At 59.1% G+C, this 55,725-nt stretch carries 53 protein-coding genes (2 of these 53 running past the window's edge); 32 read left to right on the top strand and 21 right to left on the bottom strand.

Annotated features, from left to right (window positions below):
• Together AC6I7A_RS18225 and AC6I7A_RS18220 are read right to left on the bottom strand one after the other, a co-directional pair.
• On the bottom strand, nucleotides 1–1,685 hold the 5' portion of the coding sequence (locus AC6I7A_RS18225; protein ID WP_058956961.1) for a zinc/cadmium/mercury/lead-transporting ATPase. It extends 604 nt beyond the left edge of the window; the window shows 1,685 of its 2,289 coding nt (coding positions 1–1,685); the start codon lies at nucleotides 1,683–1,685; its stop codon lies beyond the left edge, outside the window.
• Between the two features lie 93 nt (nucleotides 1,686–1,778).
• Entirely contained in the window at nucleotides 1,779–2,408 is a 630-nt protein-coding gene (locus tag AC6I7A_RS18220; protein WP_009087807.1) for a lysoplasmalogenase, read from the bottom strand.
• Between the two features lie 145 nt (nucleotides 2,409–2,553).
• Here AC6I7A_RS18220 and AC6I7A_RS18215 point away from each other — a divergent pair, with 145 nt between their 5' ends.
• Nucleotides 2,554–2,910 carry a DUF2500 domain-containing protein gene (locus AC6I7A_RS18215; protein WP_058956962.1) on the top strand — a complete coding sequence of 119 codons (357 nt, stop codon included), beginning with the start codon at nucleotides 2,554–2,556 and terminating at the stop codon, nucleotides 2,908–2,910.
• 26 nt (nucleotides 2,911–2,936) lie between these two features.
• Here AC6I7A_RS18215 and AC6I7A_RS18210 read toward each other — a convergent pair whose 3' ends face one another.
• Entirely contained in the window at nucleotides 2,937–3,209 is a 273-nt protein-coding gene (locus tag AC6I7A_RS18210) for a DUF1145 family protein (protein WP_009087803.1), read from the bottom strand.
• Complete coding sequence (gene rsmD / locus AC6I7A_RS18205) at nucleotides 3,199–3,798, bottom strand: 16S rRNA (guanine(966)-N(2))-methyltransferase (protein ID WP_009087801.1); 600 nt, start codon at nucleotides 3,796–3,798, stop codon at nucleotides 3,199–3,201. The genes AC6I7A_RS18210 and rsmD overlap by 11 nt, the downstream gene beginning before the upstream one ends.
• A 232-nt stretch (nucleotides 3,799–4,030) precedes the next feature.
• Between rsmD and ftsY the strand changes: the two genes are divergently transcribed.
• The 4 genes from ftsY to rpoH all read left to right on the top strand — a co-directional run bounded on the left by ftsY (nucleotide 4,031) and on the right by rpoH (nucleotide 8,476).
• Nucleotides 4,031–5,731 carry a signal recognition particle-docking protein FtsY gene (gene ftsY, locus AC6I7A_RS18200; RefSeq protein WP_058956963.1) on the top strand — a complete coding sequence of 567 codons (1,701 nt, stop codon included), beginning with the start codon at nucleotides 4,031–4,033 and terminating at the stop codon, nucleotides 5,729–5,731.
• A 5-nt stretch (nucleotides 5,732–5,736) separates the two neighbouring features.
• Entirely contained in the window at nucleotides 5,737–6,405 is a 669-nt protein-coding gene (ftsE, locus tag AC6I7A_RS18195) for a cell division ATP-binding protein FtsE (protein ID WP_009087798.1), read from the top strand.
• On the top strand, nucleotides 6,395–7,378 hold the full coding sequence (gene ftsX / locus AC6I7A_RS18190) for a permease-like cell division protein FtsX (protein ID WP_009087796.1): 984 nt from the start codon (nucleotides 6,395–6,397) through the stop codon (nucleotides 7,376–7,378). The genes ftsE and ftsX overlap by 11 nt, the downstream gene beginning before the upstream one ends.
• Nucleotides 7,379–7,618: 240 nt before the next feature.
• Nucleotides 7,619–8,476 carry an RNA polymerase sigma factor RpoH gene (gene rpoH, locus AC6I7A_RS18185; protein WP_009087795.1) on the top strand — a complete coding sequence of 286 codons (858 nt, stop codon included), beginning with the start codon at nucleotides 7,619–7,621 and terminating at the stop codon, nucleotides 8,474–8,476.
• Between the two features lie 54 nt (nucleotides 8,477–8,530).
• Here the strand turns inward: rpoH and panM are convergent, their stop codons facing one another.
• A complete protein-coding gene (gene panM / locus AC6I7A_RS18180) occupies nucleotides 8,531–8,953 on the bottom strand; it encodes an aspartate 1-decarboxylase autocleavage activator PanM (protein ID WP_009087793.1) in 423 nt (140 codons plus the stop codon).
• 395 nt (nucleotides 8,954–9,348) lie between these two features.
• Here panM and AC6I7A_RS18175 point away from each other — a divergent pair, with 395 nt between their 5' ends.
• From AC6I7A_RS18175 to ugpQ, 10 genes are all read left to right on the top strand, one after another.
• Complete coding sequence (locus tag AC6I7A_RS18175; protein WP_009087791.1) at nucleotides 9,349–10,461, top strand: branched-chain amino acid ABC transporter substrate-binding protein; 1,113 nt, start codon at nucleotides 9,349–9,351, stop codon at nucleotides 10,459–10,461.
• 134 nt (nucleotides 10,462–10,595) lie between these two features.
• The gene (gene livH / locus AC6I7A_RS18170; protein ID WP_009087789.1) at nucleotides 10,596–11,522 is read left to right on the top strand and encodes a high-affinity branched-chain amino acid ABC transporter permease LivH; all 927 of its coding nucleotides are present in this window, start codon (nucleotides 10,596–10,598) and stop codon (nucleotides 11,520–11,522) included.
• Entirely contained in the window at nucleotides 11,519–12,790 is a 1,272-nt protein-coding gene (locus AC6I7A_RS18165) for a high-affinity branched-chain amino acid ABC transporter permease LivM (RefSeq protein ID WP_058956964.1), read from the top strand. Before livH ends, AC6I7A_RS18165 begins: the two co-directional genes overlap by 4 nt.
• Nucleotides 12,787–13,554 carry a high-affinity branched-chain amino acid ABC transporter ATP-binding protein LivG gene (gene livG / locus AC6I7A_RS18160; RefSeq protein ID WP_009087785.1) on the top strand — a complete coding sequence of 256 codons (768 nt, stop codon included), beginning with the start codon at nucleotides 12,787–12,789 and terminating at the stop codon, nucleotides 13,552–13,554. Before AC6I7A_RS18165 ends, livG begins: the two co-directional genes overlap by 4 nt.
• 1 nt (nucleotide 13,555) lies before the next feature.
• Nucleotides 13,556–14,269 carry a high-affinity branched-chain amino acid ABC transporter ATP-binding protein LivF gene (livF, locus tag AC6I7A_RS18155; RefSeq protein ID WP_033736083.1) on the top strand — a complete coding sequence of 238 codons (714 nt, stop codon included), beginning with the start codon at nucleotides 13,556–13,558 and terminating at the stop codon, nucleotides 14,267–14,269.
• Nucleotides 14,270–14,674: 405 nt separating this feature from the next.
• On the top strand, nucleotides 14,675–15,991 hold the full coding sequence (gene ugpB, locus AC6I7A_RS18150; protein WP_498004076.1) for a sn-glycerol-3-phosphate ABC transporter substrate-binding protein UgpB: 1,317 nt from the start codon (nucleotides 14,675–14,677) through the stop codon (nucleotides 15,989–15,991).
• 57 nt (nucleotides 15,992–16,048) lie between these two features.
• Nucleotides 16,049–16,936 (top strand): sn-glycerol-3-phosphate ABC transporter permease UgpA, encoded by an 888-nt coding sequence (gene ugpA / locus AC6I7A_RS18145; protein ID WP_009087778.1) that lies wholly within the window; start codon nucleotides 16,049–16,051, stop codon nucleotides 16,934–16,936.
• Nucleotides 16,933–17,778, top strand: a complete 846-nt coding sequence (gene ugpE / locus AC6I7A_RS18140; protein WP_046100748.1) for a sn-glycerol-3-phosphate ABC transporter permease UgpE — start codon at nucleotides 16,933–16,935, stop codon at nucleotides 17,776–17,778. The genes ugpA and ugpE overlap by 4 nt, the downstream gene beginning before the upstream one ends.
• Before the next feature lies 1 nt (nucleotide 17,779).
• Nucleotides 17,780–18,853, top strand: coding sequence for a sn-glycerol-3-phosphate import ATP-binding protein UgpC (locus AC6I7A_RS18135; RefSeq protein WP_058956965.1), 1,074 nt, complete (start codon nucleotides 17,780–17,782; stop codon nucleotides 18,851–18,853).
• Entirely contained in the window at nucleotides 18,850–19,593 is a 744-nt protein-coding gene (gene ugpQ, locus AC6I7A_RS18130; protein WP_058956966.1) for a glycerophosphodiester phosphodiesterase, read from the top strand. The genes AC6I7A_RS18135 and ugpQ overlap by 4 nt, the downstream gene beginning before the upstream one ends.
• Here the strand turns inward: ugpQ and AC6I7A_RS18125 are convergent.
• The gene (locus AC6I7A_RS18125) at nucleotides 19,590–19,877 is read right to left on the bottom strand and encodes a DUF2756 domain-containing protein (RefSeq protein ID WP_058956967.1); all 288 of its coding nucleotides are present in this window, start codon (nucleotides 19,875–19,877) and stop codon (nucleotides 19,590–19,592) included. The two genes, ugpQ and AC6I7A_RS18125, sit on opposite strands and share 4 nt — an antisense overlap.
• Nucleotides 19,878–20,083: 206 nt before the next feature.
• Here AC6I7A_RS18125 and ggt point away from each other — a divergent pair, with 206 nt between their 5' ends.
• On the top strand, nucleotides 20,084–21,835 hold the full coding sequence (gene ggt, locus AC6I7A_RS18120; protein WP_033736081.1) for a gamma-glutamyltransferase: 1,752 nt from the start codon (nucleotides 20,084–20,086) through the stop codon (nucleotides 21,833–21,835).
• A gap of 237 nt (nucleotides 21,836–22,072) precedes the next feature.
• On the opposite strand, the gene AC6I7A_RS18115 is transcribed toward ggt, so the two are convergent.
• On the bottom strand, nucleotides 22,073–22,567 hold the full coding sequence (locus AC6I7A_RS18115) for a GNAT family N-acetyltransferase (RefSeq protein WP_009087767.1): 495 nt from the start codon (nucleotides 22,565–22,567) through the stop codon (nucleotides 22,073–22,075).
• A gap of 349 nt (nucleotides 22,568–22,916) precedes the next feature.
• On the opposite strand from AC6I7A_RS18115, the gene AC6I7A_RS18110 reads away from it, so the two are divergent.
• The 4 genes from AC6I7A_RS18110 (at nucleotide 22,917) to gntU (ending at nucleotide 26,731) form a co-directional block, all read left to right on the top strand.
• The gene (locus AC6I7A_RS18110; RefSeq protein ID WP_058956968.1) at nucleotides 22,917–23,612 is read left to right on the top strand and encodes a pirin family protein; all 696 of its coding nucleotides are present in this window, start codon (nucleotides 22,917–22,919) and stop codon (nucleotides 23,610–23,612) included.
• A gap of 103 nt (nucleotides 23,613–23,715) precedes the next feature.
• Nucleotides 23,716–24,711 (top strand): gluconate operon transcriptional repressor GntR, encoded by a 996-nt coding sequence (gene gntR, locus AC6I7A_RS18105; protein ID WP_009087763.1) that lies wholly within the window; start codon nucleotides 23,716–23,718, stop codon nucleotides 24,709–24,711.
• 140 nt (nucleotides 24,712–24,851) lie between these two features.
• Nucleotides 24,852–25,388, top strand: a complete 537-nt coding sequence (gntK, locus tag AC6I7A_RS18100) for a gluconokinase (protein WP_009087761.1) — start codon at nucleotides 24,852–24,854, stop codon at nucleotides 25,386–25,388.
• 2 nt (nucleotides 25,389–25,390) lie between these two features.
• The gene (gntU, locus tag AC6I7A_RS18095; protein ID WP_058956969.1) at nucleotides 25,391–26,731 is read left to right on the top strand and encodes a gluconate transporter; all 1,341 of its coding nucleotides are present in this window, start codon (nucleotides 25,391–25,393) and stop codon (nucleotides 26,729–26,731) included.
• 24 nt (nucleotides 26,732–26,755) lie between these two features.
• On the opposite strand, the gene AC6I7A_RS18090 is transcribed toward gntU, so the two are convergent.
• From AC6I7A_RS18090 to AC6I7A_RS18075, 4 genes are all read right to left on the bottom strand, one after another.
• Complete coding sequence (locus AC6I7A_RS18090; protein WP_082668176.1) at nucleotides 26,756–27,073, bottom strand: DUF805 domain-containing protein; 318 nt, start codon at nucleotides 27,071–27,073, stop codon at nucleotides 26,756–26,758.
• The gene (locus tag AC6I7A_RS18085) at nucleotides 27,070–27,495 is read right to left on the bottom strand and encodes a hypothetical protein (protein WP_058956971.1); all 426 of its coding nucleotides are present in this window, start codon (nucleotides 27,493–27,495) and stop codon (nucleotides 27,070–27,072) included. The genes AC6I7A_RS18090 and AC6I7A_RS18085 overlap by 4 nt, the downstream gene beginning before the upstream one ends.
• Nucleotides 27,492–28,073, bottom strand: coding sequence for a hypothetical protein (locus AC6I7A_RS18080; RefSeq protein WP_058956972.1), 582 nt, complete (start codon nucleotides 28,071–28,073; stop codon nucleotides 27,492–27,494). Before AC6I7A_RS18080 ends, AC6I7A_RS18085 begins: the two co-directional genes overlap by 4 nt.
• Before the next feature lie 131 nt (nucleotides 28,074–28,204).
• Nucleotides 28,205–28,798, bottom strand: a complete 594-nt coding sequence (locus AC6I7A_RS18075) for a YhgN family NAAT transporter (RefSeq protein WP_009087757.1) — start codon at nucleotides 28,796–28,798, stop codon at nucleotides 28,205–28,207.
• A gap of 217 nt (nucleotides 28,799–29,015) precedes the next feature.
• Here AC6I7A_RS18075 and asd point away from each other — a divergent pair, with 217 nt between their 5' ends.
• Nucleotides 29,016–30,125, top strand: a complete 1,110-nt coding sequence (gene asd / locus AC6I7A_RS18070) for an aspartate-semialdehyde dehydrogenase (RefSeq protein ID WP_009087755.1) — start codon at nucleotides 29,016–29,018, stop codon at nucleotides 30,123–30,125.
• A gap of 80 nt (nucleotides 30,126–30,205) precedes the next feature.
• Here asd and AC6I7A_RS18065 read toward each other — a convergent pair whose 3' ends face one another.
• Nucleotides 30,206–30,367, bottom strand: a complete 162-nt coding sequence (locus AC6I7A_RS18065) for a hypothetical protein (protein WP_167432103.1) — start codon at nucleotides 30,365–30,367, stop codon at nucleotides 30,206–30,208.
• Nucleotides 30,368–30,485: 118 nt separating this feature from the next.
• On the opposite strand from AC6I7A_RS18065, the gene glgB reads away from it, so the two are divergent.
• The 6 genes from glgB (at nucleotide 30,486) to AC6I7A_RS18035 (ending at nucleotide 41,050) form a co-directional block, all read left to right on the top strand.
• The gene (glgB, locus tag AC6I7A_RS18060; protein ID WP_009087753.1) at nucleotides 30,486–32,669 is read left to right on the top strand and encodes a 1,4-alpha-glucan branching enzyme; all 2,184 of its coding nucleotides are present in this window, start codon (nucleotides 30,486–30,488) and stop codon (nucleotides 32,667–32,669) included.
• Entirely contained in the window at nucleotides 32,666–34,648 is a 1,983-nt protein-coding gene (gene glgX, locus AC6I7A_RS18055) for a glycogen debranching protein GlgX (protein WP_058956973.1), read from the top strand. The genes glgB and glgX overlap by 4 nt, the downstream gene beginning before the upstream one ends.
• 10 nt (nucleotides 34,649–34,658) lie before the next feature.
• The gene (gene glgC / locus AC6I7A_RS18050; protein ID WP_009087751.1) at nucleotides 34,659–35,951 is read left to right on the top strand and encodes a glucose-1-phosphate adenylyltransferase; all 1,293 of its coding nucleotides are present in this window, start codon (nucleotides 34,659–34,661) and stop codon (nucleotides 35,949–35,951) included.
• Between the two features lie 63 nt (nucleotides 35,952–36,014).
• Complete coding sequence (gene glgA, locus AC6I7A_RS18045; protein WP_009087749.1) at nucleotides 36,015–37,448, top strand: glycogen synthase GlgA; 1,434 nt, start codon at nucleotides 36,015–36,017, stop codon at nucleotides 37,446–37,448.
• A 19-nt stretch (nucleotides 37,449–37,467) separates the two neighbouring features.
• Nucleotides 37,468–39,915: a glycogen phosphorylase gene (glgP, locus tag AC6I7A_RS18040; RefSeq protein WP_009087747.1), complete on the top strand. Its 2,448-nt coding sequence runs from the start codon at nucleotides 37,468–37,470 to the stop codon at nucleotides 39,913–39,915.
• A 199-nt stretch (nucleotides 39,916–40,114) separates the two neighbouring features.
• On the top strand, nucleotides 40,115–41,050 hold the full coding sequence (locus AC6I7A_RS18035) for a LysR family transcriptional regulator (RefSeq protein ID WP_009087744.1): 936 nt from the start codon (nucleotides 40,115–40,117) through the stop codon (nucleotides 41,048–41,050).
• Here AC6I7A_RS18035 and mdcH read toward each other — a convergent pair.
• The 9 genes from mdcH to glpD form a co-directional block, all read right to left on the bottom strand.
• Nucleotides 41,031–41,933, bottom strand: a complete 903-nt coding sequence (gene mdcH, locus AC6I7A_RS18030) for a malonate decarboxylase subunit epsilon (protein WP_058956974.1) — start codon at nucleotides 41,931–41,933, stop codon at nucleotides 41,031–41,033. The genes AC6I7A_RS18035 and mdcH overlap by 20 nt on opposite strands.
• The gene (locus AC6I7A_RS18025; RefSeq protein WP_058956975.1) at nucleotides 41,930–42,547 is read right to left on the bottom strand and encodes a malonate decarboxylase holo-ACP synthase; all 618 of its coding nucleotides are present in this window, start codon (nucleotides 42,545–42,547) and stop codon (nucleotides 41,930–41,932) included. Before AC6I7A_RS18025 ends, mdcH begins: the two co-directional genes overlap by 4 nt.
• Before the next feature lies 1 nt (nucleotide 42,548).
• Entirely contained in the window at nucleotides 42,549–43,508 is a 960-nt protein-coding gene (locus AC6I7A_RS18020; protein WP_058956976.1) for an AEC family transporter, read from the bottom strand.
• Between the two features lie 130 nt (nucleotides 43,509–43,638).
• A complete protein-coding gene (gene mdcE / locus AC6I7A_RS18015) occupies nucleotides 43,639–44,439 on the bottom strand; it encodes a biotin-independent malonate decarboxylase subunit gamma (RefSeq protein ID WP_009087737.1) in 801 nt (266 codons plus the stop codon).
• A complete protein-coding gene (locus AC6I7A_RS18010) occupies nucleotides 44,439–45,272 on the bottom strand; it encodes a biotin-independent malonate decarboxylase subunit beta (protein ID WP_058956977.1) in 834 nt (277 codons plus the stop codon). The genes mdcE and AC6I7A_RS18010 overlap by 1 nt, the downstream gene beginning before the upstream one ends.
• Nucleotides 45,265–45,564, bottom strand: a complete 300-nt coding sequence (mdcC, locus tag AC6I7A_RS18005; protein ID WP_009087734.1) for a malonate decarboxylase acyl carrier protein — start codon at nucleotides 45,562–45,564, stop codon at nucleotides 45,265–45,267. The genes AC6I7A_RS18010 and mdcC overlap by 8 nt, the downstream gene beginning before the upstream one ends.
• An 8-nt stretch (nucleotides 45,565–45,572) precedes the next feature.
• On the bottom strand, nucleotides 45,573–46,433 hold the full coding sequence (locus AC6I7A_RS18000) for a triphosphoribosyl-dephospho-CoA synthase (protein ID WP_058956978.1): 861 nt from the start codon (nucleotides 46,431–46,433) through the stop codon (nucleotides 45,573–45,575).
• Nucleotides 46,434–48,089, bottom strand: a complete 1,656-nt coding sequence (gene mdcA, locus AC6I7A_RS17995) for a malonate decarboxylase subunit alpha (protein WP_058956979.1) — start codon at nucleotides 48,087–48,089, stop codon at nucleotides 46,434–46,436. It abuts the gene before it with no gap.
• 303 nt (nucleotides 48,090–48,392) lie between these two features.
• Nucleotides 48,393–49,898 carry a glycerol-3-phosphate dehydrogenase gene (gene glpD / locus AC6I7A_RS17990; protein ID WP_058956980.1) on the bottom strand — a complete coding sequence of 502 codons (1,506 nt, stop codon included), beginning with the start codon at nucleotides 49,896–49,898 and terminating at the stop codon, nucleotides 48,393–48,395.
• A 225-nt stretch (nucleotides 49,899–50,123) separates the two neighbouring features.
• On the opposite strand from glpD, the gene glpE reads away from it, so the two are divergent.
• The 5 genes from glpE to malQ all read left to right on the top strand — a co-directional run.
• Entirely contained in the window at nucleotides 50,124–50,450 is a 327-nt protein-coding gene (gene glpE, locus AC6I7A_RS17985; RefSeq protein ID WP_009087726.1) for a thiosulfate sulfurtransferase GlpE, read from the top strand.
• Between the two features lie 29 nt (nucleotides 50,451–50,479).
• Nucleotides 50,480–51,301 (top strand): rhomboid family intramembrane serine protease GlpG, encoded by an 822-nt coding sequence (gene glpG, locus AC6I7A_RS17980; protein ID WP_009087724.1) that lies wholly within the window; start codon nucleotides 50,480–50,482, stop codon nucleotides 51,299–51,301.
• Between the two features lie 30 nt (nucleotides 51,302–51,331).
• Nucleotides 51,332–52,090 carry a DeoR/GlpR family transcriptional regulator gene (locus tag AC6I7A_RS17975; RefSeq protein ID WP_009087722.1) on the top strand — a complete coding sequence of 253 codons (759 nt, stop codon included), beginning with the start codon at nucleotides 51,332–51,334 and terminating at the stop codon, nucleotides 52,088–52,090.
• A 154-nt stretch (nucleotides 52,091–52,244) separates the two neighbouring features.
• Complete coding sequence (malP, locus tag AC6I7A_RS17970; RefSeq protein ID WP_058957855.1) at nucleotides 52,245–54,650, top strand: maltodextrin phosphorylase; 2,406 nt, start codon at nucleotides 52,245–52,247, stop codon at nucleotides 54,648–54,650.
• A gap of 9 nt (nucleotides 54,651–54,659) precedes the next feature.
• A protein-coding gene (malQ, locus tag AC6I7A_RS17965; protein WP_058957854.1) for a 4-alpha-glucanotransferase crosses the window boundary here: on the top strand, nucleotides 54,660–55,725 show its 5' portion. The gene runs 1,016 nt beyond the window's last position; 1,066 of the gene's 2,082 nt are visible here — the first part of the coding sequence; its start codon is at nucleotides 54,660–54,662; the stop codon falls past the right edge of the window.

The following is a 55,725-nucleotide window of genomic DNA, read 5'->3' as shown; positions in this document are numbered from 1 at the left end:
GAAATCTGCCTGCGCTGCTGTGCGGTCAGCCCTGGCGCATGAGCGGGCGTCAGCAGTTCAATCTGCTGCTCTGCTACCCGGGCCCGGATGCCGCGTCCGGCCAGAACCTGCTGATCCCGTGCATCCGGCATCGGCAGATGACGCGCCTGGGCGGCCGCCACAATGGCGCTGGCCAGCGGATGGGTCGCTCCCTGTTCGGCTGCGGCGCTCAGCGCCAGCATCTCCGCTTCACTGGCCGCGCCAAACCGCAGGATCTGCGTCAGCTGCGGCTTGCCCGGCGTCAGGGTGCCGGTTTTATCAAACGCGACTCTGCGCAGCGAACTCAGCCGCTCCAGCGCCGCGCCGCCTTTGATCAGCGCACCCTGCCGTGCTGCTGCCGCCAGCCCGGAGGTAATGGCCGCAGGGGTGGAGATCACCAGCGCACAGGGACAGCCGATCAGCAGCAGGGTCAGGCCTTTGTAGATCCACGGCTGCCAGTCGCCTGCGCCGAGCAGGGGCGGCACCACCATCACCAGCAGCGACAGCAGCATCACCAGCGGCGTGTAGAGACGGCTGAACTGGTCGATAAAGCGCTCGACCGGGGCACGGTGTGTCTCCGCCTCTTCAATCAGCTGCAGGATACGGTCAATAGCGCTTTCACCCGGTTCCGACACCACTTCCAGCTCCACCTGGCGATCCACGCTGGTGGCACCGGCAGGAATCGTTTCGCCGCTGGCTCGCGTGACCGGCAGTGACTCACCGGTCAGCGCGCTCTCATCGAAGCTGGCGAGCGGGCTGATTAACCGGCCGTCGACCGGCAGTCGGCTGCCCGCCGCCACTTCAATCCGATCGCCGGGGCGCAGCGCCGTGAGGGGAACTTCCGTGCGCTGACCCCGTTGCAGGCGGATCGCGGATTCAGGCCGTAACGCCATCAGGCGGGTCACCCCGCTGCGCGCTCTGGCGGCGGCATAGCCTTCCAGCTGTTCACCCAGCTGAAACAGCAGCAGCACCATCGCCGCTTCGGCGTGGGCGCCAATGATCAGCGCGCCCGCCGACGCCAGCGTCATTAATGTTTCGATGGTAAACGGCGATCCGCTGCGCAGGCGCTGCCAGGCGCCGCGTGCCACCGGTGCCAGCCCGATGAGCGTGGTCAGCACAAACAGCCGATCGCCCCAGGCGGGTGCGAACTGGCCGAGAACGCTGCTGAGCAGTACCAGCAGCGCCAGTAAAAGCAGCATCCGGTTTTGCTGCCAGCCCGGACGGGCGGCGGGAGTGACTGAGGAGGCTGATGAGGCCGTCAACTCAAATCCGGCTTTCCTGACCGCCTGTTCGACAGCGTTCCGGACATCCTGGCTGGCGCTGACGACGAGCTTCTCACTGCTGAACAGGACGCGGGCGTCGGTGACGCCGCTTATCTGGCGCACGGCCGTCTCAATGGTGCGGGCGCAGCCGGGGCAATCCATCCCGCTGACCTGCCAGCTAAAGGGGTAACCGGCGTCTCGCCGGTCGCTTTCCTCTGCGGCGTCGGCCTCCGTGCCAGGGCTGCTGTTGCTTTCACAGCAGCAGCCTGCCGTATCAGCCGTTACGGGTGTCGCAGCATGAACAGAAAGGGAGAGGGGACGGGCCTGGCGAACCTGGCACAGCGGTTTTGCTGCAGCGTGACTGGCACGGGGTTTGCCGCAGCCACAGGCGTGATGTTGGTGCATATGACCTCCGGAGCGTAAGAAGAGCGGGATGAGCCATGCAGCTCATCCCTTATCCTACACTCTGGAGTGGACTCCAGAGTCAAGCCGCTTTTATCACACCACCCACAAGGAGCGCACGATCATAAAGTGACCGGCAAAATAGCAGGCGGCGACGATGGCGCTGTCGGCGGTGAAGCGACGACGGTAGTGAGAGACAAACCAGATGATGTTTGCCAGCAGCAGCAGCGCTGAACCCACCATGATGGAGAAGCTGTAATCCGTCGGACGGAAGAAGTACTGCTCGGTGGCGATCCAGGTCATGACCAGGGTCATGCCGATGAAGGTGCAGACGGGCCAGCGCAGATCTTCCAGTCGGCTCCACAGCACGCCAATCAGGGCGACACCGATGATCAGCAGCGTCAGCGGGATCGGCCAGAAGAAGGTCATGGTCATGCTGGCGGCGAAGCAGAGCGTATAGAGCAGATGCGACAGGAAAAAGGCCCCTACGGCATAGAGCATCTGCTGACGCGGCAGCAGCGTCAACGCATCACCGATCAGGGTTGCGATCAGCCCCGCCAGAATCAGGTAGTCCGTGGTCTGCAGCACCGGTGCCTGCCAGGCCAGACCCACCAGCAGCAGCAGGGTGACCGGTTTAAACAACCAGCGTTGCCACTGCGGGCCGCGATAGGTGGCATCGACATAGAGCCAGCCGGAGAAAAGGACAGCGAGGAAAGACCAGAGCATTGTTTCTCCCTTTTTTATTCAGAATGATGAAAGATCCCAAAATATCCCTTCCAGTTTAGGTTACGCCTCAGAGATGTGACAATCAGGCAACTCTGGTTGTATCCTTTGCTCCCTGTTTCATCATCTCCTCAGGCACAGATTCACCATGAGTAAACCCCCGCTGATTTTTATTATCGTCCTGGCGGTTATCGCCGTGCTGGCCACGCGTCAGTTCATCAAGCAACGCCGCGAAGGCGCGGTCAATGACGCGTCACCGGTGCGGGCGTTGCAGGCTGAAGTCAGAACCAAACGGGAATTTCCGGCACCCAATCGCCGTTCACGGCAGCGGGAAGTGATCGCCGGCGAAGAGATGCGGTATGAAGCCCTGTTTCATCCGCTGAACGGGGCCAGCGATATTAAGGTGCAGATTAAAGAGGCGGAGTACCATCAGCTGGATAAAGGGGCGAAGGGCGAACTGAAGATGCAGGGCACGCGCTTTATCAGCTTCACGCCCGTGCAGTAACTGGCGGGCGTGACGCCCGCCCGGCACTATTTTTTGCGCGGGAAATGTTTCTTCTGCCAGGCGACCAGCTCGAAAACCCCGAACAGAAAGACTTTGATCTGGGTGACGCGATCGATAGGCGGCGCGTCTTTAGTCTGCGTGGCGCGCAGCAATACCAGCTGCAGACCGTGCATCATGATCATGAAGAACAGCGCCACGTTGATAAAGTAAGTCAGCGGTTTCGGGTAGGGATGCACCACGTTAGCCAGTAAAAATCCCCACACGCAAAGCATCAACAGACGCCCCAAATTAAGTAACATCCTGCGTCTCCTGTTGACGTTGATACAAACGATAAGCCACCTGTCCGGCTATTTTCTCGCGATAAAGATCCCACGCTGGCGGCACCGGCGGTGCGCCATTTTCCACTTCGCTCTCGACATAAATCAGCGCCTGATCGGCCAGCCAGTGATTCTGCTCCAGCAACTGCAGCGTCTGGGCCAGCAATCCCTGACGAAACGGCGGGTCGATAAACACCACATCGAAGGGTTCGCCCGGCTGCGCCAGCCAGTTTAGCGTATTGGTCTGGATGACGGTGCCGTTGCTGGCGCGCAGAGTCTGCAGATTTTTTGTCAGCTGCTGCGCCACCGGACGTTCCAGCTCCAGCAGGGTCGCCGATCCAGCATAGCGTGACAGCGCTTCCAGGCCTAATGCGCCGCTTCCGGCAAAGCAGTCGAGGCAGCGCGCCTCGGGCAGCACCGGGGCCAGCCAGTTAAACAGCGTCTCTCGCACCCGGTCGGTGGTGGGGCGCAGTCCGGCACTGTCCGGCACCGGCAATTTACGTCCGCGCCACTGGCCGCCAATGATACGGATCTGCCCGGTTCCGCCTGTACTGCGGGGGTTTTTATTCATCTTGCTCACAACTCGTCATAATTTGTTGCGTAGTTTAACGGGCGAATCGGTGAGAAGAAACGTTAAAAAAGGGTGCTGTGGTGAGCTGGCTGGAAAGTGTTAGACTACTGAGTTGCTGAAGTCATGCATTATTCTGCGGTTTACGCCGGTCTGGCGATGACCAACTTTCATTGATTTACCCCTGGAAACCCTGCGCGACCGGGACAAAGCCATCGAGGAGTGTAGTCACACAATGGCAAAAGAGAAAAAACGTGGCTTTTTTTCCTGGCTGGGATTTGGCAAAGAGGAAGAGAAACAACCTGCAGCGGAAGAGCAGACACAACAGGTCGCAGAACCCGCTCAGCAGCAGCCAGAACAGGAAGCCCCGGCTTTAAGTCAGGCAGAAGCACAGGCGGAAGAGACGGTTGCCATTACCGAAACGGTGGCCAGCGAGCAGCATGAGGCGGACGTGACCGCGGCCGCGCCATCTGAAGCGGCACCGGCGGCGCTGGATGACGCTGGATCTGTCGTTACCGAATCTGACGCTATCACTGAATCTGCTGCACCTGAACATGACGACGCGCCGGTCATTGACGCCGACGCGGTGGTCATGCCGGTTGAGGATGCCGTCTCCTCAGACGCACCGTTAAGTGACGAGGAGCTGACGGCGCTGGCACTGGGCGATGCCGCCGTCGTTGAAACGACACCGGATGACGCCGTGGCTCCGCTGAGCGAAGCGGAGCTGACCGCGCTGGCGCTGGGTGACGCAGAGATTATCGACACGCCGCATAGCGACGCGGATGCCCTGTACAGCGAGCAGGATTCTGCCGCACGGGCAGAGGACGATGCGGATACGGAAACCCTGCCCGGCGAGGCCGACGCGCCGCTGAGCGAGGAAGAGCTGACCGCGCTGGCGCTGGCCGACGCGGAGGTGATCGCTGAGGAACCGGCGGACGAGAGCGCCTCTGATACCGTCAGCGATCTGCCGCTGGCCGCTGCGCCATTCATCGCCCAGGAGCAGGAGCGTCCCGCCAAAGAGGGCTTCTTTGCCCGCCTGAAACGCAGCCTGGTGAAAACCCGTCAGAACCTCGGTTCCGGTTTCATCAGCCTGTTCCGGGGCAAAAAGATTGATGACGATCTGTTTGATGAGCTGGAAGAGCAGCTGCTGATTGCGGATGTAGGTGTCGATACCACGCGCCGCATCATTACGCATCTGACCCAGCAGGCAAACCGCAAGCAGCTGCGCGACGCGGAAGCGCTCTATGGCCTGCTGAAGGCAGAGATGGCGTCGATTCTCGCCAAAGTCGACGCGCCGCTGGACGTTTCAGGCAAAACACCGTTTGTGATCCTGATGGTGGGCGTCAATGGCGTGGGGAAAACCACCACTATCGGTAAGCTGGCGCGCCAGTATCAGGCCGAAGGCAAATCCGTGATGTTAGCGGCGGGCGATACCTTCCGTGCGGCAGCGGTTGAGCAGCTGCAGGTGTGGGGCCAGCGCAACAACATTCCGGTGATTGCCCAGCACACCGGCGCAGATTCCGCCTCGGTGATCTTCGATGCGATTCAGGCGGCGAAATCGCGCGGCGTGGATGTGCTGATTGCCGACACCGCCGGGCGTCTGCAGAACAAATCGCACCTGATGGAAGAGCTGAAAAAAATCACCCGCGTGATGAAAAAGCTGGATGAGTCCGCGCCTCACGAAGTGATGCTGACGCTGGACGCCAGCACCGGACAGAATGCGGTCAGCCAGGCCCGGCTGTTTAACGAAGCGGTCGGCCTGACCGGTATTGCGCTCACCAAACTGGATGGCACCGCTAAAGGCGGCGTGATCTTCTCGGTGGCCGATCAGTTCGGTATTCCGATTCGCTACATTGGTGTCGGTGAAGGCATTGAAGATTTACGACCGTTTAAGGCGGACGATTTTATTGAGGCACTGTTTGCCCGAGAGGACTAATTAGGATGATTCGCTTTGAAGAGGTCAGTAAGGCATATCTCGGCGGACGTCAGGCGCTGCAGGGGGTAGATTTCCATCTGCGCCCCGGCGAAATGGCGTTTCTCACCGGCCACTCCGGTGCCGGTAAGAGTACCCTGCTGAAGCTGATTTGTGGCATTGAGCGCCCGAGTGCCGGAAAAATCTGGTTCAGTGGCCATGACATTTCCCGTCTGCGGAACAGTGAAGTGCCGTTTCTGCGTCGTCAGATCGGCATGATCTTCCAGGACCACCACCTGCTGATGGATCGCTCGGTCTATGACAACGTGGCGATCCCGCTGATTATCTCGGGTGCCAGTGGCGAAGATATCCGTCGTCGCGTGTCGGCCGCGCTCGATAAAGTGGGTCTGCTCGACAAAGCGAAAAGTTATCCGATTCAGCTTTCTGGTGGTGAACAGCAGCGTGTCGGCATCGCCCGTGCGGTAGTGAACAAACCGTCGGTGCTGCTGGCGGATGAACCGACCGGTAACCTCGACGACGCGCTGTCAGAAGATATTCTGCGCCTGTTCGAAGAGTTTAACCGCGTTGGCGTCACCGTCCTGATGGCAACGCATGACAGCGGCCTGATCGCCCGACGCAACTACCGGATGATGACGCTGAATCAGGGACGCCTGCACGGAGGCCACGATGGTCAATAAACGCATTAAACGTCCGGCGGCACCGAAAGCAAAGCAGCCGTCGAAGAGTAAAGCGCTGAAGGGTGGCTGGCAGGAGCAGTGGCGCTATGCGCTGCGCGGCACCCTCTCTGATATGTGGCGTCAGCCGCTGGCTACGCTGCTGACGGTGATGGTGATCGCCATCTCCCTGACGCTGCCCAGCGTCTGCTACATGGTGTGGAAAAACGTCAGCCAGGCGGCGACCCAGTGGTATCCGGCACCGCAGTTAACCGTCTATCTCTCCAAGACCCTGGATGACAGCGCAGCCGAAAATGTGGTGGCGCAACTCAAGCAGGTGGAAGGGGTGGATAACGTCAACTACCTGACGCGCGAAGAGGCGCTGAACGAGTTCCGTAACTGGTCAGGCTTTGGCGGCGCGATGGATATGCTGGAGCAGAATCCGCTGCCCGCCGTCGCGATTATTACGCCGAAGCTTAATTTCCAGAACTCCGACACCATGCAAAGCCTGCGCGACCGCGTGACGAAAGTGCAGGGCGTGGATGAAGTCCGGATGGATGACAGCTGGTTTGCACGACTGGCCGCGCTGACCGGGCTGGTGGGGCAGATCGCGTCGATGATTGGCGTACTGATGATCGTGGCGGTGTTCCTGGTGATCGGCAACAGCGTCCGGCTCAGCATCTTCGCCCGGCGTGACACCATTAACGTTCAGAAGCTGATCGGCGCGACGGATGGCTTCATCCTGCGGCCTTTCCTCTATGGCGGGGCGCTGCTGGGCTTCAGCGGCGCGGTGCTGTCACTGCTGTTGTCAGAAGTGCTGGTGCTGCGCCTGCAGTCGGTGGTTGCCAGCGTGGCGACCGTCTTCGGCACCACCTTCTCGCTGGAAGGCTTCTCCTGGGATGAAGCGCTGCTGCTGCTGCTGATTGCGGCGATCATCGGCTGGGTGGCGGCCTGGCTGGCCACGGTACAACATTTACGCCGATTTACGCCACAGTAAACGCCTGCAACATTTTTTTGTTATAATGGTCCTCTGCTACCGACAGTGTATGCAGAGGACCTTTCCCCTCTTCCCTTCCTGTCATCTGTGTGTAAAATATTCACTGCTATAATTGAACTTGTGGATAACTTTCACACTCTAAGTAGCACAGATTGCTTTCGGATTTCGCGCGACGTTGACTTACTGTATCGTCTGCGCAGGGAAATGTGCGGCAATTCCATTGAATTTGTGAGGGTTTGAATGACCAAAGAAATGCAAACTTTAGCTATTGCTTCTCCGGGTACCCTGGATTCTTACGTCCGGGCTGCCAACACCTGGCCGATGCTGTCGGCAGAAGAGGAAAAAGCGTTAGCTGAACGGCTGCATTACCAGGGCGATCTGGATGCAGCTAAGACGCTGATCCTGTCACACCTACGCTTTGTAGTTCATATCGCTCGTAATTACTCCGGTTACGGCTTGCCACAGGCTGACCTGGTTCAGGAAGGTAATATCGGCCTGATGAAAGCGGTGCGCCGCTTCAACCCGGAAGTTGGCGTGCGCCTGGTTTCATTCGCCGTGCACTGGATTAAAGCCGAGATTCACGAGTACGTGTTGCGTAACTGGCGTATCGTGAAAGTCGCGACCACCAAAGCACAGCGTAAGCTGTTCTTTAACCTGCGTAAAACCAAGCAGCGTCTGGGCTGGTTCAATCAGGACGAAGTTGAGATGGTTGCGCGTGAGCTGGGCGTAAGCAGCAAAGACGTACGTGAAATGGAATCGCGTATGGCTGCGCAGGATATGACCTTTGATATGTCTGCCGACGATGAGAGCAGTGAAGGCCGCTCCATGGCCCCGGTGCTCTATCTCCAGGATAAGACCTCTGACTTTGCTGATGGCATTGAAGAGGATAACTGGGACGCACACGCCGCTGACAAGCTGAGCTATGCGATGGAAGGCCTGGATGAGCGCAGTCAGCACATCATCCGCGCCCGCTGGCTGGACGAAGATAACAAAACCACGCTGCAGGAGCTGGCCGATCAGTATGGCGTCTCAGCCGAACGAGTCCGGCAGCTGGAGAAGAACGCCATGAAAAAACTGCGTATGGCGATCGAAGCGTAATACCCACAGGGGCGACAGCATGTCGCCCCTGCTGCTTTCTGTCACCCCGGACTGTCACGCCTCTTCCGCCATCCCCTCTGCGTCATCTGTTGCCCGTATCCAGCCGTCACTCTGCGCCCGAAAACCGCACGCCTGCATAAACGCCGCCCGCACCTGCTGATCGTCACTGCCATCATCGGCAATCCACCAGTCCGCTATCGATCCGTTCTGCGCAATCGTCTCTTCCAGCAGATAGTGGCCCACACCGCGTCGCCGCGTCACGTCACGCACCGCCAGCCGGTGGATCTTGCCGTGCGTACCGGAGATTTCCAGCTGTAACCCCGCCAGCAGCCGATCGTTAAAGCGCGCCGCATAGAGACGATGGCGCTCATCCAGCCGCTGTTCCAGTTCCTGAATGTTCAGATCGGGCCAGACCTTGCCCAGATCGATGTGGTCCTGCGGCGTCAGCGTGGTTAAACGCTGGATAGTCAGCTTCATAACAAAAACCTCTAAAAAAGGGGAAAGTGCAGCGAAAGTATACAACCAGAGCGCCACCACATTTTCATCAATAAAACAGGTCAAAAGATGGCCTGGGTGCCAGGATAATAGGTGTAAACAGGTTAAGCCTGCGATCAACCCAGCATAATGCGCTGGCAAAGTGGTGAAAAACCGGCCATTGCCTCCAGTGTATTATGCTGTTTCACTCAGTCAATTCTGAATATGTCAGTTGATTTACAGAAGAAACATCCTGTTTAATAACCTGAAAAATAAAGCCTTATTACTAAAAAATGCCAGAAAAGTACGCTAACTCCTTCATGATCAATCAGTTTTCGACTTTATCTGGCAATGCACGCACTCACAACATACACGACAAAACAGATGGGGTAGTCAGGATGAAAATGAAAGGTCGCGCATTACTGGCGGGATGTGTAGCACTGGCGATGAGCCATGCGGCGCTGGCTGAAGATATTAAAGTGGCGATTGTTGGCGCAATGTCAGGTCCGGTGGCGCAGTACGGCGACATGCAGTTCGCGGGCGCTACTCAGGCGATTGAAGATATCAACGCCAAAGGCGGCGTTAACGGCAACAAACTGGTTGCGGTGAAATATGATGACGCCTGTGACCCGAAACAGGCCGTTGCGGTCGCGAACAAGGTGATTAACGACGGTATCCGTTATGTTATCGGCCATCTCTGCTCCTCTTCGACCCAGCCTGCGTCTGACATCTATGAAGATGAAGGCGTGCTGATGATTACCCCGGCGGCGACCGCACCTGACCTGACTTCCCGCGGCTATAAACTGATCATGCGCACCACCGGTCTGGACTCTGACCAGGGGCCGACCGCAGCCAAATACATTATGAGCGAGCTGAAGCCGCAGCGTATCGCCGTGGTACACGACAAACAGCAATATGGTGAAGGCCTGGCGCGTTCCGTACAGGAGAGCCTGAAAAAGCAGGGCGCGAACATCGTCATGTTTGAAGGGATCACCGCAGGCGACAAAGATTTCTCTACGCTGGTGGCGCGCTTTAAGAAAGAGAACGTCGATTTCGTCTATTTCGGCGGCTACTACCCGGAGATGGGCCAGATCCTGCGTCAGGCGCGGGCGGCCGGTCTGAAGACGCAGTTTATGGGACCAGAAGGGGTGGGCAACGCCTCCCTGTCGAACATTGCCGGTGCGGCGTCTGAGGGCATGCTGGTCACGCTGCCGAAACGCTACGATCAGGTTGAAACCAACAAACCGATCGTTGACGCGCTGAAGGCGAAGAAACTTGATCCGACCGGTCCGTTCGTCTGGACCACCTATGCCGCGCTGCAATCGCTGACCACCGGCATGGAACGTAGCAAGAGCGAAGAGCCGGACGCTATCGTGAAGAACCTCAAAGAAGGGGCTGCGGTGCCAACCGTCATGGGCAACCTGAACTGGGATGAAAAGGGCGATCTCAAGGGCTTTGAATTCGGCATCTTCAAATGGCATGCCGATGGTACCTCGACCGCAGTGAAGTAAACCAGGCGGTTTTCTGGTGAGCCGGAGGCCAGCTAAGCGGTCTCCACTGACCGGCGACACGAACGCCTGGCACGCCGCTGCCAGGCGTTTTTTGTACCCCGATCGCCTGCGATCGGATAAGTAAGGGTTAAGGTATGTCCGAGCAGTTCCTCTATTTTATTCAGCAGATGTTTAACGGTGTCACCCTCGGGAGCACCTACGCGCTGATCGCCATCGGTTACACCATGGTTTACGGCATTATCGGCATGATCAACTTCGCCCACGGCGAGGTGTACATGATCGGTAGCTATGTCTCCTTTATCGTGATTGCCGCCCTGATGATGATGGGCATCGACACCACCTGGCTGATGATTGCGGCTGGCTTTGTGATGGCAGTCATTATCTCCAGCGCTTACGGCTGGAGCATTGAACGCGTGGCCTACCGGCCCGTACGTTCCTCTAAGCGCCTGATTGCGCTCATCTCCGCCATCGGGATGTCGATCTTCCTGCAAAACTATGTCAGCCTGACTCAGGGCTCACGCGACCTGGCGCTGCCGAGCCTGATCACCGGACAGTGGACGGTGGGGGAGAGCAACGGGTTTGCCGCCACCATCTCAACCATGCAGATTGTTATCTGGGTGGTGACCTTCCTGGCGATGCTGGCGCTGACCACCTTTATCCGCTACTCCCGCATGGGCCGCGCCTGTCGCGCCTGCGCTGAAGATCTGAAAATGGCCAGTCTGCTGGGCATAAACACCGACCGCGTGATCTCGCTGACCTTCGTGATCGGGGCCGCGATGGCCGCGGTAGCAGGCGTGCTGCTGGGCCAGTTCTACGGCTCGATCAACCCCTTCATCGGCTTTATGGCGGGGATGAAAGCGTTCACCGCCGCCGTGCTGGGCGGGATCGGCAGTATTCCGGGCGCGATGATTGGCGGACTGGTGCTGGGTATCGCTGAAGCGCTGACGTCAGCCTATCTCAGCACGGAATATAAAGATGTGGTTTCGTTTGCCCTGCTGATTGTGGTGCTGCTGGTGATGCCGACCGGGATTCTGGGTCGTCCGGAGGTTGAGAAAGTATGAAGACCTCGTTTATCAACGCCCTGATCGCCTCGGTGATGCTGCTGATACTGGCCACCTTCTTTATGGGACTGCGCCTGACGCTGGATGGCACAAATCTGGTGGTGCAGAACGCGGGCAGCGTGCGCTGGAACTGGATCGCCGCAGGCTGTGCGGTGGTGTTTCTGTTCCAGCTGCTGCGTCCGGTCTGGCAGAGCAGCCTGAAGAAAGTCTCCGGTCCGTCGCTGGTGTTGCCGGGCTTTGATGGCTCAACGCCGAAGCAGAAGCTGGTGATGGCGGTGCTGATTATCGCCGCCGTCGCCTGGCCTTTCCTGGTGTCACGCGGCACCGTGGATATCGCCACGATGACGCTGATCTACGTGATGCTCGGCCTGGGCCTGAACGTGGTGGTGGGCCTGTCGGGCCTGCTGGTGCTGGGCTACGGTGGCTTCTACGCCATCGGTGCCTACACCTTTGCGCTGCTGAACCACTACTACGGCCTTGGCTTCTGGCAGTGTCTGCCGCTCTCCGGCATCGTGGCTGCGCTGTTTGGTCTGCTGCTGGGCTTCCCGGTGCTGCGACTGCGCGGCGATTATCTGGCCATTGTGACGCTGGGCTTCGGTGAGATTGTGCGTATCCTGCTGCTGAACAATACCGCGCTGACCGGCGGACCTAACGGCATCAGCCAGATCCCTAAACCGACCCTGTTTGGCCTGGAGTTCGGGCGTACCCCGCGCGAAGGCGGCTGGGATACCTTCCACAACTTCTTTGGCCTGAAGTACGATCCCAGCGACCGTATCATCTTCCTCTATCTGGTGGCGCTGCTGCTGGTGGTGGTGACGCTGTTCGTGATCAACCGGCTGTTGCGGATGCCGCTGGGCCGCGCCTGGGAAGCCCTGCGTGAAGATGAGATCGCCTGTCGCTCTCTGGGCCTCAGCCCGACCCGTATCAAGCTGACCGCCTTTACTATCAGTGCCGCCTTTGCCGGATTCGCCGGCAGCCTGTTCGCGGCGCGCCAGGGCTTTGTCAGCCCGGAATCCTTTACCTTTGTCGAGTCCGCCTTTGTGCTGGCGATTGTGGTACTGGGTGGCATGGGATCGCAGTTCGCGGTGATCCTGGCTGCCATTCTGCTGGTGGTTTCCCGCGAGCTGATGCGCGATCTCAATGAGTACAGCATGCTGGTGCTGGGTGGCCTGATGGTGCTGATGATGATCTGGCGTCCGCAGGGCCTGCTGCCGATGAAGCGTCCGCATCTGAAGCTCAGAACCGGTAAACAAGGAGAAGAGGCATGAGTCAGCCTTTATTAGCCGTTGAAGGCCTGATGATGCGCTTCGGCGGTCTGTTAGCCGTAAACAATGTGGCGCTGGAGCTGCGTCCGCAGGAGATCGTTTCGCTGATTGGCCCTAACGGTGCCGGGAAAACCACGGTGTTCAACTGCCTGACCGGCTTTTACAAGCCAACCGGCGGCAGCATCACATTGCGTGACCAGCATCTGGAAGGCCTGCCGGGTCAGAAGATTGCGCGCATGGGCATTGTGCGAACCTTCCAGCACGTACGCCTGTTCCGTGAGATGACGGTGATTGAGAACCTGCTGGTGGCACAGCATCAGCACCTGAAGAGCGGCCTGTTTTCCGGCCTGCTGAAAACGCCCGCGTTTCGCCGCAGTGAGAGCGAAGCGCTGGATCGCGCGGCGACCTGGCTGGAGCGGGTCGGCTTACTCGACCTGGCTAACCGTCAGGCGGGCAATCTGGCCTATGGTCAGCAGCGCCGGCTGGAGATCGCGCGCTGCATGGTGACGCGCCCGGAGATCCTGATGCTGGATGAGCCGGCAGCGGGCCTCAACCCCAAAGAGACCCACGAGCTGGATGCGCTGATTGCGGAACTGCGTGGCGAACACAAGGTTTCGGTGCTGCTGATCGAACATGATATGAAGCTGGTGATGGGCATCTCTGACCGCATTTACGTGGTCAATCAGGGAACGCCGCTGGCTAACGGAACGCCGGAAGAGATTCGTAATAACCCGGATGTCATTCGCGCCTATTTAGGAGAGGCCTGAGATGGCAAATGCGATGTTAACCATTGAGAACGTCAGTGCGCATTACGGCAAAATTCAGGCGCTGCACAACGTCAGTCTTTACATCAATCAGGGCGAAATCGTCACCCTGATTGGTGCCAACGGCGCCGGAAAAACCACGCTGCTCGGCACGCTGTGCGGCGAACCGCGCGCGACCCAGGGCACCATTACCTTTGATGGCAAAACCATCACTGACTGGCAGACGGCGCGCATCATGCGTGAAGCAATTGCCATCGTGCCAGAGGGGCGGCGGGTCTTTTCGCGCATGACGGTGGAGGAGAATCTGGCGATGGGCGGCTTTTTTGCCAGCCGTCCGGACTACCTGTCGCGGATTAAGCGCGTGTATGAACTCTTCCCGCGTCTGGCGGAGCGTAAAATCCAGCGCGCCGGCACCATGTCCGGCGGTGAGCAGCAGATGCTGGCCATTGGCCGTGCGCTGATGAGCCAGCCGCGCCTGCTGCTGCTGGATGAGCCGTCGCTGGGACTGGCACCGATCATTATTCAGCAGATCTTCGACACCATTGAGCAGCTGCGCAGCGAGGGGATGACCATCTTCCTGGTGGAGCAGAATGCCAATCAGGCGCTGAAGCTGGCGGACCGCGGCTATGTGCTGGAGAACGGGCATGTGGTGCTGGAAGACACTGGTGCAGCCCTTCTCTCCAACGAAGCCGTCCGCAGCGCTTACTTAGGTGCCTGATGGGGCACGGCCTGGCTTGCTTGCCAGGTTCCGGTTGGGCAGTGCTCGCCATCCTCACGTACTACGTGTACGCTCCGGTGGCTGCGCGCTGTCCGCCCGCAACCTGCCTGCGCCGCCGACGGCCTTTGAAAGTGATGCGGAATGTGCCGACTACGGCCTTCAGCTTCAGTGAAGTGAAAGTCGCAGTCAGGCCTTTTCAGCGTCTAATCGCGCTGCAATTTATGTAACTAAAAACTGGCAGCGTGGGCGTTTTGCCGCCGCGCTGCCAGCGTCCTCTTTTCCTGAATAAAGCCTGTCACCCGCCTGTCATCTGCCTGTTATTAATCCGTCATTTCCCCGTGTCATGTTACTTCGCGAACCAGAAATCCGTGATTTCACGCGTATTTACCTGCACAGGAAAATTCTATGTCCGTCGTTACCTTTCGCCGTAGCCTGATGAGCGCGCTGCTCGGTCTGACCCTCAGCGGCCATGCCATCGCCGCCACCGAGATCCCTTTCTGGCACTCCATGGAAGGCGAGTTAGGCAAAGAAGTCGATTCGCTGGCTCAGCGCTTTAACCAGACCCATCCCGATTACAAAATCGTTCCGACCTACAAAGGTAACTACGAGCAGAGCCTGGCGGCCGGGATCGCAGCAGTGCGCAGCGGCAAAGCGCCTGCGGTGCTGCAGGTTTATGAAGTGGGCACGGCTACCATGATGGCTTCACAGGCGATTGTGCCGATGCATCAGGTTTTCAAAGATGCCGGCATCCCCTTTGATGAAAAGCAGTTCGTGCCAACGGTCGCGGGCTACTACAGCGACAGCAAAGGCCAGCTGATCTCTCAGCCGTTCAACAGCTCTACCCCGGTGCTCTACTACAACAAAGATGCCTTTAAGAAAGCGGGTCTGAATCCCGATCAGCCCCCGAAAACCTGGCAGGAGCTGGCCACGGATGCCGCCGCGCTGCGCAAGTCGGGCATGAGCTGCGGCTACGCCAGCGGCTGGCAGGGCTGGATCCAGATCGAAAACTTCAGCGCCTGGCATGCGCTGCCGGTCGCCACGGAAAATAACGGCTTTGACGGCCTGGATGCGGTGCTGGAGTTCAACAAACCGGTGCAGGTGCGTCACATCGAAATGCTGGAAGCGATGAACAAAAAAGGGGACTTCACCTATTTTGGCCGCAAAGATGAGCCGACGGCGAAGTTCTACAACGGCAACTGCGGCATCACAACCGCCTCCTCCGGTTCGCTGGCCGATATCCGCCACTACGCAAAATTCAACTTCGGCGTCGGCATGATGCCGTATGACGACACCGTAAAAGGCGCGCCGCAGAACGCCCTGATCGGCGGAGCCAGCCTGTGGGTGATGAAAGGCAAAGATGCGGCAACGTATAAAGGCGTCGCGGAGTTCATGCAGTTCCTCGCGAAACCGGAAATCGCGGCGGAATGGCACCAGAAAACCGGCTACCTGCCGATTACCACTGCCGCCTATGAGCTGACGAAACAGCAGAGCTTCTACGACAAAAATCCGGGTGCAGATATCGCCACCCGTCAGATGATGAACAAGCCGCCGCTGCCGTTCACCAAAGGCATACGTCTGGGCAATATGCCGCAGATCCGTGCCGTGATTGACGAAGAGCTGGAGAGCGTCTGGACCGGTAAACAGTCGCCGCAAAGCGCGCTGGATAACGCGGTCAAACGCGGCAACGAACTGCTGCGTCGCTTCCAGCAGCAGGTGAAGTAATCTGCCCGACAGGGCCAGTGCAGGCTGGCCCTCTCTCTTTCTGAATCAGAGTGCGCTATGTCTTCTTCTCGCCCGGTTTTTCGTACCAGCCTGCTGCCTTATCTGCTGGTGCTGCCGCAGCTACTCATCACTGCGGTCTTCTTTCTCTGGCCTGCCGGTGAAGCGCTGTGGTACTCGCTGCAAAGCCTCGATCCCTTTGGCCTCTCCAGCCGCTTTGTCGGACTGGAAAATTTCAGACGCCTGTTTGCCGATCCCTACTATCTCGATTCGTTCTGGACCACTCTGACATTCAGCGGCATGGTCACGGGGTTCGGCATGCTGTTTTCGCTGCTGCTGGCGGCGCTGGTCGATTATGTCGTGCGACTGCGCCGCCTCTATCAGACCCTGCTGCTGCTGCCCTACGCCGTTGCGCCAGTGGTGGCCGCGGTGCTGTGGATGTTTCTGTTCAATCCCGGTCTGGGCCTCTTCAGCTACCTGCTGCACCACATCGGCTATGAGTGGAACTATGCGCAGAACAGCGGACAGGCGATGTTCCTGATTGTTCTGGCGTCGATCTGGCAGCAGATGAGCTACAACTTCCTGTTCTTTTTCGCTGCTCTGCAGTCGATCCCGAAATCGCTGGTGGAAGCCGCCGCGATTGACGGTGCCGGGCCGGTGCGACGCTTCTTCAACCTTTCCCTGCCGCTGATTGCGCCGGTGAGCTTCTTTCTGCTGGTGGTGAATCTGATCTATGCCTTCTTCGACACCTTCCCGGTGATCGACGCGGCTACCGGCGGCGGGCCGGTACAGGCGACCACCACGCTGATCTACAAAATCTACCGCGAAGGCTTCACCGGTCTGGACCTCTCCTCGTCGGCGGCGCAGTCGGTGGTGCTGATGCTGCTGGTCATCGGGCTGACGGTCATCCAGTTCCGCTTTGTTGAACGTAAGGTGCAATACCAATGATTGAGAATCGACGCGGGCTGGATCTCTTCAGCCACCTCGTGCTGGTACTGGGCGTGCTCACCATCCTGTTTCCGCTCTATGTCGCCTTTGTCGCCGCAACGCTGGATAACGAGGCGGTCTATCAGGTGCCGATGACGCTGGTGCCCGGCACCCATCTCTGGGAGAACGTCTCACGCATCTGGACTCACGGCGTCAACGGCAGCGGCCCGGCATTTGGTCTGATGCTGCTTAACAGCATGATCATGGCGCTCGGCATTACCTTCGGCAAAATCACCGTGTCGATGCTGTCGGCGTTTGCGCTGGTCTGGTTTCGCTTTCCGCTGCGCACGCTCTTCTTCTGGCTGATCTTTATCACCCTGATGCTGCCGGTGGAGGTGCGTATTTTCCCGACGGTGCAGGTGATTGCCGATCTCAATCTGCTCGACAGCTACAGCGGGCTGACCCTGCCACTGATGGCTTCAGCAACCGCCACCTTCCTGTTTCGTCAGTTTTTTATGTCGCTGCCGGATGAGCTGGTCGAAGCGGCGCGCATCGATGGGGCCAGCGCGATGCGCTTCTTTATCGACATCGTGCTGCCGCTCTCCAGAACCAATCTGGCGGCGTTATTTGTTATCACCTTTATCTACGGCTGGAACCAGTATCTCTGGCCGCTGCTGATTATCAATGACGCCAGCCTCGGCACGGCGGTGGCGGGGATTAAAAGCATGATCTCCAGCAGCGGTTCGCCGACCCAGTGGAACGAAGTGATGGCAGCAATGTTATTAACCCTGATCCCACCACTGGTGGTGGTATTGGTCATGCAGCGTGCCTTTGTGCGCGGTCTGGTTGAGAGTGAGAAATAAGATGGCAGGCGTAACCCTTCAGGCAGTGACCAAATCCTATGACGGTAAAAATCAGATCATTCAGCCGCTGAACGTCACCATCCACGACGGCGAATTTATGGTGATGGTCGGCCCTTCCGGCTGCGGAAAATCGACCCTGCTGCGCATGGTGGCCGGTCTGGAGCGGGTCAGCTCCGGCGATATCTACATCGATAACCGGCGCGTCACCCAGGAGGAGCCGAAAGATCGTGGCATCGCGATGGTGTTCCAGAACTATGCACTCTATCCCCACATGTCGGTAGAGGAGAACATGGCGTATGGCCTCAAAATTCGCGGCATGGGCAAAGAGCAGATTCGTCAGCGGGTGCTCGACGCGGCGCGCAGTCTGGAGCTGGATCATTTGCTGACGCGGCGGCCGCGGGAGCTCTCCGGCGGACAGCGTCAGCGCGTGGCGATGGGCCGCGCTCTCGTGCGCGAACCGGCGGTCTTTCTGTTTGATGAGCCGCTGTCGAATCTCGACGCCCGTCTGCGGGTGCAGATGCGGCTGGAGTTGCAGCAGCTGCATCGCCGCCTGCAGACCACCAGCCTCTATGTGACGCACGACCAGGTTGAGGCGATGACGCTGGCGCAGCGGGTGATGGTCATGAATAAAGGGGTGGTCGAGCAGCTCGGCACCCCGGTGGAGATCTATGAGCGTCCCGCCAGCCAGTTCGTCGCCGCGTTTATCGGCGCTCCTGCCATGAACCTGCTGAAAGGGCAGTTCAGCAGCGATGGGTCGCGCTTTAATCTCGACGCCTCGCACGCGCTGCCGCTGAGCGAGAGCAAGGCGAAATGGGCCGGCCGGCCGGTGGTGCTGGGCATCCGGCCAGAGCATATCCGGCAAAGCAGCCGCGAGGAGGGCGGCATCCCGCTGCGGGTGGACACGCTGGAGATGCTGGGTGCCGATAATCTGGCCCATGGCCGCATCGGCGACACGCCGCTGGTGGTACGCTTAGCCCACAGTGAACGGCCGGAACCCGGCACGACGCTGTGGCTGCATCTACCGTCAGATGCGTTACACTTCTTCGATTCAACCCATGGAAAGCGTCTGGAATGAGCACACAACACTGGCCCTATCCCCGCATCGTCGCCCACCGCGGCGGCGGTAAACTGGCACCGGAAAATACTCTGGCAGCCATCGACACTGGCGCGAAGTTTGGACATCAGATGATTGAATTTGATGTCAAACTCTCGGCCGATGCGCAGATTTTTCTGCTGCACGACGACACGCTGGATCGCACCAGTAACGGCTGGGGCGTGGCGGGTCAGCTGCCGTGGGAAAAGTTATCACAGCTTGATGCGGGTGGCTGGTTTGGCAACGCCTTCTCAGGCGAAAAGCTGGCGCGGCTGGATGAGGTGGCGGCGCGCTGCCGTCAGCATCAGATGATGGCCAACATCGAAATCAAACCCACCACCGGCAGCGAGACCGAAACCGGCCGTGCCGTGGCGCAGGCCGCGGCGATGCTGTGGCAGGATCAGACCGCGCCGCTGCTCTCGTCGTTCTCTTTTGAGGCGCTGGAAGCCGCCATGCAGGCAGAGCCGCAGCTGCCGCGAGGGCTGCTGTCGCACAGCTGGGACCCGCAGTGGCGGGAAAAGACCACGGCGCTGGCGTGCGTCTCCATCCACCTCAACCATAAAGTGCTGACCGCAGAGCGGGTTGCAGAGCTGAAAAGCGCAGACCTGAAGATTCTGGTCTACACCGTGAACAGTCCGGATCGGGCGCGGGAGTTACTGAAATGGGGCGTCGATGCCATCTGTACCGACGCGATCGACATCATCGGCCCCGACTTCGGTTAGTTCTGATTTGAATTCTGATTCTGCTGCCCCGGCTGCGTGGTGATTACCCGCTGCCGGACGCTGTCGCGCTGTTCCTGCATTTTACGCTGCATATCCTGAGTCTGACGCTGCTGATCCTGGCGCAGCTTCAGCTGTTGCTGCTGCTGCTGGGTCTGCATCTGTGACTGCATCCGCTGCTGGCTGGGATTATAGCCCGGCCGGTTCGGGTCATTAGTGCTGTTCAGCGTGTTCGCCTGACTGGCGAAAGGCAGCAGGGCGGCTAAAACAATCATCCACTTTTTCATCACTCCTCCTTTCTGAACGCCACAGGGTTATGGGTGCACAACGGCGCACACCGGCTTCTGGGTCGCAACCATAAGTTTACCCGATATCACAGACCTGACTTTCAGATGTATTCCTGATTTGACTTAACCCTGACACTTTTGCTGTATTTGTAAGCACTTGCAGAAATGATAAAAAAATGTAAATAACAACACGGGATGGTGACAGGATGAAAATGCAGCAAACGGTGCGTCAGCTTAGCTGGTCGCTGGTGATGAGTTTTACCGTCGTGGCGGGCGCTAATGCCGCGCCGACGCAGGCGCCGCCCGTCTCCTATGGCGTGGACAGCGACACGTTTCACCCGGTCAAAGCGCAGCACGGCATGGTGGCGTCGGTAGACGCGATGGCGACCCAGGTCGGCGTAGAGATTCTGCGTCAGGGCGGTAATGCCGTTGACGCCGCCGTCGCCGTGGGTTTTGCGCTGGCGGTTACCCATCCGCAGGCGGGCAACCTTGGCGGAGGCGGCTTTATGCTGCTGCGCACCGCCTCGGGCCGTGCCACCGCCATCGATTTCCGTGAAATGGCACCGGGACGGGCGTCGCGCGATATGTTTCTGGATAAGCAGGGCAATGCCGACAGCAAGCTGTCGCTGACCTCACATCTCGCGTCCGGTACCCCCGGCACCGTAGCGGGTCTGGCGCTGGCCGCACACAAATATGGCACTCTGCCGCTGAGCACCCTGCTGGCTCCGGCCATCCGGCTGGCGCGGGACGGCATTCCGGTTAACGATGCGCTGGCCGATGACCTGAAAACCTACGGCAAAGAGGTGCTGATCACCCATCCCAACAGCAAGGCGATCTTCTACAAACCAGACGGCACGCCGTGGCAGAAGGGCGATCGGCTGGTGCAGAAAAATCTCGCTCACAGCCTGCAACTGATCGCCCGTCAGGGGCCGGATGCCTTTTATAAAGGCGAAATTGCGGATGAGATCGCCGGAGAGATGGCACAGCACGGCGGGCTGATCACCAAAGCGGACCTGGCGGCCTATCGTGCCGTCGAGCGCAAGCCGATTAGCGGCACTTACCGTGGCTATGAGGTCTTCTCCATGCCACCGCCGTCGTCCGGGGGCATTCACATCGTGCAGATCCTCAATATTCTGGAGAATTTCGATCTGGCGAAGATGGGCTTTGGCAGTGCGGATGCCATGCAGGTGATGGCGGAAGCGGAAAAATATGCCTATGCCGACCGCTCAGAGTATCTCGGCGATCCCGATTTCGTGAAGGTGCCGTGGCAGGCGCTGACCAGTAAAGCGTACGCTAAGACGCTGGCGCAACAGATCGATGTGGCGAAAGCGCGCCCCTCCAGCGAGATCAAGCCGGGTAAACTCGACCCCTATGAAAGCAACCAGACCACCCACTTCTCGGTGGTGGATAAGCAGGGGAATGCGGTTGCGGTGACCTATACACTGAACACCTATTTTGGCAGCGGCATTGTGGCAGGCAAGAGCGGCATTCTGATGAACAACGAGATGGATGATTTCTCTGCTAAACCCGGAACGCCTAATGTCTATGGGCTGGTGGGCGGTGAAGCGAATGCCGTGCAGCCAGCGAAACGCCCGCTGTCGTCGATGTCGCCGACTATCGTGGCCAAAGGGGGCAAAACCTGGCTGGTGACCGGCAGCCCGGGCGGCAGCCGCATTATCACCACCGTGCTGCAGATGGTGGTTAACAGCATCGATTTTGGCATGAACGTGGCGGAAGCGACTAACGCACCGCGGTTCCACCATCAGTGGCTGCCGGATCAGTTGCGGGTAGAGAAGGGCTTCAGTCCGGACACACTGCGTCTGCTGGAAGCCAGAGGTCAGCATGTGAAGGTGCTGCCTGCGATGGGCAGTACCCAGAGCATCATGATTGGGCCGGATGGCATGCTGTATGGCGCGTCTGACCCGCGCAGCATCGATGATTTAAGTGCGGGTTACTGATACAAACCTGACCCCGGTGAATCTGACAGCAATAAATAAGCTTAACGCGCAGGGAACGGGGTCAGAAGAGGAAAGCGTCCCGCGCCAGGACGGCGCGGGCCGAGGGTGTCATGGATGACGGCTTTTGCGTCTTTCCGATCTGACCCCGTTTCCTGTGCAGGCGCTGACTGACAGCGAAACGTGCCAGGGTTTTCAGCACAAAGGGCACCAGCAGGTGCCCTTTTTCATCATCACAGGTCAGGGTTTAATCCGCGCCATATAGTACGTATCAATGAGTTCACCGTCCCGTATAGCGAACCCACGCGCCGTTCCCTCAATCTCAAAACCAAATCGCTGATAAAGGGCGATGGCCGGCGCGTTGTCGACGAACACCGTCAGCTCCATTCGGCTCACCTGAAGCCAGTTATCGCACATGGCGACCATTTCACGCATCAGTGCGCTGCCGACGCCCCGCTGCCGGTAACGCGCATCCACCCCCATTCCCAGTGAAGCGGCGTGACGTCGTCTGGGGCGCTCTTCCACCTTTAACGCGCTTTGCCCGACAACCTCATCATCAATGCAGGCAGCCAGCAGGTATGAATGGGGCTGAGGCGTGGCGAGGCGGGTATGCCACCCCTGCAGGGATGAATGGGGCAGGTGGAGGGTGCCGGCCTGAGTATCGGGCTGGCTGTAAATGCGGTGCAGTGCAGCGGCATCTTCGGGTATAACGTGCCGGACAACGATTTCACTCATGGTCGCTCCTTTCGCCGTTAAAACCTTTTAAACATCAAGGTATTCAATCCGTTAATCAAGTGAAAAAGTGCGAAAACCACTTTACAGACGCGAATGATAATGATTATTATTGTCATGCGTTCCCGGGAGGTCGCCCGACAGCCTGAGAAAGCACGACATTGCTCACATTGCTTCCAGTATTATTTAGCCAGCCAGGGCGCTGGCTTTTTTTTTGCCCGCTCTCCTTCAGCCTTTTTCAGCCACTGCTCAACCCTTGTTCAACTATTTTGAACAGAGGAGTGAAGTTTTTCAGCTATCAATCAGACCGTCTCAGGCACAGACTATGAAAAAACATTGAGGAGATCTGAAAATGATTTATGTACGCAAAGCTGAAGAACGCGGTCACGCAAACCACGGCTGGCTTGATAGCTGGCACACCTTCTCATTCGCCAACTATTACGACGCGAACTTCATGGGCTTCTCCGCGCTGCGGGTGATTAATGAAGACGTGATCGACGGCGGTCAGGGGTTTGGTACCCACCCGCATAAAGATATGGAAATCCTGACCTACGTGCTCTCCGGTACGGTTGAGCATCAGGACAGCATGGGCAACAAAGAGCAGATCCCGGCAGGGGAGTTCCAGATCATGAGCGCCGGTACTGGCGTGCGTCACTCGGAGTATAACGCCAGCGAAAGCGAACCGTTGCACCTCTATCAGATCTGGATCATTCCTGAGCGTACCGGCATTGAGCCGCGCTACGATCAGCGCCGCTTCCCGGATGTGCAGGGACGTCAGCTGGTGCTCAGCCCGGATGCCCGTGAAGGGTCGCTGAAAGTCTATCAGGACATGACTCTGTCGCGCTGGGTACTGGGTGCCGGTGAACAGGATAACGTGGCGATTGAACCCGGTCGTCGCATCTGGATCCAGGTTGTCAAAGGCAACGTGAGCGTAAACGGTAACGCGGTGACTACCAGCGATGCCCTCGCCATCTGGGATGAAAGCGCGCTTGCGCTGGAAGCCAGCACGGCCGCAGAAGTTCTGCTGTTTGATCTGCCACCGGTCTGAGAAAACTGACGGGCGCACCCCGGTGCGCCCCGCTGGCAATTTTGTGACAGAAAAGTGATAGACTCATCGTACTTTAGCTTTCAGGGCGATCCCAGGCGCTACGATGAAGAAGAAAAGACCGGTATTACAGGACGTTGCCGATCGCGTCGGCATTACCAAGATGACCGTCAGCCGCTACCTGCGCAATCCTGAGCAGGTTTCTGTTGCCCTGCGGGATAAGATCGCGGTGGCACTGGATGAGCTGGGTTATATCCCTAATCGCGCCCCCGATATGCTCTCGAACGCCACCAGCCGTGCGATTGGCGTGCTGCTGCCGTCACTGACCAACCAGGTCTTTGCTGACGTTCTGCGCGGCATTGAAGCCGTCACGGATGAAGCGAACTACCAGACGCTCGTCGCCCACTTTGGTTACAACCCACAGAAAGAGGAGCTGCAACTGCGCTCACTGCTGGGCTGGAACATTGATGGGGTGATCCTTACCGAACGCACCCATACCCCGGGCACGCTGCGCATGCTGGAAGTGGCGGGCATCCCGGTCATCGAGATGATGGACAGCGTTACGCCCTGCCTGGACATGGCGGTCGGCTTTGATAACGTCGAAGCGGCCCGGCAGATGACCCAGGCGATCCTCGGCAAAGGACATCGCCACACCGTTTATCTTGGCGCACGCCTGGATGAGCGTACCCTGCAGAAGCAGCGTGGTTACGAAATCGCGATGCGCGAAGCCGGGCTGACGCCGCGCAGCGTCATGATGGAAGATGCCTCTTCATTCAGTGCCGGTGGCGATCTGCTGCGTGAGGCGCAGCGTCTTTATCCTGAAACCGACAGCCTCTTCTGTACCAACGACGACCTGGCGGTCGGCGCGATGTTTGAGTGCCAGCGCCAGGGATTACGGGTGCCCGATCAGATGGCGATTGCCGGTTTCCATGGTCACGATATCAGTCAGGTGGTGACGCCTCAGCTGGCTACGGTACTGACGCCGCGTGATCGCATCGGGCGCGAAGCCGCAGCGCTGCTGCTGGCGCGCATCGCCGGGGAAAGCCGCGAAACGCGCATGCTCGATACCGGTTTTGCGATCAGTGAAGGCGGCAGCATCTGATTGTGGCGTTTTTATGAGTCAGCTCACACTTTGAGGCTTTTCCGGGTAAAAAGGTTGCCACGCTGTTAAGCGGCCAGGAGAATGAGAAACGACATTGTTATCGGTAACATTGGCAAATTCTCACCTGCCGGAGCAGAAAAATGACAACGCAATCCCCGTCGCATCACGTTTTTATCCTGATGGGCGTTTCAGGCAGCGGAAAGTCTGCCGTCGCCAATCAGGTCTCTCACCAGCTGAATACAGCCTTTCTTGACGGCGATTTTCTCCACCCCCGTGCCAACATTCTGAAGATGGCCGATGGTCACCCGCTGGATGACAACGATCGTCAGCCGTGGTTACAGGCCCTGAACGATGCCGCTTTTGCCATGCAGCGCACCCAAGCGATCTCTATCATTGTCTGTTCGGCCCTGAAGAAGCGTTATCGCGACATTCTGCGTCAGGGAAATGACAACCTGCGTTTCATCTACCTGAAAGGGGACTTCGACACCATTGAAGCCCGCCTGAAAGCGCGCAAAGGGCACTTCTTCAAGCCGCAGATGCTGGTGACGCAGTTCGCAACGCTGGAAGCGCCAGGCAGCGACGAGCCGGATGTACTGGAAGTGGATATCACGCATTCACTGGATGAGGTTGTGGCGGCTACGGTTGCGACTATCCGGGACGCTATCAGTCAGGGTTAGAGATGAATACCGCAACACTCGTTTTGACCGCAGCAGGCTCCGTCCTGCTGCTGCTTTTTCTGGTGATGAAGGCGCGTATGCACGCCTTTGTCGCACTCATGTTAGTGTCAATCGGTGCCGGACTGTTCTCCGGCATGCCTCTGGATAAGATTGCGGACACCATGCAGAAGGGGATGGGCGGCACGCTCGGCTTCCTCGCTATCGTGGTGGCGCTGGGCGCGATGTTCGGCAAAATCCTGCATGAAACCGGGGCCGTGGATCAGATTGCTATCCGGATGCTGAAAACCTTTGGTCAGAGCCGTGCCCACTACGCCATGGGGATTGCCGGTCTGATCTGCGCGCTGCCGCTCTTCTTTGAGGTGGCTGTCGTACTGTTGATCAGCATCGCTTTTGCCGTGGCGCGGCGAACCGGGGGCAATCTGGTGAAGCTGGTTATCCCGCTCTTTGCCGGGGTGGCCGCCGCCGCCGCGTTTCTGCTGCCGGGACCGGCTCCGATGCTGCTGGCTTCACAGATGCACGCTGACTTTGGCTGGATGATCCTGCTGGGGCTGTGTGCGGCGATCCCCGGGATGCTGATTGCCGGGCCGCTGTTTGGCAATTTCATTGCAAAGCACGTCTCCTTCAGCGCCCCGCCGGAAGATCATCAGCCGGATGTCGATGAGAACCAGCTGCCCTCATTTGGCTTCAGCCTCTCCCTGATCCTGTTTCCGCTGGTGCTGGTCGGCCTGAAAACCATTGGCGCCCGCTTCACCACCGAAGGGACCTCGCTGTATGCGTGGCTGGAATTTATCGGCCATCCTTTCACCGCGATCCTGCTGGCGCTGCTGGTGGCGATTTATGGTCTGGCTTATCGTCAGGGCATGGATAAAGAGCGGGTGATGCAGGTGTGCGGCAGCGCGCTGCAACCGGCGGGGATTATCCTGCTGGTGATTGGCGCGGGCGGCGTGTTCAAGCAGGTGCTGGTGGACTCCGGTGTGGGTCCGGTGCTGGGCAACGCGCTGACCGGCGCGGGCCTGCCGATTGCGCTGGCCTGCTTTATCCTGTCAGGTGCGGTACGGGTCATTCAGGGGTCGGCAACGGTCGCCTGTCTGACCACGGTCGGGTTGATCATGCCGGTGATTGAACCGCTGCACTACAGCGGCGCGCAGCTGGCGGCGCTGTCGATCTGTATCGGCGGCGGCTCCATCATCATCAGTCATGTGAACGATGCCGGTTTCTGGCTGTTTGGCCGCTTTACCGGGGCCAGCGAAGCGGAAACGCTGAAGACATGGACGCTGATGGAGACGATTCTCGGCACGACCGGGGCTATCGTCGGTATGATTGCTTTCGCACTGCTTTCCTGACCAGCCTGACGGGCTCTCTGCCCGTCAGGTTTTTTCCCGCGAGCAGGGGAAGAGTAAAAACGGGAACAGCAGATAAGGCGCTACCATCAGAAGGAGAATGACGCCGCGTGAATAGCCAGCGTCATTTATTCTCCTCACCGCGCAGGAAAAAACCGGCAAAATAAACAGCAGTAGCGGGATTAAACCTATCTCATGTTGTGGTCCGGTGAACCATTGCAGATAACTGCAGAACCAGGCCAGCTGAAACAGCAGGAAAATAAAATAGCGCGTCCTTCCTTCACGCCCCTGATAGTCAAACGTGCGCAGCAGACAGCTTTTGATAATCTGCAGCAGCCTGTTCATGCCCATCTTCTTCTTATCAGAGCAAAAACAACCAGCGTGATGGCAGCGGAAGCCAGGTAAATCCAGGCAAAATCAGTGACGTCAATCTTCATCAACTGCACAGTATTTAACGCCGCTTTCCTGCCCGGGACAGAGAATAAGGTCAGGCCAGCTAAGCAAACGTTATTTGCCAGAAAGAATAGCAACTGAAAGGCGGTTTCTTTAGCCACGGACAGCAAGGCAATTTTCCTGAAGCTCCACCAGGCGACCAGATAAAACAGCAGCCAGAACAGCGCGCAGAGTAGCGGGGCAACCAGATAACTGCGCATCTCTGTGATCACCCCTGAATGGCCGCTGCTGGCATAGTGCAGGAGTGCCTGAAAAGAGACGTAACCCGTTATCAGATAGAGCGCGCCGAAAAAAAAGGGCAATAACAACCTCATTTCGTTTCCCCCCGGGTTTTCAGACGCTGCATTAACTGCGGCAACTCTTTTCCGGGGTCCACCATCACCAGTTGTTTACTTTTTGCATCATATTTCGCGGCGGCAGTCGGGTCACCCTTACCCCCCTCAGCCATTACAAAGCGGGCGTCTGAACGGCCATAAAGGCCAACATGTGGAAAGGGATCGTTGCCAAAGGCCAGCACGTTGCGGCCAGGCAGAGTATATTCTCTGGTCAAAAAATCCGGGATTTTTTTTGAGTCGATGCCTGATAAAGGCGTAGTGACAAAACGGGAACCTGCATAGTCGAGGGAAAAGCAGGTACTATTATCGGCTGAATTTTTCTGCACTAAGTCAGCGCCAAATAGGATTTTTAAACGTTGCCAAACCGTCGCGCTGTCGGGTTCAATCTTTTTACCTTCCAGAAAAACATCTTGTTTATGATAAAGCTGGTAAACCATTTTATGAATCTGAACCATGGAGGCGCCAACACCGTGCCAGTTCGGCGCACCCCTGCTGTAAAGCCGCTCGACGATAATAAAGACGCCTGTCCCGGCATAATTTTCGATACTGCCCGCCATAAATATCTCCTTTTTTACGGCATTATATAAATAATATTGTTCATTTCAATGCCGTGACTTTGTGATAAACAGGCTGAATAATCGCGGCTGCCTGCCTGCCCGCCTGTCGGGGTAAAAAGACAACGGTGCGCTTACAACTTCAGATACGCGCGGATGCCGTCCAGGAACATCTGGGTCGCCAGCATAATCAGTATCAACCCCATCAGTCGCTCCAGCGCGTTGACCCCTTTATCACCCAGCAGACGCAGGAACAGACCTGACATCAGCAGAATGCCGACCGTCACGCCCCAGGCGATCAACAGCGCGCCCACCAGGTGGGACATCTGATGTGGATACTGATGCGACAGCAGCATCAGCGTCGCCAGCAGCGACGGCCCGGCGACCAGCGGAATCGCCAGCGGCACCAGGAACGGCTCTTCGCCTGCCGGTAAACCAGAGCTGCTGCTCTCGGCCGACGGGAAAATCATCTTGATGGCGATAAGAAACAGGATGACGCCGCCGGAAATCGATACCGTCTCGGTGCGCAGATTTAAAAAGGCCAGAATGCGCTCGCCGGTAAACAGAAACAGCAGCATGATAATCAGGGCGATCAGCATTTCACGAATCAGCACCACCCGCCGCCGTTTCGGCTCCAGATGCTTTAAAACCGACATAAAAATCGGCAGATTGCCCAGCGGATCCATAATTAACAACAATAATATTGTCGCCGAAATCATTTCAGTCATTGGTTTAACGCCATCCCGTCCGCCAGAAAGCGGAGTTATTAGTTACGCTGCTGAAAAAGTTAGCGTAATCGAATTAATTCACTTGCCACCAGGCCTGCATTTTGTAGAGTGAGCAGACAGAGGTAAATCCTATTATTACGCAGAGCGGCGTGAACATAGCACGCCGCTCTCTCCACTGAAATGAAAGCAGGTGAAATCTGCCTGAGACGGACACGACATGAAGAATGTAGGTTTTGTTGGTTGGCGCGGTATGGTCGGCTCAGTGCTGATGTCCCGCATGAGCGAAGAGCGCGATTTTGATGCAATCAATCCGGTCTTCTTCTCGACGTCGCAGCATGGTCAGGCGGCTCCGTCGTTTGCGGGCAAGCAGCAGGGGGCACTGCAGGATGCCTTTGATCTTGAGGCGCTGCGTGCGCTGGACATCATTATCACCTGTCAGGGCGGCGACTACACCAGCGATGTCTATCCTAAGCTGCGCGCCAGCGGCTGGCAGGGCTACTGGATCGATGCGGCCTCGACGCTGCGCATGCAGGACGATGCCATCATCATCCTCGATCCGGTCAACCACGCGGTGATCCGTCAGGGCATCGACCAGGGCATCAAAACCTTCGTCGGCGGTAACTGCACCGTCAGCCTGATGCTGATGTCGCTGGGCGGCCTGTTCGCGCAGGACCTGGTGGAGTGGGCTTCTGTCGCCACCTATCAGGCGGCGTCAGGTGGCGGCGCGCGCCACATGCGTGAACTGCTGACCCAGATGGGCATGCTGCACGACCACGTTGCGCCTGCGCTGCAGAATCCGGCCTCAGCAATTCTCGACATCGAGCGCAGCGTGACCGACTTCACCCGTTCCGGCACCCTGCCGACCGATAACTTCGGCGTGCCGCTGGCAGGCAGTCTGATTCCGTGGATCGACAAACAGCTGGAGAATGGCCAGAGCCGCGAAGAGTGGAAAGGCCAGGCGGAGACCAACAAGATCCTCGCGACCCGCAACGTCATTCCGGTTGATGGCTTGTGCGTGCGTGTGGGTGCACTGCGCTGCCACAGTCAGGCGTTTACCCTGAAGCTGAAACGCGATCTGCCGCTGTCTGAAATTGAACAGCTGCTGGCCTCTCATAACGAGTGGGTCAAGGTGGTGCCGAATGACCGCGAGCTGACGATGCGTGAACTGACCCCCGCGGCCGTGACCGGTACGCTGACCACGCCGGTTGGCCGTCTGCGCAAACTGAATATGGGGCCGGAGTATCTCTCCGCCTTCACGGTAGGCGACCAGCTGTTATGGGGCGCAGCCGAACCGCTGCGTCGCATGCTGCGGTTGTTAATCGACTAAGAAAAATATCGCCAAAGGCCGGATTTATCCGGCCTTTTTTTTGCTTTGCAGTACGTGAAACAACCTGCCGGACCGCTTACTCAGTGATCAGCTTCCCCTTTTTGGCGGTCGGCAAAGAATATTTTGCTTTCAGCCATGGCAACTGCTGCGACCAAGCTATGATTTAACCATGATGTGCCACAGGTTTCGCTTTTGCTTTCCGGATTAAATGGTTGTGGTACACGGCAAAACACTTTTTCCATGGAATGGCCTGACACTTTTTTGCCGTCGTACGTATGGCTCAATGAAGAGCAGCGCAGATGACGCGCGACAGGCCGTGTCGCGAGCATCTCGGCTGCCAGTTATCACAGGAAGAAAGTCATGTCAGAGCTTCCCGATCGCGAGGCGATCAATGCCCTGTTTGCGGGTAATTATGCCGATCCTTTTTCGTTACTAGGGATGCACCGAACGCCACAAGGCCTTGAAGTCAGGGCGTTGCTCCCCGAAGCGCTTGAGGTGTGGGTCATTGAGACCTCAACCGGGCGCAAGCTGGCTCAACTGGCGTGTGAAGACGCACGCGGCTTCTTCAGCGGCGTGATCCCCCGCCGCAAAAATCCGTTCCGCTATCAGCTGGCGGTGAACTGGCACGGCCAGCAAAACCTGGTCGACGATGCCTATCGCTTTGGCCCGCTGCTGCAGGAGATGGATCTGTGGCTGCTGGCGGAAGGCACCCACCTGCGTCCGTATGAAACCCTGGGCGCGCATGGTGACGTGATTGATGGCGTGACCGGCACCCGCTTCTGCGTCTGGGCGCCTAACGCCCGTCGTGTTTCCGTCGTCGGCGATTTCAATTTCTGGGATGGCCGCCGTCACCCGATGCGTCTGCGCCAGGAGCTGGGCATCTGGGAGCTGTTTGTGCCGGGTGCGGTCAACGGTCAGCTCTACAAATATGAAATCATCGACGCCAATGGCGATCTGCGTATCAAAGCGGACCCTTACGCCTTCGAAGCGCAGATGCGCCCGGAAAGCGCGTCGATGATCTGCGGCCTGCCTGCGCCCGTTGAGATGAAAGCGGAGCGCAAGGCCGCCAACGGTTTTGATGCGCCGATCTCCATCTATGAAGTACATCTGGGCTCCTGGCGTCGTCATACCGACAACAATTTCTGGCTGAGCTACAAAGAGCTGGCTGAACAGCTGGTGCCCTACGTCAAAGAGATGGGCTTTACCCATATCGAACTGCTGCCGATTAACGAACATCCGTTTGACGGCAGCTGGGGCTATCAGCCGCTGGGCATGTATGCACCGACTCGCCGTTTCGGAACCCGTGACGACTTCCGCGCCTTTATCGACAGCGCCCATGCTGCCGGCCTCAACGTCCTGCTCGACTGGGTACCGGGTCACTTCCCCAATGATGACTTCGGGCTGGCGCGCTTTGACGGCACCGAGCTCTATGAGCACAGCGATCCGCGAGAAGGCTACCATCAGGACTGGAACACCCTGATCTACAACTTTGGCCGCCGGGAAGTGAGTAACTACCTGTCGGGCAATGCGCTCTACTGGACAGAACGCTTTGGCATCGATGGCCTGCGCGTGGATGCCGTCGCCTCCATGATCTACCGCGACTACAGCCGCGTTGAAGGGCAGTGGGTGCCGAATCAGTATGGTGGCCGCGAGAACCTTGAGGCGATTGAGTTCCTGCAACACACCAACCGCACGCTCGGTACCGTGGCGTCCGGCGCGGTCACGATGGCGGAAGAGTCGACGGACTACCCTGGCGTAACGCGTCCGACAGAGGGCGGCGGGCTGGGCTTCTGGTTCAAATGGAACCTGGGCTGGATGCACGATACGCTCGACTACATGCAGGTCGATCCTATCTACCGCAAGCATCATCACAACCTGATGAGCTTCGGCATGATGTACAACTACACCGAAAACTTTGTGCTGCCGCTGTCGCACGACGAAGTGGTGCACGGCAAGCGCTCCATTCTCGACCGCATGCCGGGCGATGCCTGGCAGAAGTTCGCCAATCTGCGCGCCTATTACGGCTGGATGTGGGGCTTCCCTGGCAAGAAACTGCTGTTTATGGGCAACGAGTTTGCTCAGGGCCGCGAGTGGAACCACGATGTCAGCCTGGACTGGCATCTGCTGGAAGGCGGCGATAACTGGCATCACGGCGTGCAGCGTCTGGTGCGCGATCTCAACCACACCTATCAGTACTACACGCCGCTGCATCAGCTCGACTTTGATCCGGCAGGTTTTGAGTGGCTGGTGGTCAACGATGCGGAACATTCGGTCTTCGCCTTTGTACGTCGTGACCGCGAAGGTAACGAAATCATCGTCGTCAGTAACTTTACGCCGGTGCCGCGTCCGGGCTACCGCTTTGGGGTCAATCAGCCTGGCACCTGGCGCGAAGTGCTGAACACCGACCAGCATGAGTATCACGGCAGTGATGTGCGCAATCACCGGGTACATACCGATGAGCAGGAGAGTCACGGACGACCGCAGTCGCTGAGCCTCAATCTGCCACCGCTGGCAACGGTATGGCTGGTGCGGGAGGGGGAATGACCATTACTGCCGGGGATCCCGAACCGCTGGGTGCCAGTTACGATGGCAAAGGCGTCAATTTCACCCTGTTTTCTCAGCATGCCGGGCGCGTCGAGCTCTGCCTGTTTGATGACGAGGGGCGTGAACAGCGTCTTGATCTGCCTGGCCGCAGCGGGGATATCTGGCATGGTTATGTTCCGGCGCTGAAGCCGGGGCAGCGTTACGGCTACCGGGTACATGGCCCCTGGGCGCCGCAGCAGGGACACCGCTTTAATCCGGCGAAGCTGCTGGTCGATCCCTGCGCCCGCGCGGTTGAGGGTGACGTCCCGGATGACCCGCTGTTTCAGGGCGGCGAGGCGAAGCCCGATCCGCATGACAACGCGGCCATCGCGCCGAAGTCACGGGTGGTGGCGGAAGATTTCGACTGGCAGGACGATGCCGCCCCACGCACGCCGTGGGGTAACACGGTGATTTACGAAGCGCACGTTCGCGGGCTGACGAAGCAGCATCCGGAAATTCCGGAAACGCTGCGCGGGACTTACGCGGCGCTGGGTCATCCTGTTATGGTGAACTACCTGCGCGATCTCGGCATTACGGCGCTGGAGCTACTGCCAGTGGCCCATTTTGCCAGCGAGCCGCGCCTGCTCCAGCTCGGCCTGAGTAACTACTGGGGCTACAACCCCTTTGCGCTCTGGGCGGTCGATCCGCGTTACGCCTCTGGTCAGCTAGGCGTCACGCCACTGCAGGAGTTTCAGCAGGCGGTAAAAAACCTGCACGCCGCCGGTATCGAAGTGCTGCTGGATGTGGTGTTCAACCACACCGCCGAACTGGATGAGATTGGCCCGACGATCTCGATGCGCGGCATCGACAACGCCAGCTACTACTGGCTGGATGAGCAGGGCGGCTATCAGAACTGGACCGGCTGCGGCAATACGCTGAATATCCACCATCCGCAGGTGATGGCGTGGACCCTGGAGGCGCTGCGCTACTGGGTGCGGGTCTGTCACGTTGATGGCTTCCGCTTTGACCTTGCGCCGGTGCTGGGCCGCACGCCCGATTACCGGCGTGATGCTCCTTTTTTCGCGGCGATACGCGCCTGTCCGCTGCTCTCTCAGGTCAAGCTGATTGCGGAACCCTGGGATATCGGCCCTGACGGCTATCAGGTTGGCCGTTTTCCGCCACCCTTTGCCGAATGGAACGATCAGTTTCGCGACACCGCGCGTCGCTACTGGCTGCATGGCGCACTCAGCAACGGCGAGTTTGTCCGTCGCTTTGCCGCCTCCAGCGATCTCTACCAGCACGACGACCGGCCGCCCCACGCCACGGTTAACCTGATCACCGCGCATGACGGCTTCACGCTGTGGGACGTGGTGAGCTTCGAACGCAAACACAACGAAGCCAACGGGGAAGATAACCGTGACGGTCACGGCGATAACTACAGCCACAATCACGGCAAAGAGGGGCTGAACGTCAGTTTTGACGTCACGGAACGCCGCCGCCGTAGCGTGCGGGCACTGCTCACCACGCTGCTGCTGTCACAGGGCACGCCGATGCTGCTGGCGGGCGATGAGCGCGGCCACACGCAGCGCGGCAATAATAATGCTTACTGTCAGGACAACGCCCTCAGCTGGCTTGACTGGCAGGCGGATGAGAAGGGATTGGTCGGATTTACCGCCGCACTGATTCGTCTGCGTCAGCGCATACCGGCGCTGACCGCGGATCGCTGGTGGCAGGAGGGTGATGGCAATGTGCAGTGGCTCAATGCCGGTGGCCAGCCACTGCAGCACGATGAATGGGCACAGGGGCTGCACAGATTGCAGATCCTGCTGTCTGGCCGCTGGTTAATAACAATAAACGCCACGGATACGGTGAATGACATCGTGTTACCAGACGGAGAATGGCGTGCCCTTCCTCCTTTCGCCGGGGACGACAACCCCATCCTGCTAACTGTCTGGCATGGTCCCGCACACGGTGTGTGCGTGTTCCAAAAGCAATCATAAGGAGTCAGACATGGTTAAGTTAGATAGAACAGAACACCTGATGCTGGCCCGCCAGCTCCCTACACAGACGGTTGCTCTGATCCTCGCCGGCGGACGCGGCACGCGGCTGGTCGATTTAACGGCCAAACGTGCCAAACCGGCGGTGCATTTCGGCGGCAAGTTCCGCATTATCGACTTTGCCCTCTCCAACTGCGTCAACTCCGGTATCCGGCGGATTGGCGTCATTACACAGTATCAGTCCCATACCCTGACTCAGCATATCCAGCGTGGCTGGTCGATCTTCAATGAAGAGATGAATGAGTTTGTCGATTTGCTGCCAGCGCAGCAGCGCTTTTCGACCGAACAGTGGTATCGCGGCACGGCCGATGCCGTGACGCAGAACCTTGATGTGATTCGCCGCTATCAGGCGCAGTACATCGTGATCCTTGCCGGGGACCACATTTATAAGATGGATTATTCACGCATGCTGCTGGACCACGTGGTGAACGAGGCGAAATGTACCATCGCCTGTTTACCGGTACCGGTGCATGAAGCCACGGCGTTTGGCGTGATGGCGGTGAATGAGGAGAACATGGTGATCGACTTCGTGGAGAAACCCGCGAAGCCGCCCACCATGCCGGGTGATGACACGCAGTCGCTCGCCAGCATGGGGATCTACGTCTTCAACGCGGATTATCTCTATGAACTGCTGGAAGCGGATCTGCAGACGCCAGGCTCTAACCACGACTTCGGCAAAGATATCCTGCCGAAAGTGGTGGCAAGCGGCGAAGGCTATGCGCACTCCTTTGCGCTCTCCTGCGTCCAGAACGATGACAACGCGCCGCCTTACTGGCGCGACGTCGGGACGCTGGAAGCCTACTGGCGCGCCAATCTCGATCTGGCCTCGGTGATGCCTGAGCTGGATATGTATGACGTCACCTGGCCTATCCGTACCCACATGGAGCCGCTGCCCCCCGCGAAATTTGTTCAGGATCGTTCCGGCAGTCACGGGATGACGATGAACTCGCTGGTGTCGGGCGGCTGCATTATCTCCGGTTCGGTCGTGGTCAACTCGGTGCTGTTCCCCCGGGTTCGGGTTAACTCGTTTTGCAATATTGATTCAACCGTTCTGCTGCCGGATGTGGTGGTGGGTCGCTCGTGTCGTCTGCGCCGCTGCGTGATTGATCGCGCCTGTGAGTTACCGGAAGGCATGGTGATTGGTGAAAATCCGGATGAAGACAGTCGCCGGTTTCACCGTTCGGATGAAGGGATCGTACTGGTCACCCGCGCCATGCTGGCCAGGCTGGCCAAAGCGGGGCTGTAAGCGATAAGCGGAACTTACGCAATCGGCACGCGGAGCGTGCCGGATAACTTAATGAGGTCGAGGATGCAGGTTTTACATGTCTGTTCAGAACTTTTCCCGCTGCTTAAAACGGGCGGACTGGCTGATGTAGTCGGGGCATTACCTCAGGCGCAGATTGCGGGCGGCACAGACACGCGGGTGCTGCTGCCAGCGTTTCCTGCATTGCGCAAAGGCATACCTGATCTCCAGATGGTGACAGAGCGAGAGACATTTGCCGGTCATATACGTCTGTTATATGGTGAATTTAACGGTGTGGGCATCTATCTGATCGATGCCCCTGACCTCTACGACCGTCCCGGTAGCCCTTATCATGACGAGTCGCAGTTTGCCTATGTCGATAACTACCTGCGCTTCGCGCTGCTGGGCTGGGTCGGCTGCGAACTGGCGTGCGGTATGGATTCGATGTGGCGTCCCGATATTGTCCATGCCCATGACTGGCACGCAGGCCTTACCTGCGCCTATCTGGAAGCGCGCGGCCGGCCAGCCAAATCGGTGTTTACCGTGCACAACCTGGCCTATCAGGGACTGTTCTCGGCGCACCACATGGATCAGATTGGCCTGCCGTGGTCGTTCTTTAACATGCATGGGCTGGAGTTTTACGGGCAGATCTCCTTCCTGAAGGCGGGACTCTTCTACGCCGATCACGTGACGGCGGTCAGCCCGACCTACGCCCATGAGATTACCTCTGCGGAGTTTGGTTACGGCATGGAAACGCTGCTGGCGCAGCGGATGCGGGAAGGGCGGCTGAGCGGGATCCTCAACGGTGTCGACCCGACCATCTGGGACCCGGCCCACGACCTGCTGCTCAGCGCGCGCTACAACCGCGACACGCTGGAAGCCAAAGCGGAAAACAAACGGCAGCTGCAGGTGGCGATGGGGCTGAAGGTTGATGACAAAGCGCCGGTGTTCTGCGTGATCAGCCGCCTCACCAAACAGAAAGGCCTGGACCTGGTGCTGGAGGCGCTCCCTGGCCTGCTGGCGCAGGGCGGTCAGCTGGTGCTGCTGGGACAGGGCGATGCCGAACTGCAGCAGGGCTTCCTGGCCGCGGCAGCAGAGCATCCAGGCAGCGTGGGTGTGCAGATTGGCTATCACGAGGCGTTTTCACACCGCATCGTCGGTGGTGCCGATGTGATCGTGGTGCCGAGCCGCTTTGAGCCCTGCGGCCTGACGCAGCTGTATGGCCTGAAATATGGCACGCTGCCGCTGGTGCGCCGCACCGGCGGACTGGCAGATACGGTTAACGACAGCTCACTGGAAAACCTGGCGGATGGGATTGCCAGTGGCTTCAGCTTTGAAGATGCTAACGCCTGGTCGCTGTTGCGGGCGATTCGCCGCGCGTTTGTGTTGTGGTCTCGCCCTTCACTGTGGCGTTATGTTCAGCGACAGGCGATGGGCATGGATTTCAGCTGGCAGGTGGCCGCACAGGCCTACCGCGATCTCTACCAGCGTCTGATGTAACGGATGGGGAAAACCGGATATGAATGCACCTTTCACTTACGCTTCACCCACGCTGACGGTGGATGCTTTAAAGCATTCGATTGCGTACAAACTGATGTTTACCATCGGCAAAGACCCCTCTATTGCCAACAAGCATGAGTGGCTGAACGCCGCGCTGCTGGCGGTTCGCGATCGGATGGTGGAGCGCTGGCTGCGCTCCAGCCGCGCTCAGCTGTCGCAGGATGTGCGGCAGGTTTACTACCTGTCGATGGAGTTCCTGATGGGGCGCACCCTGGGGAATGCGCTGCTGGCGATGGGGATCTATGACGATCTCAACCAGGCCCTCGACGAGATGGGGCTGGATCTGGCCGAGCTGATGGAGGAGGAGAACGATCCGGGCCTGGGCAACGGCGGTCTGGGCCGTCTGGCGGCCTGTTTCCTCGATTCGCTGGCGACGCTGGGTATGCCGGGCCGCGGCTATGGCATCCGTTACGATTACGGCATGTTCAAACAGAACATTGTGGAAGGTGAGCAGAAAGAGTCGCCCGATTACTGGCTCGAGTATGGCAATCCGTGGGAATTTCAGCGATTCAACACCCGCTACAAGGTGCGTTTCGGCGGCCGCGTCCAGCACGAAGGGGCGAAAGTGCGCTGGCTGGAGACCGAAGAGATCCTGGCGATGGCCTATGACCAGATCATCCCGGGCTTCGACACCGACGCCACCAACACGCTGCGCCTCTGGGGCGCGCAGGCCAGCAACGAAATCAACCTCGGTAAGTTCAACCAGGGCGACTACTTTGCGGCGGTGGAAGATAAAAACCACTCCGAAAACGTTTCACGCGTCCTCTATCCCGATGACTCCACCTATTCCGGGCGCGAGTTGCGTCTGCGTCAGGAGTATTTCCTGGTATCCGCCACGGTGCAGGACATTCTGAATCGTCACTGGCGCATGCATCAGACCTGGGACAACCTGGCGGATAAGATCGCCATCCACCTGAATGACACGCACCCGGTTCTGGCGATCCCCGAACTGATGCGCCTGCTGATCGACGAGCATAAATTCAGCTGGGACAGCGCCTTTGACGTCTGCTGTCAGGTCTTCTCCTATACCAACCATACGCTGATGACCGAAGCGCTGGAGACCTGGCCGGTGGATATGATCGGCAAGATCCTGCCGCGTCATCTCAGCATTATTTTTGAAATAAACGACTTCTTCCTCAAGACGATTCAGGATCATTATCCTGACGATCTGGATCTGCTGTCGCGCATTTCGATCATTGACGAGAACGACGGTCGCCGGGTACGCATGGCCTGGCTGGCGGTGGTGGTCAGCCATAAAGTGAATGGCGTCTCAGAGCTGCACTCCAACCTGATGGTGCAGTCGCTGTTTGCAGACTTCTCCCGCCTGTTCCCGGGCCGCTTCTGCAACAAAACCAACGGCGTCACTCCGCGTCGCTGGCTGGCGCTGGCTAACCCGGCGCTGTCAGAGGTGCTGGATGAGGAGATTGGCCGCAACTGGCGCACCGACCTCAGCCAGCTGGATGAGCTGAAAGCGCAGATCGACTACCCGGCGTTTATCGAGAAAGTGGCGATTGCCAAGCATCAGAACAAGCGCCGGCTGGCCGAGTGGGTGGCAAAAAACCTGGACGTGGTGCTCGACCCGAACGCGCTGTTTGATGTGCAGATCAAGCGTATTCACGAGTACAAGCGTCAGCTGCTCAACGTGCTGCATGTGATCACCCGATACAACCGTATCAAGGCCGATCCACAGGCGGACTGGGTGCCGCGCGTCAATATTTTTGCCGGTAAAGCGGCCTCCGCCTACTACGTTGCCAAACACATCATCCATCTGATCAATGATGTCGCCAACATCATCAACAACGATCCGCAGGTGAAGAACAAACTGAAAGTGGTCTTCATCCCGAACTACAGCGTGAGTCTGGCGCAGATCATCATTCCGGCCGCCGATCTCTCTGAGCAGATCTCGACCGCCGGAACGGAAGCGTCCGGCACCAGTAACATGAAGTTTGCCCTGAATGGCGCGCTGACGATCGGCACGCTGGATGGTGCCAACGTGGAGATGCTGGATCACGTCGGTGAAGAGAACATCTTCATCTTCGGCAATACCACGCCGCAGGTAGAAGCCCTGCGTCAGGGCGGCTACAATCCGCGTGACTATTACGAGGGCGATGAAGAGCTGCATCAGGTGCTGACGCAGATCGCGTCGGGCGTCTTCAGCCCGCAGGATCCGGGTCGCTACCGCAACCTGTTCGATTCGCTGGTGAACTTCGGCGACCACTACCAGTTACTGGCCGATTATCGCAGCTATGTGGATACGCAGGACAAGGTGGATGCGCTCTACCGTAAGCCGGAAGAGTGGCAGCGCCGTGCGGCGAAAAATATCGCCGGCATGGGTTACTTCTCGTCTGACCGGACGATTCAGGAGTATGCCGATGAGATCTGGAACATTTCACCGATAAGGCTGTAAGGCGCGCGCCGTCCATTCATCTGCTCTGCGGCCGGGAAACCGGCCGCACTTTTTTCTGCCCGTTCCGCTCCTCCCTGACCTCCGCAGATTCCGCCTTCAGCCGCAGTAAATCATCCGGCTGCGAGCCAGATCATTACACGCTGGCGGAGAATCGCTACTATGCGGAAAAGCAAAATGACCTTACAGGCAACAGCAGCCCATGAGTGACAATATCAATCAGGAAATTACCTTCCGGAAGCTCAGTGTCTTCATGATGTTTATGACGAAAGGCAATATCGCCCGCACGGCGGAAGCGCTGGAGCTGAGCAGCGTCAGCGTGCACCGCGCGCTGCACACGCTGGAAGAGGGCATCGACTGCCCGCTGTTTATCCACAAAGGGCGCAATCTGGTGCCGCTGCCCGCCGCCTGGACGCTGCTGGACTATTGTCGCGACGTCACGGCCCTGATGGGCAAAGGCATTGAGGAGGCCCGCAAAGTGGCGGGTATCGGCGGAGGACGGCTGCGGCTTGGCACACTCTATTCGCTGACCCTGGAGACCATTCCCCGGCTGATCATGGGCATGAAACTGCGCCGGCCGACGCTGGAGCTGGATCTGACCATGGGCTCTAACCAGATGCTGCTGAATATGCTGGAAGATGATGCGCTGGACGCGATCCTGATTGCCACCCATGAGGGCGAACTCAGCGAGGCCCGGTTTGATGTGATCCCGCTGTTCGAGGACACGATCTGTCTGGCGGCACCGGCTGGCGAAACGGGCAGCGGCGACGCGCCGGTCGATCTGCGTGACTATGCCGACCGCGATTTTGTCTCACTGGCCGAGGGATTTGCCACCTATGCCGGTTCGCAGGAGGCGTTTCAGATCGCGGGATTTGAACCACGCATGGTGACGAAGGTGAATGACATCTTCTCCATGATCAGTCTGGTGCAGGCGGGCGTCGGCCTGGCGCTGATCCCGGGAAGGATGCGGAAAGTCTATGAAAACAATATCCAGCTGCTGACGCTCGCAGCGCCTTATCAGATGCGGCAGCAGGTTGCGATTGTCTATTCGCATCGCCGCGAACGCGACAATGACCTGCTGGCCCTGGCGGCAGAAGGGCGCATGTATGCCCGTAACCTTACCGTTCCAGCCGTTTAGCCAGATGACCTGCCACATCGACGCCGTTGCGTTCCAGGCTGATTGCATCGCCCTGCCAGCCCGCCTGCAGGGTCAGGCCGGTCAGCACATTGCCTGGCGGCATCTCAATCGCCAGACGGGCATCGCGCTGGTTAGCCGAGACCATGGTGTCATACCACTGCACGGTCCGCGCCATATTGAACGCCAGATCCTCGGCGATCTTCTCCGGGTCGTGGATCACCCGTGCGGTTGAGCCGCTGAGGTAAGCACAATCGGGACGGGAGAGGCGCACGGATTCAAACGCACGCGCCAGTTCTGCCGCCGGTTTGTCCAGCAGCGCGCAGTGCGACGGCACGCTCACCGCCAGTCTGATCGCCTTACTGGCGCCTGCCTCCAGCGCCTTCTGCGCCACCCGTGCCATATCCTCATCACGACCGGCAATTACTATCTGCGTTTCGGCATTCAGATTGGCAATGTAAGTCTGGCTGCCGGGCAGCAGCGTTTCCAGATGCGTCAGCGTCAGGCCGGTGATCGCCGTCAGGCCATATCCCTGCGGATAAGCCTGCTCCATCAGGTCGCCGCGCAATGCCACCAGCCGCAGGGCGTCGCTGAAATCGAGCGCACCTGACACCACTGCCGCCGGAAATGCGCCAATCGACAGACCGCTGACGATATCCGGCTTCACCCCGCGACGTATCAGTTCGCGCGCCCACGCGACCCCACTGATCAGCAGGCTGAGCTGGACGGCGCGGGTATGCTGCAGCGCGTCGTCGCTGTCGAGCCTGTCAGTCTCGTCGCCCAGTACCGCCCGCACGCGGGCTAACAGCGCCTCGCCGTCAGGCAGATGCTGCAGCATGCCGGCTCGCTGGGTGCCCTGGCCGGGAAAGGTAAAGAGTATTTTCATAAGGTTTCTCTGCTCCAGGGTGAAGCGGTCAGCAGGGGGCCGGTGTCGGTTTTCAGCAGCACCTGTCCCTCGCGCAGCCACTCGTTGAGGGCAAACGCACCGGCAGGCGTTTCCACCTGGGTATCCACCCGGCACGCCAGCGCGTCGGTCTGGTTCTGCCACCGTTGCAGCGCAGACCTGTCCAGCGGCTGCGGGGCGCGGATCACCAGATCGAGATCGCTGGCGGCGTGCAGCGTGGGCTGCTGTGTCGCCAGCGCATAACCGGTGCTGCCGGTGATCCCCCAGCGCCACGGCCACTCCGCCTCACTCAGCACGATCGCCGCGCGAACCGGGGCAAAGGCACTGAAAGGGGAAGCCTGCAGCAGGGGGCGATCGGCCAGCCTCTCCGGCGTTATCACCCGAACAATATCGTCCGGATGAACCCATCCGGCGGCACGCTGCTCCCGCCGTTCACCGCGCACCCCAATCGGGATCAGACCGGATTCGCGATGATCGCGCCGCACCACCACCGGCAGGCCGGGATGCCAGAACGTCCCGACCCAGCACGCTGAGATCGTGGCTAATGCGCTGCGGTCACGCAGCCAGAGCAGATCGTGGGGGCAGGGCGCGGTCATATTACATTCCTGATGTCAGCGTAATGAACAGGGGCAACGACAGAATAGAGAGCACCGAACTTAACAGCAGCACGGCTTCAGCATCGGGCGACTGAACGCCAAAGCGGTTGCCGAACACCACACCAAAGAAACCGGCCGACAGCGCAATCATCAGGATCGCGGTGATCGCCACTGAGCCGTTCAGCCCCAGCGCCAGCACCAGACCCCAGGCAATCACGGGCTGAATCAGCAGTTTCGCCACCGTGCCGACGCCCACGACGGCGTTGAGTTTCAGCTGACGGGCAGAAAGGATCACACCGGTCAGGAACAGCGCCGCCGCGGTGGCGGCCAGGCCCAGCGGCTTAATAGCTGAAAGCACCAGCTCCGGCATTCTGACGCCCAGCGCAGAAAGCACCACGCCCAGCAGCGGACCCCAGACGATCGGTTTTTTAACGGAGCGCCACATGAGCACCGGCAGCATGGTCAGCGTCGACCCCACATTCTCACCCGCACTGCGCGCTTTTTCCCGCTCCAGAATCAGCAGGCAGAAGGGCGTCATCAGCACCGAACCGCAGGCGATAGAGACAGCGACCGAGAGCGAGGTGGTTGACCCTTCGCCCAGCACGCTGCCCAGAATCGGCAGGCCCAGCGCCGCGTAATTGGGTAAGGCGACGGTCAGCGTCAGCACCGCCGCATCCTGTGGCGACTTTTTAAATACGCCGGTGGCCAGGAAATAGATCGCCGCATAGGTGATCCACATCGCCCCGGTCAGGACCACAATCAGCGGCGACTGCGCCACAATCCCCGACCAGGGTGTCTGCACCGTGGCGCTGAACAGCGCGGCGGGCAGCGCAAAATCCATCACGAAAATATTCAGCAGCGAAACGTCTTTGTTATTGACCATTCCGCACTTACCGGCCCAGAAACCCAGCAGCATAATGACAAAAATAGGCGCAAGGGCATGCACAATTATATAAATCATAAATCACCTGTTATTAAGAAAGAATTTTCCAAAAAACAGCGATGTTTATAATTCTGAACACGGCCACTGCGCCGGGGCGCTGTGACACGCCCCGTCAGACCGGATTCGGCAGGTTTATTTTTTTATCGGTTTACCAGGTCGCGCGCATACGCTCGCGCACCAGGGAAGAGCTGTGACGGTTGGAGGCACCCAGACGGTTTTTCAGGCTCGGGTCCTGACGGGCATCGCCGATCGCCTTGTGCAGCGCGATTTCCACCATCGCCACGTCGGCGTCAGACGGCGCATCGGGATTGCCCACGTTCAGCAGATCGGAGAGCAGACCCAGCGTGGCGAAGTTGCTCACGTCATAGGCCATGGGGGGGATGGTGGCGGCCAGTTTCTCCAGCGACTCCACCGAACGCAGCGTGATACGTGCCGCCGACGCTTTGCCCATGGCGTGAACCAGCACGCCCTGATCGTTAAGCGCAATCAGACGGTTAGCCTGATAGCCGTGTGCCAGGAACGCACCGGACATCGCCTTGCCGACAATCAGCCCGATGACCGGATGGCCGGCCAGGCGCGCATTAGCATAGGCTCCCGCTGCGCCCGCCAGCGCCTGATGAATACCAAATGCCTCTTCACGACGACCATAGGCCTGACTCGGCACGTCGATGACCGCCACAATCGGGCGTTTCACGGCGCTGTTTTTATCCTCTTCCCGCGTTTCATTCACCACTTTCGCCAGCGTCCAGCCCTCCAGCAGACCCACTTCCCCCTGCGCGGCGCGCGGATAGTGGTTCTGAGCATCGGGCACCACGGCGATGAAGCGGACGTTTTCGCCATTCAGCTGGCCGTCAGCCACCTGAACAGAGGCGCACAGGCCACTGAGACGCTGTGCATGAGGTGCGAGTTTTTCCAGCCAGGTTGCACCGCGGCTGCTTGTCTGGGTCATTATTTCTCCTCCCGGGCGAAAAGCTGTTTGATCTGGGCGGTGTCCGCCTGCTGGCGGGTGTCGAACTGCGTCAGACGTGACAGGAAGTCGGCATAATTGTCGCTGCGGTGCTGCGCCGGTACGCCTCTGGCAATGAAGTCATGCATCGCGGTTTTTACCGCGTTGATGCCGTCATCCACCAGCGCATCCACCAGTCCACTGGCGTAGCGGATTTCGCCCCCGGTCATGCTCCAGATAAAGGGCCGATCGCGCGAGTCATACTCTTCAATGCCCGCCTCCTGCTCAATGACCTGCGGGCCGTTCAGGCCCAGGCGCGCTTCCCGTGTCACGATCAGGTAGCTGCAGAGCGCGGCGGCAATCGACATTCCGCCGAAGCAGCCAACGGTGCCGCTGATGATGCCGATCACCGGGGTGTAGCGACGCAGATCGACAATCGCCGCATGAATATCGGCAATCGCTGCCAGCCCCAGGTTGGCCTCCTGCAGCCGCACGCCACCGGTTTCCAGGCAGAGCACCGCCTGCGTCGGAATGCCGTTGCGGTTGTCTTCTGCCGCCAGCTCCAGCGCCGCCGCCATTTTCGCCCCGGAGACTTCGCCCATGCTGCCGCCCTGGAAGGTGCCTTCGATGGCGATAACCACTGCAGGCTGACCGTTCAGCGTGCCGCGTGCCACGACCATGCCGTCATCGGACTGCGGCACCACGCCCTGCGGGGCCAGCCATGGCGACATAATGCCTTCAAAGGGATCCAGCAGTTCGCGATAGCTGCCGGCATCCAGCAGCGTACGGGCGCGTTCACGCGCCCGTAATTCAATAAAGCTGGCGTCGTTACGCATGGCTCACCTCTTCAAAAACCTGTTCAAGACGGATACGAGCCACACCGGGTGTGGCACCGAAATCGTGGATAATCAGTTCGCCGGCCGGCAGGCCGTTGATCAAATTCAGACGGTCAAACAGCGCCTTCCAGCGGGCGTCGCTGTTATCCAGTGAGGTGGTGATATCAACGTTCAGCGTGTCGCCCTGGGTTGCGGTGTACAGTACTTCCATATCACCGGAACCCACGACCCCGGCCAGCGCTCTGCCACTGAGCAGGCGGTTAGCGGGTAAAGATAATGTGATGTGTTCCATAATGGCCTCTAAAAATATGTGTGTTCAGGCGAACAGACCCGATCGATAAACAGCGTCGCCGCGAGCAAATCGGCGGCCCCGCCCGGCGAGGCGTTGAGGGCCAGCATCCGGCGATCAAGCTGCGCCAGCGCCAGCTTTCCGCCTGCGGTGCGGCAGCCGCCCGCCAGCAGTACGGCCTGTGCCCCGTGCTGCATCGCCGTCAGCCCCGCCATCCCTGCCCGTGACAGCACGCAGGTATCGCTGAGCGAAGTCATGATCGCCATCAGCGCATCCAGGCGGGCTTCGCTTTCGCTGGCCCCTACCGCCCGGCTGATCAGCAACTGCGGCAGCGCCAGCTTCATCACGTGAGGAAACGCCTGTTGCGCCTCTTCGCGTGCGCCGGGCACCCGATAGCGGTGCGTCGCTTTTAACCCTTTGCTGAACAGTTTCGGCGCTGCCCGGTCGGGCAGGCTGGCCAGGGCGGCGGCGGTGCGGGTCAGCGGGTCGGCACTGGCAGCGCCGCCATGCATGGCGGCGGCACTTACCAGTAAGCCCAGCGCCCAGATCGCTCCCCGATGGGTATTCACGCCACCGGTGGCCGCCATCATCTGCTGCTCGCCGTCACGGCCCAGACGCCCGACCGTTTCGCGCAGGGCGATATCGGCGGGACGCTGCCAGCTGTGGCGGGCCAGCGCCAGAAAGGTCGGTGCCAGGCTGTGAGCGGAGCGCTCCATCAGCGCCAGCGTCAGATCCTGATGCGCGCCGTTACCCCGACTGTCGACCAGACCCGGCTTAGGGCTCAGACGTGCTTCATCGATCAGGCAATCGCGCGCCAGCGTCGCCAGCAGGCTGGCCTGCGCCTCGGCTTGAGTCTGGGACAGGAGTTTCATTTACCAGCTCCGGAATTTAGCAGGCGGGTTGTACAGACCACCGGACCATTCGACCAGGTCAGCCACGCTGCCCGCGGCCAGCAGTGAACGGGTGGCGTCGGAACGGCGGATGCCCATATCTTCCGGATAGACCACTTTGCCGCTTTTACGCAGGGCCGCGACGCGCGCCGCATCCACACCCAGACCGATGTCGGTAATGCCCGCCACGGCGGCGACCATAGCGCGGCGCTCTTCCAGGCTCTCGGCGCGATAGAGATAGGCGATGCCCTCCTCGGTCAGCACGTGGGTGACGTCATCGCCGTAGATCATCACCGGAGCCAGCGGCATCCCGGCGGATTTCGCGACATCAACCGCATCAAGGGTTTCAACGAAGGTGGGTTTTGCGCCGGCCTGGAAGGTTTCGACCATCTGCACCACCAGTTTTTTCCCGCGCTGCATCGGGTCTGGCTCGGTGATCATGTTCAGCCAGGCGGGGGTCGCGTGACGGCGGCCGTGCGGATCGTGGCCCATATTCGGCGCGCCACCAAAGCCGGAGAGGCGGCCACGGGTCACGGTCGAGGAGTTGGCCAGCCCGTCAACCTGCAGGGTGGCCCCGATAAACATGTCGACTGCGTACTGGCCGGCCAGCTGACAGAAGGCGCGGTTAGAGCGCATCGAGCCGTCGCTGCCGGTAAAGAAGATGTCGGGACGGGCGCGGATATACTCTTCCATCCCCAGCTCGCCGCCGAAGCAGTGCACGCTCTCCACCCAGCCACTCTCAATTGCCGGGATCAGCGTCGGATGCGGGTTCAGCGCCCAGTGTTTACAGATTTTGCCTTTCAGGCCGAGCCGTTCGCCGTAGGTGGGCAGCAGCAGCTCAATCGCGGCGGTGTTAAATCCGATGCCGTGGTTGAGTGACTGCACCTGGTGTTCGGCGTAGATGCCTTTAATCGCCATCATCGCCATCAGGATATGTTCCTGCTTAATCAGGCGCGGATCGCGGGTAAACAGCGGTTCGATAAAGAACGGTTTGTCAGCAACGACGATGTAGTCGATCCAGGAGCCGGGAATATCGACGCGCGGCAGGTCGGTTTCGTCATCGACCAGTTCATTGACCTGGGCTATCACGATACCGTCACGGAACGCGGCGGCTTCCACCAGCGCCGGGGTATCTTCGGTGCCCGGACCGGTGTAGAGGTTGCCTTTGCGGTCAGCTTTGTAACCGGCAATCAGCGCCACATTCGGGCAGAGGTCAACATAAAGGCGGGAGTAGAGTTCGATATAGGTGTGGATAGCGCCGATTTCCAGCTGGCCATCCTGCAGCAGCTGCGACATGCGCAGACTCTGCGGGCCGGAAAAAGAGAAGTCGAGTTTGCGGGCAATGCCTTTTTCAAAAATATCGAGATGCTCACTGCGACCGACGCTGGGCATAATCATGTGCAGGTCGTGAATCTTTGCCGGATTTACCTGCGCCAGGGTGCGGGATAAGAAGTCAGCCTGTTTCTGGTTATTCCCCTCCAGCACCACGCGGTCGCCTGGGGCAATTAAGTGTTCGAGGGCTTCTGTGGCTCGTTCAACAGGAATGACTTTGCCATCAAGGGGGAAGGCGGCCATACGACGCGCTTTTTCATTGCGGCGTGTGTTCCACTCCCGGGCAGGCGTTTGGCCTGTGTTCATTTCAACCTCCTGATTAGAATCGCGGTACTGACGTTTTTGCTGAAGAAAGTCTGCGCGTTCTGCATACCGCGTTCAATTAAGCAAAAAAGCGAAACGTTAGATTTAAGGTAACGATGGTGAGCGGCCTGGCGGCAGGCGAAACCCGAGGCGCTGCATGCAAATGCTGAGGGGGGAAACGGCAGGGTGACAGGGGGAGAGCGTGCGAGGGGAAAGGGCCGCGGCACGGTTTAACCGGTTAAGTTCGCGGTCAGCCACCCATAAAAAAAGCAGGCCGGAGCCTGCTTTCTGCTTACTGCGGCCTGCTTAAGAGGCCAGCGAGAGTGCCGGTTTTGCTTTCGCGGCCAGCCACTCTGCCACGCGGGCCTGCTGCTCTTTCGTCAGCCACATACCCTGTTTGGTACGACGCCAGATAGCATCATCCAGCTCGCGAACCCACTCATGCTGCACCAGGTAGCGCAGCTCCGCTTCGTAAAACTCGTGACCGAAGTTCTCACCCAGATCGTTCAGGCTTTTCGCCCCGGCTAACAGAGTTTCAGTGCTGCTGCCGTAGGTGCGTGAGAAGTGACGCGCCATGTTTTCACTGATGAACGGATAGCGACGACGCAGGCTGGCCGCATAATCCTCACGGGTGCCGGAGATGTTCCCGCCCGGCAACACGCAGTTCTTCGTCCATGCCGGACCGGCGTTCGGATAGTACTTCGCCAGTTTTTCCAGCGCGTGCTCGGCCAGCTTGCGATAGGTGGTCAGCTTGCCGCCAAACACCGACAGCAGCGGCGCCTGGCCGTTGTCATCACGGACATCCAGCGTGTAATCGCGGGTGATCGCCTGCGGTGAGTCCGATTCGTCATCACACAGAGGACGCACACCGGAGTAAGACCAGACGATGTCGTCAGCGGTCAGCTGCTTTTTGAAGTGGGCGTTGAACACCTTCAGCAGGTAGTCGGTTTCGCTGTCATCAATGTTGACGCTTTTCGGATCGCCTTTGTACTCCACGTCGGTGGTGCCGATGATGGAGAACTCATCCATCCACGGAATCACAAACACGATGCGGTTATCTTCGTTCTGCAGGATGTAAGCCTGCTTTTCGGTATGCACGCGCGGCACCACGATGTGGCTGCCTTTGATCAGGCGGATACCGTAAGGGGATTTGAGCTTCAGGCTGTCGTCAAACAGCTGCTTAACCCACGGGCCTGCAGCGTTGACCAGGCCTTTCGCCTGCCAGGTGTAGGTTTTGCCGCTGTCGACATCTTCCGCTTCCACCTTCCACAGACCGCCTTCACGCCAGGCGCGGGTCACGCGGGTGCGGGTCCGCACTTCGCCGCCGCGCTTCACCACTTCCTGCGCGTTGAGCACGACCATACGGGCGTCATCAACCCAGCAGTCAGAATATTCGAATCCGCGCGTGATCTCCGGCTTCAGGGCCGAATCCGCGCCAAAGCGCAGGCTTTTACTGCCTGGCAGGCTGGTGCGTTTGCCCAGATGGTCATACATAAACAGGCCGGTGCGGATCATCCACGCCGGACGCAGGTGTGGACGGTGCGGCAGACGGAAGCGCATCGGGAAGGCCAGGTGCGGCGCCATCTTCAGCAGGACTTCGCGCTCAGCCAGCGCTTCGCTGACCAGACGGAATTCATAATGTTCAAGGTAGCGCAGGCCGCCGTGAATCAGTTTCGAGCTGGCAGAGGAGGTCGCGCAAGCCAGATCCCGCGCCTCCAGCATTAACACCGACAGTCCGCGTCCTGCAGCGTCTGCTGCAATGCCGGCACCGTTGATGCCGCCGCCGATCACGATCAGGTCTTTGGTTTCCACGTCATCTCCTCCGATGTTCGGAATAGTTCACTTATGTTCGTTTTCGAGCATTATCATAGTCGCAAACCAACATTAGCGCCAGCTTTTAACCCGCTAAAAACATTTTTGCGTGATATAGCTAACATTATGTCCACCAAAAAAACAGATACCCGTAACGATTGTCAGGTTATCGGCGTGGCTTCTCGGGTTACACTACGCGCTATTGTGATGACTTTGAGAGATCCCATGGAAACGTTCGAATGTATTGATGTGCAGCAGGCGCAGGCGCGTCTGGCGCAGGGGGCACTGCTGGTCGATATCCGCGATCCGCAAAGCTTTGCGATGGGCCATGCGGCGGGTGCGCTGCATCTGACCAACACCAACCTCAGCGACTTTATCAGTCGTGCAGACCACAGCCTGCCGGTGCTGGTGATGTGCTATCACGGCAACAGCAGTAAAAGTGCAGCACAATATCTGCTGGGGCAGGGCTTCAGTGCGGCCTACAGTATTGATGGCGGTTTCGATGCCTGGCGCGCGGCCTTTCCGCAGCAGGTTGCCCTGGGCAGTGAGTAAGTGGCCGCCTGTCACACGGAGAGTTACTGATGCGCATTACCCAATTTAATCAGCCGCGCATGGCGCAGGCGTTTGTGGACTACATGGCAACGCGCGGCGTGACGCTGCGTATTGAGCATGACCAGCACTATGTCATCATGCTGGATGATGAGAGCCAGTTTTCCGTGGTCGAAAACGAACTTCAGCAGTTTCTGCATGACCCTAATCACCCACGCTATCAGGCGGCCAGCTGGCACAGCGGCAAAACCGACAGCGGGCTGCGCTATGAGCGCAGTAACATCTGGGCAAACATTCGTGAGCGCGCCGGGCCGCTGACGATGACGGTGATGGTGCTCTGTATCGCCGTCTTTATCCTGATGCAGGTGATGGGCGATCAGACCGTGATGGCCTGGCTCGCCTGGCCGGACGATGACCAGCATTTTCAGGTCTGGCGCTGGTTCAGCCATGCACTGCTGCACTTCTCGCTGCTGCACATTCTGTTTAACCTGATGTGGTGGTGGTATCTGGGCGGGGCGGTTGAGAAGCGGCTCGGCAGCGGCAAACTCTTTGTCATTATGCTGATTTCCGCGCTGCTCAGCGGCTGGCTGCAGGCGAAATTCAGCGGCATCTGGTTTGGCGGCCTGTCGGGTGTAGTGTATGCCCTGATGGGCTACTGCTGGCTGCGCGGCGAGCGCGATCCCGACAGCGGCGTCTATCTTGAACGTGGCCTGATCGGTTTTGCGCTGGTCTGGCTGGTGATTGGCTGGTTCGGCGTCTTTGGCCTGGCCATTGCCAACGCAGCGCACGTCGCCGGTCTGCTGGTCGGGCTGGCGATGGCGCTGGTGGATACGCGTAACGTTACGCGTCGGTAAAGAGATTTTGCGGGTTAACAGGAGAGGAATGTGAAGCAGACGCAACGTCATGACGCGATTATCGATTTGGTCCGTCGTCAGGGATATGTCAGTACTGAGGAGCTGGTGGATCATTTTGAGGTCAGCCCGCAGACCATCCGTCGCGATCTCAACGATCTGGCCGATCAGAACAAAATTCAGCGCCACCACGGCGGCGCGGCGCTCCCCTCCAGCTCTGAGAACACCGCCTGGCACGATCGTAAAATGATGTGGTCGGCGGAGAAAGCGCGCATTGCTCAGCGGGTCGCCAGCCAGATCCCGGATGGGGCCACGCTGTTTATCGACATCGGCACCACGCCGGAAGCGGTGGCGCATGCGCTGCTCAACCACAGCGATCTGCGTGTAGTGACGAACAACCTCAACGTGGCGATGCTGCTGATGGGCAAACCCGATTTTCGGGTGATTATTGCCGGGGGCGAAGTGCGCACCCGCGATGGGGCAGTAATGGGAGAGGCGACGCTCGACTTCATTTCGCAGTTCCGGCTGGATTACGGCATTCTCGGCATCAGCGGCATCGATATGGATGGCTCGCTGCTGGAGTTTGACTATCACGAAGTGCGGACCAAGCGCGCGATTATCGAAAACTCCCGCTGTGCGCTGCTGGTTGTGGATCACTCGAAGTTTGGCCGCAACGCCATGGTTAACCTCGGCAATATGAGTCTGCTGGATTACATCTACACCGACAAGATGCCGCCCGCCAGCGTCATGAAGGTGATTGAACAGCATGAGGTGCACCTCGAACTCTGCTGATTCCTGCCACGCCAGCCTCCGGGCTGGCGTTTTTATTTGATTGCTGTCGCTTTTTTCCCCACTCCCGTCTTTACTTAACGATTGCTGGCTCCGCCTGCCAGCCCGTGCGCTTGCCATTTTTGCTTCACCTCATTGCGTAACAGAAGGGAGTGATATGCCGCAGCAGAAATTCAATAAAGCCCGTTTTAACGCCGCCTTTACCCGCCAGTGGCAACACCTCGGCCTCTCTTCCGCTCAGCAGATGACCCCGCACCAGGCGTGGCAGGCGGTCAGTGCGGCCCTGGCGGAACTGCTGGCCGCGCAACCGGCCCCGCGTCCGGCGCAGCAGCAGCGTCACGTTAACTATCTCTCGATGGAGTTTCTGATTGGCCGGCTGACCGGCAACAATCTGCTTAATCTCGGCTGGTATGACGAGGTGCAGGCGGCGCTGGCAGAGCAGCAGTTCGATTTAACGGCGCTGCTGGAGCAGGAGGTCGATCCGGCACTCGGCAACGGCGGACTGGGGCGACTGGCTGCCTGCTACATGGATTCGATGGCCACGGTCGGTCAGTCTGCAACCGGTCACGGGCTTAACTACCAGTACGGCCTGTTCCGCCAGTCTTTTCAGGCGGGCCAGCAGAAGGAGGCGCCCGACGACTGGCAGCGCGAGCACTATCCCTGGTTCCGCCACAACGCGGCGCTGGATGTGGAGGTGGCGATGGGCGGTCGGGTCGAAAAGCAGGAGAACGGCGAGGTACGCTGGCAGCCCGGGTTTACACTGCGCGGTGAAGCCTGGGATTTGCCGGTCACCGGCTACCGCAATGGCGTCACGCTGCCGCTGCGTCTGTGGCAGGCGGTGAGTGCGCACCCTTTTGACCTGACGGCGTTTAATGACGGTCACTTTCTGCAGGCGGAGCAGCCCGGCATTGAGGCGGCAAAGCTGACCAAAGTGCTCTATCCCAACGACAATCATCAGGCGGGCAAGCGGCTGCGCCTGATGCAGCAATATTTTCAGTGCGCCTGTGCGGTGGCCGATATTCTGCGCCGCCACCATCAGGCGGGACGCAGCATTCACAGCCTGCCCGATTTCGAAGTGATTCAGCTCAACGATACCCATCCCACCATCGCCATCCCGGAGATGCTGCGCGTGCTGCTGGATGAGCACCAGCTCGGCTGGGATGAGGCGTGGCAGATCACCAGCCGGCTGTTTGCTTACACCAACCACACCCTGATGCCGGAGGCGCTGGAGCGCTGGGATGAGAAGCTGATGCGCGCGCTGCTGCCGCGCCATCTGCTGATCATCAAGACGATCAATCAGCGGCTGAAAAAGGTGGTGAAACAGCGCTGGCCGGATGACAAAGCGCTGTGGCATAAGCTGGCGGTGATTGCGGACGGTCAGGTGCGGATGGCGAATCTCTGCGTCGTCAGCGGGTTTGCGGTCAACGGCGTCGCGGCGCTGCACTCCCGGCTGGTGGTCAGCGATCTCTTCCCGGAATATCACCAGCTGTGGCCGCAAAAATTCCATAACGTCACCAACGGCATTACCCCGCGCCGCTGGCTGAAGCAGTGCAATCCGGCGCTGGCCGGGCTGATTGATGAGACGCTGAAAACCGAATGGGCCAGCAATCTCGACGCGCTGATCGGCCTGGAACCTTACGCCGATGACCCGGCGTTTCGTCAGCGCTATCGCAGCATCAAGCAGCAGAACAAAGCGCAGCTGACCGACTATATCGCCCGGCACACCGGGATTATCGTCAACCCGGCGGCCCTGTTCGATGTGCAGATCAAGCGACTGCATGAGTACAAGCGCCAGCACCTCAGCCTGCTGCATATCCTCTACTGCTATCAGCAGCTCTGTAATAACCCGGAGGATGTCACCTTCACGCCGCGGGTCTTCCTGTTCGGGGCAAAAGCCGCACCGGGTTACTACCTGGCGAAAAACATTATCTACGCGATAAACCGGGTGGCGGAGGTGGTGAACAACGATCCCCGCATCGGCGACCGGCTGAAAGTGGTTTTTCTCCCCGACTACCGCATCACCGTCGCCGAAATGATGATCCCGGCGGCCGACCTCTCTGAGCAGATCTCTACCGCCGGTTATGAAGCCTCGGGCACCGGCAACATGAAGCTGGCGCTGAACGGCGCGCTGACCATCGGCACGCTGGACGGGGCCAATGTCGAAATCGCTGAGCAGGTGGGCGAGGAGAATATCTTTATCTTCGGTCACACCGTGGAGGAGGTGAAAACGCTGAAGGCCAAAGGCTACAACCCGAAAAAGGTGCGCAGGCAGAACAAGGCGCTGGATGATTTACTGAAAGCGCTGGAGAAGGGCAAATTCAGCGACGGGGACAAGCACGCGTTTGACCTGATGCTGGAGAGCCTGACGAAACACGGCGATCCCTGGCTGGTGCTGGCCGATTTCCAGCCTTACATCGAGGCGCAGCAACGGGTGGAAGCCCTGTGGCGCAACCCGGAAGGCTGGACCCGCGCCGCCATCCTCAACACGGCCCGGACCGGCATGTTCAGTTCGGACCGTTCCATTCGTGACTATCAGCAACGTATCTGGCAGGCACCCCGCTAAGGAGCAGCAATGAAACAGGATTCACTTGATCAGGCCGCCCGTGCTGCGGGTATTTCACTGGATTACATCAACGTTAACGGCGAGAAAGAGGCGATCAGCGACGAAACTAAACGTGCGCTGCTGGCGGTAATGGGCGATCCGCAGGAGGCGGGTAAATCGCCGCTGCCGCCGGTCGCCGTCTTCAGCGGCAGAGGCAAACGTCAGCTGACGCCGCAGGGCCGTGGCGTCTATCGCTGGCAGCTGCAGACAGAGAAGGGCAAATTGCTCAGCGGCGAGTTAACCGCGGGCGAACCCTTTACGTTGCCCACGCCGCTGGCGCAGGGGTATCACCAGCTGACGCTCAGCAAAGGGAAGAAAAGCTGGCAGACGCGGGTCATTGTTGCCCCGCGCCGCTGCTATCTGCCGCCGGCGCTGGAGGCGGGAGAGAAACGCTGGGGCGCACTGGTGCAGCTCTATACCGTACGGTCTGAACAGAACTGGGGCATCGGTGACTTCGGCGATCTCGACCAGCTGCTGGTGCAGCTGGCCGCACGCGGAGGCGATTTCGTCGGGCTGAATCCGCTGCATGCGCTCTATCCCGCCAGCGCCGATTTCGCTAGTCCTTACAGTCCGTCGTCACGCCGCTGGCTGAACATCATCTATATCGATGTCAGACAAGTGGCCGATTTTCAGCAAAGCGCGGCGGCACAGAAGTGGTGGAAAAGTGCCAGAACGCAGAAGGCGCTGGCCAAAGCCCGCGAGGCGGAGCATGTCGATTACGCAGCGGTAATGGCGCTGAAGCTCGCCGCACTGCGCCACGCCTGGGCACACTTTCAGGCCCGTGAGCGCGCCAGCGACGAGCAGCAATCCTGGGCTGAGTTTGTGCGTGAAGGCGGTGACAGCCTGCGTTATCAGGCGGCCTACGACGGCATACAGCAGGCCCGACGGGCTGAGAATGCAAAACAGTGGGGCTGGCCCGCGTGGCCGGAAGGGTGGCGCAACAGTCAGCAGCCGGAGGTGCAGCAGTGGTGCAGGGAGCACGAAGAGGAGATCGCCTTCTGGCAGTGGCTGCAATGGCTGGCGCAGCAGCAGTTCT

Source organism: Type-F symbiont of Plautia stali, from assembly GCF_059731105.1.
The sequence above is the reverse complement of the archived record's forward strand: the minus strand, read 5'-3'. Positions and strand labels throughout refer to the sequence as shown.

What these genes read in the sequence shown, in the direction of transcription:
- AC6I7A_RS18220 (WP_009087807.1), bottom strand. Translation starts at nt 2,408, where the DNA reads ATGCTCTGGTCTTTCCTCGCTGTCCTTTTCTCCGGCTGGCTCTATGTC.
- AC6I7A_RS18215 (WP_058956962.1), top strand. Translation starts at nt 2,554, where the DNA reads ATGAGTAAACCCCCGCTGATTTTTATTATCGTCCTGGCGGTTATCGCC.
- AC6I7A_RS18210 (WP_009087803.1), bottom strand. Translation starts at nt 3,209, where the DNA reads ATGTTACTTAATTTGGGGCGTCTGTTGATGCTTTGCGTGTGGGGATTT.
- rsmD (WP_009087801.1), bottom strand. Translation starts at nt 3,798, where the DNA reads ATGAATAAAAACCCCCGCAGTACAGGCGGAACCGGGCAGATCCGTATC.
- ftsY (WP_058956963.1), top strand. Translation starts at nt 4,031, where the DNA reads ATGGCAAAAGAGAAAAAACGTGGCTTTTTTTCCTGGCTGGGATTTGGC.
- ftsE (WP_009087798.1), top strand. Translation starts at nt 5,737, where the DNA reads ATGATTCGCTTTGAAGAGGTCAGTAAGGCATATCTCGGCGGACGTCAG.
- ftsX (WP_009087796.1), top strand. Translation starts at nt 6,395, where the DNA reads ATGGTCAATAAACGCATTAAACGTCCGGCGGCACCGAAAGCAAAGCAG.
- rpoH (WP_009087795.1), top strand. Translation starts at nt 7,619, where the DNA reads ATGACCAAAGAAATGCAAACTTTAGCTATTGCTTCTCCGGGTACCCTG.
- panM (WP_009087793.1), bottom strand. Translation starts at nt 8,953, where the DNA reads ATGAAGCTGACTATCCAGCGTTTAACCACGCTGACGCCGCAGGACCAC.
- AC6I7A_RS18175 (WP_009087791.1), top strand. Translation starts at nt 9,349, where the DNA reads ATGAAAATGAAAGGTCGCGCATTACTGGCGGGATGTGTAGCACTGGCG.
- livH (WP_009087789.1), top strand. Translation starts at nt 10,596, where the DNA reads ATGTCCGAGCAGTTCCTCTATTTTATTCAGCAGATGTTTAACGGTGTC.
- AC6I7A_RS18165 (WP_058956964.1), top strand. Translation starts at nt 11,519, where the DNA reads ATGAAGACCTCGTTTATCAACGCCCTGATCGCCTCGGTGATGCTGCTG.
- livG (WP_009087785.1), top strand. Translation starts at nt 12,787, where the DNA reads ATGAGTCAGCCTTTATTAGCCGTTGAAGGCCTGATGATGCGCTTCGGC.
- livF (WP_033736083.1), top strand. Translation starts at nt 13,556, where the DNA reads ATGGCAAATGCGATGTTAACCATTGAGAACGTCAGTGCGCATTACGGC.
- ugpB (WP_498004076.1), top strand. Translation starts at nt 14,675, where the DNA reads ATGTCCGTCGTTACCTTTCGCCGTAGCCTGATGAGCGCGCTGCTCGGT.
- ugpA (WP_009087778.1), top strand. Translation starts at nt 16,049, where the DNA reads ATGTCTTCTTCTCGCCCGGTTTTTCGTACCAGCCTGCTGCCTTATCTG.
- ugpE (WP_046100748.1), top strand. Translation starts at nt 16,933, where the DNA reads ATGATTGAGAATCGACGCGGGCTGGATCTCTTCAGCCACCTCGTGCTG.
- AC6I7A_RS18135 (WP_058956965.1), top strand. Translation starts at nt 17,780, where the DNA reads ATGGCAGGCGTAACCCTTCAGGCAGTGACCAAATCCTATGACGGTAAA.
- ugpQ (WP_058956966.1), top strand. Translation starts at nt 18,850, where the DNA reads ATGAGCACACAACACTGGCCCTATCCCCGCATCGTCGCCCACCGCGGC.
- AC6I7A_RS18125 (WP_058956967.1), bottom strand. Translation starts at nt 19,877, where the DNA reads ATGAAAAAGTGGATGATTGTTTTAGCCGCCCTGCTGCCTTTCGCCAGT.
- ggt (WP_033736081.1), top strand. Translation starts at nt 20,084, where the DNA reads ATGAAAATGCAGCAAACGGTGCGTCAGCTTAGCTGGTCGCTGGTGATG.
- AC6I7A_RS18115 (WP_009087767.1), bottom strand. Translation starts at nt 22,567, where the DNA reads ATGAGTGAAATCGTTGTCCGGCACGTTATACCCGAAGATGCCGCTGCA.
- AC6I7A_RS18110 (WP_058956968.1), top strand. Translation starts at nt 22,917, where the DNA reads ATGATTTATGTACGCAAAGCTGAAGAACGCGGTCACGCAAACCACGGC.
- gntR (WP_009087763.1), top strand. Translation starts at nt 23,716, where the DNA reads ATGAAGAAGAAAAGACCGGTATTACAGGACGTTGCCGATCGCGTCGGC.
- gntK (WP_009087761.1), top strand. Translation starts at nt 24,852, where the DNA reads ATGACAACGCAATCCCCGTCGCATCACGTTTTTATCCTGATGGGCGTT.
- gntU (WP_058956969.1), top strand. Translation starts at nt 25,391, where the DNA reads ATGAATACCGCAACACTCGTTTTGACCGCAGCAGGCTCCGTCCTGCTG.
- AC6I7A_RS18090 (WP_082668176.1), bottom strand. Translation starts at nt 27,073, where the DNA reads ATGAACAGGCTGCTGCAGATTATCAAAAGCTGTCTGCTGCGCACGTTT.
- AC6I7A_RS18085 (WP_058956971.1), bottom strand. Translation starts at nt 27,495, where the DNA reads ATGAGGTTGTTATTGCCCTTTTTTTTCGGCGCGCTCTATCTGATAACG.
- AC6I7A_RS18080 (WP_058956972.1), bottom strand. Translation starts at nt 28,073, where the DNA reads ATGGCGGGCAGTATCGAAAATTATGCCGGGACAGGCGTCTTTATTATC.
- AC6I7A_RS18075 (WP_009087757.1), bottom strand. Translation starts at nt 28,798, where the DNA reads ATGACTGAAATGATTTCGGCGACAATATTATTGTTGTTAATTATGGAT.
- asd (WP_009087755.1), top strand. Translation starts at nt 29,016, where the DNA reads ATGAAGAATGTAGGTTTTGTTGGTTGGCGCGGTATGGTCGGCTCAGTG.
- AC6I7A_RS18065 (WP_167432103.1), bottom strand. Translation starts at nt 30,367, where the DNA reads ATGGAAAAAGTGTTTTGCCGTGTACCACAACCATTTAATCCGGAAAGC.
- glgB (WP_009087753.1), top strand. Translation starts at nt 30,486, where the DNA reads ATGTCAGAGCTTCCCGATCGCGAGGCGATCAATGCCCTGTTTGCGGGT.
- glgX (WP_058956973.1), top strand. Translation starts at nt 32,666, where the DNA reads ATGACCATTACTGCCGGGGATCCCGAACCGCTGGGTGCCAGTTACGAT.
- glgC (WP_009087751.1), top strand. Translation starts at nt 34,659, where the DNA reads ATGGTTAAGTTAGATAGAACAGAACACCTGATGCTGGCCCGCCAGCTC.
- glgA (WP_009087749.1), top strand. Translation starts at nt 36,015, where the DNA reads ATGCAGGTTTTACATGTCTGTTCAGAACTTTTCCCGCTGCTTAAAACG.
- glgP (WP_009087747.1), top strand. Translation starts at nt 37,468, where the DNA reads ATGAATGCACCTTTCACTTACGCTTCACCCACGCTGACGGTGGATGCT.
- AC6I7A_RS18035 (WP_009087744.1), top strand. Translation starts at nt 40,115, where the DNA reads ATGAGTGACAATATCAATCAGGAAATTACCTTCCGGAAGCTCAGTGTC.
- mdcH (WP_058956974.1), bottom strand. Translation starts at nt 41,933, where the DNA reads ATGAAAATACTCTTTACCTTTCCCGGCCAGGGCACCCAGCGAGCCGGC.
- AC6I7A_RS18025 (WP_058956975.1), bottom strand. Translation starts at nt 42,547, where the DNA reads ATGACCGCGCCCTGCCCCCACGATCTGCTCTGGCTGCGTGACCGCAGC.
- AC6I7A_RS18020 (WP_058956976.1), bottom strand. Translation starts at nt 43,508, where the DNA reads ATGATTTATATAATTGTGCATGCCCTTGCGCCTATTTTTGTCATTATG.
- mdcE (WP_009087737.1), bottom strand. Translation starts at nt 44,439, where the DNA reads ATGACCCAGACAAGCAGCCGCGGTGCAACCTGGCTGGAAAAACTCGCA.
- AC6I7A_RS18010 (WP_058956977.1), bottom strand. Translation starts at nt 45,272, where the DNA reads ATGCGTAACGACGCCAGCTTTATTGAATTACGGGCGCGTGAACGCGCC.
- mdcC (WP_009087734.1), bottom strand. Translation starts at nt 45,564, where the DNA reads ATGGAACACATCACATTATCTTTACCCGCTAACCGCCTGCTCAGTGGC.
- AC6I7A_RS18000 (WP_058956978.1), bottom strand. Translation starts at nt 46,433, where the DNA reads ATGAAACTCCTGTCCCAGACTCAAGCCGAGGCGCAGGCCAGCCTGCTG.
- mdcA (WP_058956979.1), bottom strand. Translation starts at nt 48,089, where the DNA reads ATGAACACAGGCCAAACGCCTGCCCGGGAGTGGAACACACGCCGCAAT.
- glpE (WP_009087726.1), top strand. Translation starts at nt 50,124, where the DNA reads ATGGAAACGTTCGAATGTATTGATGTGCAGCAGGCGCAGGCGCGTCTG.
- glpG (WP_009087724.1), top strand. Translation starts at nt 50,480, where the DNA reads ATGCGCATTACCCAATTTAATCAGCCGCGCATGGCGCAGGCGTTTGTG.
- malP (WP_058957855.1), top strand. Translation starts at nt 52,245, where the DNA reads ATGCCGCAGCAGAAATTCAATAAAGCCCGTTTTAACGCCGCCTTTACC.